We start from the raw sequence: 57,671 nt of genomic DNA, 5'->3' as shown, positions 1-57,671 counted from the left end.
CTAATGATTCGCCACTCACATAGGCGGCTAGACGCGCGCCACCATTGGGCCCAGAGATGGCCACAACCACCGCTTCTTTTACGCCCGGCTGGGCAAATAACTGGGTTTCGATTTCACCCAACTCAATGCGTAAACCTCGGATCTTAACTTGATGGTCGGTTCGCCCTAAATATTCGAGCTCACCCAATTCACTCCAGCGCACCAAATCTCCACTGCGATACAAGCGACTACCGTCATTGGCAAATGGGTTTGCCACAAAACGCTCAGCACTCAGATCTGGGCGATTAGCATAACCACGCGCAAGGCCAATTCCACCAATATATAACTCACCCACGGCACCAATCGGGCTGAGATTTAACTGTTGATCAAGCACCCACAACTCACAACCCGCTAGCGGTTTACCGATAGGGACTGCCTTATCGGTGCGACCATCACATTCGTAATAGCTGACGTCGATGGCCGCTTCTGTCGGCCCATATAAATTGTGGATTTCAAGTGCTGGCAGCAACTTCAAAGTGTCTGCTTGCAGGGCCGCAGGCAGCGCTTCACCACTACAAATAATGTGTTTAATACTGTCACATTGCTGCGCCAGCGGTTCACTGATAAAGGCCTGTAACATCGAAGGTACAAAGTGTAGCAAGGTCACCTGCTGTGCCTGAATAAGTGCGGCCAAATCACGCGGCTCTTTGTGGATCTCTGGCTCAGCCACAACCAGAGTTGCACCACGCATCAATGGCCAGAAAAACTCCCAAACAGACACATCAAACCCATATGGCGTTTTTTGCAAGACACGATCTGTTGCATCAATTGGGTAAGCTTGGTCCTGCCAGCTAATGCGGTTATAAAGAGCATGGTGATTATTGACCACCCCTTTGGGTTTACCCGTTGAACCCGATGTGTAAATCACATACGCCGCCTGCGCGGGCAAGATAGTCACATTTGGGTAACCATCATTTTGCTCAGCCAACGCCGTTTCAAGTGTCGACCACACATAGTAAGGTACCGAAAACGCACTGTTTTCGCGATTCCCCAACACCAGTTTGAAGGTGCTATTTTGTGCAATATACTCAACCCGATCGGCTGGTAAATGCGGGTCAAGGGGCACATACGCCGCGCCACTTTTCATCACCCCAATCAACGCTATCACCATCTCAAAACTGCGATCGAAATACACGCCTATTTGGTCTTCAGCGCCAACGCCTTGAGCAATCAGCCAGTTTGCCAACTGATTGGTGCGCTGTTCAAACTCTCCATAACTCAGGTGCTCTCCGGCGAATATCAGGGCACTGTGCTGCGGTGTTTGCTTAGCTTGTGCACTGATGATGTCGGCAATAGATCGCTGCCATGGATATGCCTCCGCGCCTTTAGAAAATGCTTCTAGGCACTGTTGACGTTGCTGCGGATACCAATCTAAGTATTGCAACGGCGACTGAGGGTGGTTAGCCACCGCAGACAATAAGGCCGCAAGTTCATCTAAACAGTGTTTGGCAAAGGCTTCGCTGTAAAGTGTATTGGCGAAATATAGATGTAGTGTGGTGTCCCCCGTGACTTCTTCAATCACATCTAATTGCAAATCAAACGGCATCGAAAAGCGCAGCGCTTGGGTATCTTTGAGTGATACGCCTTGCAAGGCATCCATGGCACCTTTGTCACGTTTCAAGTAGTTAAACATGACCTGAAAAAGCGGGTGACTACCAGTGCTACGCTCAGGTTTAATGGCATCCAAAAGATGCTCAAACGGCAAATCTTGATTAGCCTGTGCAAATTGTGAAAACGCTTTGGCTTTTTCCAACAGTGAGGCAAAACAGTCCTCTGGCGCAACCTCTAATCGCACCACTTGGGTATTAATAAAAAAGCCGATGAGACCATGGGTTTGTGCATGGTGGCGATTGGCAATTGGGACCCCTACTTTGACATCGTTTTGGTCACTATAGCGGTGTAATAGATACTGAAAGGCGCTCAGTAGCACTAAATATGGCGTCACTTGATGCTGTTTGGTCAGTTCTTGCACTTGTTGCCACAATACGTTTGGCAAAGTCAAGGACTGCGTACTAATGGGGTAGTTCCCTCCTTGTCTCGCTAAACTATTCGCAGGCAAGCGCAGTGGTTCAAAATCATCCCCAAGTGCGCCTTGCCAGCCCATTAATTGCTTGGCGAGTAACTCTGAATGGTCTTGCTTGACTAACCACAATGCATAATCTAAATAGTCAGCTTTAGATTCAATTGCAGGCAAATCTTGCTGAGATTGCAGCAGCGCATACGCTTGGATAAATTCATTAAATAACTGCTGCATCGACGTGCCATCAGTGACGATATGATGCATCACCACCAGCAAGGTACACTCGCCTTGTGCTTCTAATAAGGCAACGCGTAACAAAGGCTCAGCCGTTAAATCAAAGGGTTTGTCTGCAATCTCGAACGCCTGCTGCGCTACATCGCTTTGCGTTGGTATATCGATAAAGGTAAATGCATTGTCGTTTTGCAATTGCTGCACGGTGGTGCCTGCTTCCTCACTGAAACGACTATTCAAGATCCCGTGTTTTGCAACCAAGTGTGCAAAACCAGCTCGCACCCACGCCTTATTCAATTGCCCCTGAAACGTCAACGTGCCCGCCAAGTTATAGACGCTGTCTTGTGGGTCCAATTGCCACGCAGTCCACAGACGTTGCTGGGCGGGCGTTAAAGGCACTTTGGCCGTTCTATCTTGACGCACTGCCAACTGATTTTGTTGCGCTTTTGCCTGGCTGTCAGCCAATTTGGCTTTAAGTTTTAGCTGTTGTTCTTCAGTTAATGCGCCACCGCGCTCGCGTCTTCTTCTGCGCTTTTGCTCGCTCATGCTGATTCCACCTGGATCTCGATTATTATGCACTGCTAATCTGGTTGATTGAGTGAAATGGAGTTCAACATTTCTCCGTTTCACCACATCGCAATTGTTTAGCACTCTTTACCTACTGGCAGACACAAAACCACGCCGCTCACAAGGATGTAAGACACTGTTTTAATTCACTTAAATGAGTTTTATGACTGAGTTTTGTACATCATTTATTATTTTGATGTGTTGGTAAATTTGCCCTTGATGCCAGCTAGACGTTGGGAAATGAAAAAAATAAAGCAGGAGGCCGCGATGGCCTCCAAAAAATTCAATGATAGGATAGGTAGCGCGACGTTACTCGCTCAGTAACTGCTCTTCAATTAGGAAGGTCAGGTTATCTAGATTCGGATCTTCAAAGAAGGTTGCCGGTTCAACTTCAACTGCGAACTGCTGCTTCACTTTTGCCAGCATTTGAATTGCTATCAGTGAGTCACCACCAAGCTCAAACAAGTTATCGAAAATACCGATTTCGTCAAAGCCCAAGAATTCACTCCAAATTGCAGCCAACTGCAACTCGAGTTCGCTTTCTGGTGCTTCAAACTCCGTATCTAGATCGGGTCGCTTATGGCCTTTTGGTGCTGGTGCTTTGGCCTGCATCAGGCGCTCGGTTAGCTCTGCCACTTTGTCCGCACGCGCTTGCCAAGGCAAGCTCGCAGCGTACAACTGCGGTGCTTGAGACTGACCAATCCCCGCAAGTAAAGTACATGCAGCGGCTTCATCAATACCAAACTCTTCACCCACACTGTGCCCCGCAGCCATACCAATGTTTGCCCATGCATCCCAGTTAACCGACTGTACCAAGAAAGGCTGTGGCTGCATGGCCACCGCATCTAAATAACTGTTTGCCGCACAGTAGTCACTTTGACCCAGAGCACCCAGTACCGAAGCCAATGACGAACATAGGATCATGCGCTCAAGTTGATGAGATTTAAATGCAGCCAAGAGATTATCAGTACCTTGGGTTTTCGCAGCCATACTGTGTGCCGCCTGCTCTGCGCTAACCTGCGCCAACATTCCCCCACCCGGCAGACCCGCCGCATGGATCACTTGGGTAATTCGTCCCAATGATTGTTCTGCGTGACTAATGGCCACATTTAAGCTCGCAATGTCTAACACATCTGCCTGCACCACCGCGATACGCGCACCTGCATCTTGCAACGCTTGCAATGCGGTTAATTGGCCCACCAACTTAGCATCACTGGCCTCGTCCGCAATCAGTGCAGCCCATTGCTCGCTTGCTGGCAGCGCGCTGCGGGTTTGTAGCACCAAGGCATGACCTTGGGCAGCCAAAAGCTTCGCAAGGACTAAACCAACGCCACCCAAACCACCCGTAATAAAGGTCACAGCGGATGACGATGCTGCGTTTTCCTGCGCCGCTATTGCTGGTAAAGCTTGCTGCGTCAGTACAAAACGTTGGCGACCACGATAGGCGATTTCTTGCACATCATTTGCCATGTCAGCTACTAACTGATTGGCAAATTGCAATTGGCTGCTGTCGCGATGGGTATGTGATACTTCACGCAACTGGCAGTGAATTGTCGTTTGCTCCATAGCGACAACACGCGTAATACCAAGGGCTGTGGCTTTGTCGGCAGAGACGGCCTCATCACCGAGGACACTAAACAACTCACTCGCCACCACAGTCCAATGAATTTGACCTTGTCCTAGCAGCCACTTCGACAGTGGTAGCAATAATTGATAGCCACAGGCGTGCTCACCCAATAGACGACAATCAACAATGCGCGTAAAGCCATCGACTTGCTCGTGAAGCATGCTTAATTGGCTCGCATCTTGGCAATCTAACCGATACTGGTTTTGTGCAAGGACAGAGAATACATCGCCTTGCCAAACTTGGATAACCGTCGCGCCTTTTGCCGTCAGCGCTGCGCTTAACTGTGTTGTTAGCGCTGCATCCGAAGCAAACAACACCACCCTTTGGCCCTGTAAATCAATAGATGACAAGACGGTGCTAGGCTGTTGTTGCCAAATAGGCTCAAGTAACTCAGGGCCAGTATCTTCACTAACACATGTGTTTGCAGCTTTAACCGTTTTGGCATCCACCCAAAACTCGGTCTTATCAAATTGATATGCCGGGAATGCCATTTCAGCCCCCTGCGCAACGTCGCTCACTTGTGACCACTCGATTTGCACACCCAGCTGCCAAAGCTTTGCTAAGGTCTTCACAAACGGGGGAATAGGCGCTTTGAGGTCACGTGCGTGCGCAATTGAATTAAGCACGGTCACGGTGTCAGATACAGATTGCTTGGCGAGTTTTTGCAGTGTATCACCAGGGCCTGCCTCGACCAACACATCACAACGCTGCGCAAGCGTGTTCACGCCATCGACGAAATTAACGGCTTGGCGGATATGATCCAGCCAATATTGCGTTGACGTTGCTTGCTCAGCAGTGATCCAAGTCCCCGAGAGATTAGAAACGAAAGGCGTGCTAGGCGTATTTAACTGAACTTGCGCAACAACCTCAGCAAATTCGTTGAGTACCGGTTCCGTTAAGTGGCTGTGGAATGCATGAGACACATGCAAGCGCGTCACGCTGATATCAGCGGCTTTCAATTCGCCTTGCAGGGCTTTAATTGCTTCTTTAGTGCCCGCAACGACCGTGTTGCTTGGACTGTTGCATGCCGCAATATCTAACTGTTCATTCAAATAGGGTGTCAGGCTTTGCGCGTCACTCATCACTGAAAGCATGGCGCCCGGAGCCATGTTTTGTAGCACCTCACCACGTGCCGTGACCAGCTTAACAGCCGTCTCTAAACTCATCACCCCACTCAAACAAGCCGCCACGTATTCACCAATACTGTGTCCCAACATTGCCTCGATGTGAACACCGTGACTCTCGTAACACTTAGCCATAGCATAGGCCACCACGAACAGGGCAGGTTGCGTCACTCGCGTTTGACCAAGCAACTGGTTAGCCGCCAATAGCTCATCGTCATTTGGGGTAAACACGCGACGCAATTCATCCTGTAACTCTGTGTTGAATAACGCCGTCACTGCCTCAAAATGCGCCTTAAATGCGGGTACGTGTTTTAACAGCGGTTGTGCCATCGTCACGTATTGCGACCCTTGGCCTGAGAACATCAAGCCAATCTTATGATTGCTTGCCTTGTCACCACTGATATCGCGGACAAGGAGTTGCTGTGCCTGCTCAGCACTGTCCACCACAACCGCATGGCGAATGGCTTGCGCCGTGCGGCTATGTTGCAATTGTGCAGCAATCAAAGGGAGCTGCTCTGGTGATTGCTGGACCTTAATTGACAGTGCCTGACGCTGTGCTTCCAACGCGGATTGACTATTGCCTGACAGCGGTAAAATGTGCCAAGGCGCAGCCTGATTGAACGCCACCTCAGGCGCGACGTACTCTTCTAAAATAACATGGGCATTTGTGCCACCCATACCTAATGAGCTGACCGCTGCGCGGCGCACCGAATCACTTTGCCAAGGCTTAAGTTCGGTATTCACGTAAAACGGACTGTTGGCAAAGTCGATTTTGCTGTTCAACGGGCTGGCGTTTAAACTGGGGGGTAACGTTTTATGGCGCAGGGCTTGAACGGCTTTGATAAGCCCAGTTACCCCTGCTGCCGAGTCCAAGTGGCCAATGTTGGCCTTAATTGAACCAAGGGCAATTTGCTGGTTGTCGGACTCTCCATATGCTCGGCTCAATGCCGCGATTTCAATAGGGTCGCCCAGCGTGGTGCCCGTGCCATGTGTTTCAATATAACCCACCGAGCGCGGGTCAATGTCAGCAAACTCAAGGGCTGCTTCAATCGCGCCCGCCTGACCTGTCACACTCGGCGCAGTATACCCGACTTTTTCTTTACCATCGTTGTTGATGGCAGAGCCTTTGATCACCGCAAGAATATGGTCACCCTCTTCAATGGCATCGTCAACGCGCTTGAGTACCACTGCTGCGCTGCCACTGCCAATCAAGATGCCATCGGCTTGCTCACCAAATGCGCTTAACTGACCTGAAGGGGACAAGCTCCCCCCCGCTGGTGCATGGTAGCCTTGTTCATTGTTCAGATTGAGCCAAACGCCACCGGCAAGCGCCGAGTCACACTCGTAGTTCTGCAAAGCTCGACACGCCATATGCACTGCCACGAGCGAGGTTGAACACGCCGTTTGCACCGTGACAGCAGGACCTGTTAAGTCTAGCTCGTAGCTGACACGTGTCGCCAATGAATCTTTATCGTTACCATTGGTAAGTGCCAGCAAACTGGTGATATCTTGCTGACTATCTGTCAGCAGATTTTGTAATAGATAAGCGGGGACGCCACATCCTGCAAACACCCCAGTAAAATTACTGCCATGGGTCTTAATACCGGCATGCTCAAGCGCATGCCAACAGGTTTGCAAAAAGACCCGTTGCTGTGGGTCAAGTTGCGCCGCTTCTTTTGGCGTGTAACCAAACAATGCTGCATCAAACTGCGCCATACCAGCAAAAGGTACACCACGTTTTACATAATCAGGGTGTGCCAAGTCATCTTCGCTTACACCCGCAGCGCGCAACTCTGCATCCGTTAAATCTTGCACGGCACACTTGCCGTCTCGTACATTTTGCCACAGCGCATCAACGTTGTCGGCATCTGGGAAACGGCCCGCCATGCCCACAATGGCAATATCTAATTCGCTATACTTGTTTTCTGACATTGTTATGATTCTCTTGCTTTTCTTTTACGCGCGGCAATCGCGCCCATGCCGCGTTTTTGTTTCGCGCCACTTGGTTTATTCGGTGTAACAGGCGCTGTATTTGACTGTGCACTGCCAAGTAGGGTCGCCAAACTGGCTATACTTGGGTGCGCAAACAGTTCTGTCATTTGTAAATTGGGGTATTGCACTTTTAGCTCTTCATAAACAGCCATCAGCAATAGGGAGTGACCACCCACATCAAAGAAATTGGCATGTCGGTCAATCTCTTGTGTCTTTAAGTGTTTTTGCCAAATTTCAGCAATAGCACGCTCCGTGTCATTTTCTGCCAATGAGACAGGTTGGGCGACACGCGCCACTTTTGGCAGCTGCTGACGCTCTAATTTGCCACTGGCATTGATCGGCAGTTTTTCCATTACGACGATGTCACTTGGCACCATATAAGTAGGCATACGCTCACCCAGTGCGCGTTTTAACCTGTCAGCAAATGTTGGATCACTGAACTTGGTGCTTTGTATGTAAGCAATTAAACCGAGGCCATGACTCTGCTGCTCGGTGACGACCACCGCTGTGTCAACATCAGATAGCTGACTTAGCTGCTGTTCAATTTCACCAAGTTCGACTCTAAAGCCACGTACTTTCACTTGGTGATCGTTACGACCGTGATACATCAACTCGCCACCTTGCCAGCTAACTAAATCGCCCGTGGCATACATACGTGCGCCTGTGTCGCTAAACGGATCGGCGATAAAGCGGGTCGCGGTCATATCAGGCTGTGCCCAATAGCCACGGGCCAAAATATCACCGCCGACATAGAGTTGGCCCACATGACCTTGAGGGACTATCTCAAGGTTGTCATCTAAAATATAAAGTCGGCGACCTGCCAATGCGTGCCCAAGCGGCACGGACTGTTGCCCGTCATCCTTGATGTTTAAGTCCTGACATGGATGGATAGCGGCTTCTACAACAATTTCGGTGGGTCCGTAGGTGTTGAGCAATCTCACCTGAGCAAGCCCTGTATTTTGCCAATCTTGGATCCCAGCTACAGACATGGCTTCACCGCCCGAATGCACCTGCCTTAATTTAGGTAGATTGAGCGGTGCTTGCAGGGCTTTTCGTGCCCAACTCGCACTGATACTGCGCCAATAAGCGGCGCTTAAATCCATCACGGCCACATGGTGTTTTTGTGCCTGCGCGTAGAGTGTCTCAGCATCCCACAATGCATCACCACGTAGCAGCACGGCCGCCCCTACCGCCCAAGTTGGGAACAACTGCTCAACAAATGCATCAAAGTTGGCGGTGGCAAATTGCAATACGACATCGTCTGCTTGCAAGTTGATAAAGCGTTTAGCCGATTCAATGTAACGCGATAATGCCCCCAATTCGATGGCCACGCCTTTTGCTTTGCCAGTCGAGCCAGAAGTGTAATTTAAGTACGCCGTTTGATTATCATAATAACGTACCTCTGGCGATACAGTATTGAGGTGCTGCTCACTCAACAGCGTTTGTGGAGACAAGAGTACACCGGTAAAGGTCATAGGTAATGTCGCTTCATCACTTAAGATTGCACCACATCCGCTGTCTTGCAACATATGGTGTAATTTGTCCACAGGGAATAGTTTATCTAGAGGCAAATAAGCCGCGCCTGCTTTTAAACACGCCAAGGTGCTTGCTAACATCAGCGGTTTTCTACTTTGCATCACGCCGATAACAGATTCGGTGCCAAACCCGTTAGCAATCAATCCATGGGCCAAACGGTTTGCAGTCTGCTCTAACCATTCAAAACTATAGTGTTGATCGTTGTAAATAACTGCCGTACGCGCTGGTGTTTGCTGTGCAATCTCGCTGATTGCTTGCAACCAAGGTGTCGCGGGCAAATCTATGCCTTCACCACATCCTTGCTCAGCAGATTCAGCCTGTTGAGTGTGTAGCGCCAAATTACCAATGGCCTGTTTTGGTGTCTTAACAATGTCATTTAACAGGGTATTAAAAGCACTCGCCACACGCGCAATATAGTCGGCGTCGTACAGAGCTGCGTTGTATTGGAACTCTAGCAATAAGGCACCATCGTTTAATAACCGAGAGTCGATACTTAAATCAAATTGCGCTTGCTGTTGTAGCGCTGCCACCTGCTCAACCTCAACTCCCGGCAATTCGAGCGCCTGCTGAACGTCTTGCTCTAGATGATTAAACATCACTTGGAATAACGGGTTTTGTCCAAGACTACGGTCTGGGTTCATCACCTCAACGAGTTTTTCGAACGGTAAATCCTGATTTAGTTGCGCCTCAATGGCGCGAGTTTTAGTAGACGACAACACCTCAACAAAACTTTGCTCCGCTGACAGCGTATTACGCTGAACCAGCGTGTTGATAAAAAAGCCCATCAGTGAGTGCAACTCAGAAAAACGGCGGCTCGCCACCGGCACACCAATGCGCGGGGTGCGCTTACCAGAGAAACGATAGAAGAAAACTTGTAGGCTACTAAGCAAGAGCATAAATAAGCTTGCGCCATGCTGATGTGCTAAGGCCTGCAACTGCTCAACCTGTTGATAAGACAGCTTTAACATCTGGTTTTGCATAGGGGCTGGCATATCAGGTTGCCTTGGATGCTGAGGCGCTAGTAGCTCTTCATCATCGTTAGCCTGCAATTGCTGCTGCCAATAAGTTAATTGTTCTTCGGCCGCTGAGCTGGATAACCATTGCTGCTGCCAAGCTGCAAAGTCACCATAATTAACGCGCTGCCCATCATTTGATAGAGGATTACCATCAACTAATAACGCGTAATAACGACTAATATCCGCCAAGACCAGATCAAAACTCCACGCATCACTGGCGATGTGATGCATCACTAAAATCAGTTGCGTACGACCGCCTGACAACTTAATCAGTGCGGCTCTAAAGTTATCTCCGCGTTCTAATGCAAAGGGTTGCTGGTAGAAAGTTTCAACCCATGTTGCAGCAGCCTCAGGGTCTGAACTTTCACTAAAATCGGCCTGTTGCCAATTGAGTGTTTGTGCGCCTAATTGTTGTTGCCACTGGCCAGATGCATCTTTGCCATAGGCGTGACGTAATATGTCCTGCTGCGCAAGAATATGTGCCACGGCACGATGCAGATACACGTCATTGATTTCACCTTTAAGCGTCAAGCTAGCACCGATGTGATACGCGCTGCTCAAAGGTTCTAACTGCCATAAAAATAGCTGCCTTTGTTGCTGAGCACTCAGAGGGTATGCGGCTTGTGCTAGCGCTGGAATAGACGCCTGCTCTTGTTTCGTTGCAATACTTTCGCGTACTAACTGACAAAAATCGCCAAATTTATGGGCGGCAAATACCGCCGTTGGCTCAATCTGACAATTAAAAGCAGCTTGTACCTTTGCCAACAATAAAGCAGCTTTGATCGAGCTACCGCCCAAGGCAAAGAAGTCGGCATCATTGCTATTTACTGGGTAGTGTAAAACGCCTTGCCACAATGCCGCTAAACGTTGTGCCACTTCATCCCATGTGTGCTGATCATCACCACCATGGCTCACAGACAGTTGTTGCAAATCAGTCAGGTTAAATACGCCATACGTTGCCAACTTCTCGGCTTGTAGTAACTTCAAACATGCGCTGCGCTGCAATTTACCACTGGAGGTTTTAGGTAGGCCGCCTTGGTCCAGTAACACCACTAGCTCTGGACAATTGCCAAATTGCGTAATAATAAAGTCTCTGACAATCAGTGCAGTTTGTTCCGCAGGCACTTCATTACGATATACATTGGCAGTCTCAATCGCCACACCAATGCCCTCACCGCTTTGCTCACTCGGAACAGGGAAAGCCGACACGCGGCCCTGACGCACAAAACTCAGAGCCCCTTCAATGGCACGCTCAATGTCTTGTGGATAGACGTTATGGCCATTCATGATAATCAAGTCTTTTTGACGACCTGATATAAACAATTGACCGCCATGAACATAGCCCACATCACCGGTCCTTAACCAGCGTTTACCCTCGTGCTCTACAAAGGTGTCTTGGGTTGCTTGCTCATTACGCCAATAGCCTACCGCAATGCTTGGGCCACTTGCCCAAATCTCACCAATATGACCCTGTGCAACTTCATCAAAACTGGTTGGACAGGTAATACGCACTTGGTGTTCACTGGCAACAACGCCGCAACCTACTTGGTGGGTATATTCCTCACTATCGCGTAAGTCTTTAGCGCGCTGCAATACCGCTTTACCTGCTGCCAATTCACGCGTATCAAACGCCTCAATCACCGCGCCTTGCGATGGTATGCTACCAGTGACAAACAAAGTCCCTTCAGCGAGGCCATAGCATGGGTAGAGCGCAGTTGGCTTAAAGCCTTGCGGCGCATATTTATGTGCAAAACTCAGCAAGGTATCGTGGCGAATAGGTTCTGCACCAGAGAAAAACACCCGTAAACTACTCAAATCCAAATCGGCGACTTGCTTGTCTTTCACGCGCTCAATACACAAACGATACGCAAAGTCAGGGCCGCCACTCATCGTGGCCTTGTAGTCAGATATCAGTTGCAACCAGCGCGCTGGGCGCTCCATAAAGTACCTAGGCGAGCACAGTACGAGTTTATAACCTGTATAAATCGGCTGCAGTAGTCCCCCAATCAACCCCATATCATGGAACAGAGGCAGCCAGCTCACGAGCACATCATCTTGGGTAATATTCATTCCCTCAGCAATGGCTTTTTCATTACCAAGCAAATTGCCATGACTGACCATGACGCCTTTCGGCTTCGCCGTTGACCCCGACGTATACTGTAAAAACGCAATTTCTTCAGACTTAGCGGGGTGGCGTTCGATGGTTTCATGCTGCTCACAGAACTCATCAATCACCAGCATTTTGCTGCCATTAACTTGCTCAACCAGCGTTTCCACGGTCGACGTAAACCGTGCTGTGGTGAGCACCACAGCAGCTTCAGAATCTTCTGCAATGCCCACTGTTCGAGCAATATGCTGCGCCTTAGTCGACTCAGGTGGAAAGCTGGGAATGGCCGTTACACCAAGATATTGACACGCTAGAAAGCTCGTCACATATTCAATCCCCGTGTCCATTAAGATCAGCGCTCTATCACCGGCCACCACGTGATTTTTCAAATGGCTGGCAACCATCAAGCTCTGAGTATATAGCTCTCCAAAGCTCCATGGTGTCTGTGCTTTTTTATCCACACAGATTAGCGCAATGTTGTCCGGCTGCTGCGCAGCGTGTTGCGCTAAGTGATCCATGATGGTGATGGCGGTCATGATTTACTCCATGAAAGTTATCTAGCAAATGCGCATGCTGCATTTAATTTTGGCTATGTTTTGTCTGATTACGCCAAGCTGATGCGCTTGATTAAATGGGTGCTGCCCACGATTCGGATTTATGAAGTGAGGCGTTGAAAAAGAGCGCCCTGCCTGCAAGGCGCTCAACTGTCCCGTACACGTTTTATTGAGCCATTGCGTTTCTGAGGCTCAAAGGACGCATATCTGTCCAATGTGTTTTGATATGCTCAAGACACGTAGCTTTGTCACCACTCACACCGGTGTCTTGCCAACCGCCGGGTACTGATTTGTAACTAGGCCACAAAGAGTACTGTTCTTCGTGATTCATGATCACTTTAAAAGTGCCGTTTTCGTTATCGAAACTCATCACATTTTTCCAAAATTTAGACTGTCGCCACTGTGACGCGCGACAGTCTAAGATTTTTAGTCTTTTTTCACAGTAAGTGTTATTTCACTAATTTTGCCCTGTTTAATTTGCGCATCGGTATAAGGTAAATCAATCAGTCCTTTACCAGCTGCGTAGTGTTCACTGGCATCGGTAAAGTGCGGCGAGTTAGGGTTATTACTTTGTGAATACGTCAACAAGCCGCGTGCCTGTGGCCCGTGCTCGTTGAAGCCAACCACCATCATCCAGCTTGAACCATAGTTCACTGGGTAACCATTGGTGCTCAAACCTGTTCTTGTCGGCCAAGTGGGATCTAAGACTTCACGAATCGGCGCAGCCAAAGTAGGTGCGAACGATGTAAGGTCCATGGCATTGGTCGTGGAAAAGACATTAAAGCCGCCACTGTGGTGATCAGCGCCTGGCCATGAGATGCGGCGGTCACCTTTTTGTAAGTACTGCAACTCACCGAGTGTCGCATCAATGGCAAAACCTGCATTCTCAAGTTGCTTGCTCGCAGCGAGTAATTTAATCAGGGTCGACTTTTCAGCTTTAACAATGCTCGGCGTCACCGCTGGGAATGCCGCGTTAAACTGCACAACAAGATCATCATCCGTTAGCAAGTTGAAGAATTCTTTTGCAAGGGGGGCCGATTTAGAATTGGCATTGAACTTACCATCCCATTTTGCAAATGCCTGACAAGCTGGGTTAACTGGCATGCTCAGCGTGTCAGTTACTGCCAACGTTTGACCTGCATACAATGCACAAGTTGCCATCACAGTGGGTTTGTATAGTTCAAATGATGCGCTAGTACCAGTCACGATACTTTCCAGCTCATGGCGGTCAAACTTGCCGTCTGCGCCACGGGCAAAACGCATAAGGTTGATATTGTAGCGCGTTCGGCGCGTTTGTTTGTAATCAACGTGACCATAAAGAGGTGAGTATCCACTCAGCTTATTTTGTAAGTTCGTCAGCCAATATGAGTTATTAGCATTTTGCACATAATCTTGACGACGCAGTTTAGGGGCACGCTCATACGGCACTTCTTGTTGAAATACCAACGCGCTGCTAGTACCTGGTAACACAGCCAGTTTGGTTTTTTTGTAAACCTCAGAGATCACCGGGTGGTTGCGCAGTAGCGCCTCACCAACCGGGGTCACGTCCGGCACATTTGAATCGTCAATAAAGAACACTTCACCAAGCTTGTCAGCCACTAGGGTGTTATTAAACGCAAGTCCATCGTGGTTTTTGAAGGTCTCGATAAAATTATCTAGGTTTGTTGCACGGTTCATTGCCAACCAATGATCGATACCGCCTAAGTTATCAATATTGGTGTCACGGACCACGTAGGCATTCTTGCTATCCCATGGAAAGTTTTTCTGGTCTTCGATGACGTAACCGATTGGGGTCGTAAAGTAGTCTTTTTTCATGGTCAGTACGCCCATCGGGGTGAGTACTTCTACATTGACCTGTTGTTTCTCGATATCTACCCACTGACCATCAAACTTATATTGCAGCGGATTTTGCGGATTCAACTCCAACTGATAAACCACTTCGTGCCTTGAAGCGGAATAAGTATGTGTCCAAGCTAACTCCTCGTTGAAGCCAATGTTTACAATACCAGGTATGCCAATGACCGACGCCCCCATCGTGCTAAAGTCTCCTTCAACACTGGCATGGTTGGCCCAAAAACGTAAGCTGCCATTGAATGGAAAGTGCGGGTTTGCAAGCAATAAACCGCGACCATTGCTGGTCACTTCATGACCTAAAGCCCACCCATTTGAGCCTTGTGTTAACTGCTTGGGTTTGTAATCCGTATTGCTGGCCATTAGCCATGGTTTTTCAGATTGTTGCGCTTGCTTGGCAATGGTCGGTAACCACTCGTTACCGGTCCCAGGGTTGGCCTGTAGGATTTGGACGAGTAAACGCCCAATGCTGTTTTGTGTCGCAGACGCCAGCACCGATGCAACCACATCAACACCATCGATTGGTTGGACCCATGCTTTGCCACTACAAGCAGGTGCCAATTCAGCCTCACCAGCTTGTGCATCTAGCAAATACTGGTTATACCCCGCTGCAAAGCCGTCAGCCAATGCACGGGTGTCCGCAGATAAATTAGCGTATTCTCGAGCAACACGACCATGCAAGTCGATGATTTTATAACCTAAGTCTAAGCTGACAAAAAAGTTATCCTGACCATGTTTGTGCGGCCCTAAGTACTTAGCACGCTCACCTCTGACACGGACATATCCATCCGCTAGGATACACGCATGATCTTGTGCTTGCGCGTAGGCATTCCCATACCCTAATCCATACAAAGATTTTGCCTGAATATGCGGAATTCCATGCTCGGTACGTGTGATTTTCACATCTTCACTGAGCCGCTGAGTCGAGACACTCGCTTGCGCGATAAAATGGCAACCCGAAATGGCAAACGCTGCCAATACAGGTACAACCGTAGATTTTAACTTCATAGCTTTCCTTAATTTTTACACTGTTAAAAATTCAAACCCGTGCAGACATGACGGATATAAACAGGAAAAAAAAACTGAAAGTAAAATCCCCCAACTGTTGTTAAAAACAGAACAAAGGTAAGTAAAACGAAATCTAGTTTAATTACACGTTAATGACACTTTAATTAGCAAAGATGCACAAATTACTTGACTGATAATGCAAGATCAAAATAACATAATAGTGATAATTATTCTCATTATCTATTACGGATCAACTTTCAGGACAAATAGGAGTAAAGACAGTGCAGCAGCTCTGTGTTAAGTGGTCAAAAGTTATTGCTGAAAATGAAGCTAAATTATTGGCTTATTTGAACAATATTTTACGTTGCCCTTATCTAGCCGAGGACGCATTACAGGACACATTCATTCGTTTATCAGGGATGTCAAAATGTCAGGATTGCCAAGTTAAGAATACCAAGAGCTACTGTTATCAAGTCGCAAGGAATATCGCCATTGATATGATCCGTAAGCAAAACAGAGAATCTTTAGTTGATTTAGAGTCAATTCAAACGGAACACTTTGATGATGAAAGCTCAAATGTCGAAGAAAAGTACATTGATGCACAACTCTCTGACAAAGTGAATAGTACGATTAGCAAGCTCTCTCAGCGTCATCAAAATGTGGTAAGCTTCTATCGTGATGGGCGCTTAAAGCAAAAAGAAATCGCCAAGATGTACCACATTTCACCAACGCTAGTGAACTTCATGATTAAAGAAGCCATTCAATCTTGTCAAAACGAATTGCAAGCCGGTGCCGTTGCGCACTAGCGACGGCTTAGTCAGCGAGACCCAGCGCGTCTTTGGCGCGCAACTTAGCTGAAATAAAGTCACTGTGAGCCACGTACATCAACCCCGCAATTTTACGCACCGTGTAGTCTTCTTGCGGGTCTAATTTATTATCGGAAAATGCCACCATCCACATCAGCTCAATCACTTCAATGCGTGCTAATTCGTCAGTATGTTCATTGACCACTTTGATAAAGCGATGCAGGTCAATGGCGGTATCTACCAACTGCAGCGCTTCAGTACGGATCAGCTCACTGCTTTGCACACTCAAGTCACATTGGCGCTGCAACAATTGAGCGACCATATCAAGCTCTTGAGGCATTATTTCATTGTCAGCACGCATGACTTCAACCATCAGTGCCGCTAATGCGGTAGCAAAGTTCATTGGGGCGGGTGCTTCTTGAGTACTAGACAAACTGGCTAAAAACTCTTTGACTCGTTCTAACAATTGTCGCTCCTTTTGATACACTTAAAGTAACATTAAAATCAGGGCATTCATTATCAACGCCCAAGCAGCTTAGGGTTTCATATATGCTGAAAAGTATTTCTATCTTGCTGATCTGTATCCCAGCTCTCCTACTCAGCGCTTGTCAATTCACCCCTGGAAAAATTGGCGTGACAGAAAAATACTATGACTTTGATCATAAAGTACATTACGAACAAATAAAGTATAGCGATGACCACTATTATTTGAAGATTAAGGCGGATTCATACAATCATTTTTTGCAACAAAGTGTGTTTTTATTGCGCCACAGTCAATTGCTCTGTCAGGGTCGACAAACCCAACTATTATTGCAAGGTGGTGTACAAAAATTTGACCGCTTACCTACCACTCCACGTCCGTATGAGCCAGACCTTCAAGCCGAGATCACATGTATTGAGGTCGATGGCGAGTAAATAAGTTCGAGCGTACACGCTTCAAGGTACGCTCGTCTACAAGGCGCTTAGTCTTTGTAGCCCCAAGGCGCTTTCGGTGCTTTAATAGGCTTTGTTAAATCAAAATCAACGCGGAACTCACGTCCTTCACGCACTAAACGATAAGTAAACTGTTCGTCATAGATGAACATCTGCCATGTATTGCCAACCGACTGCGGGATCCCTTGAGCGATAAAAAGCTCTTTAGAATATTGATCCGCTGGGAACGACTGTACCGTGTTATAACCCGCGTCAACAGTGTGGCCACCATACATTGTGGAAGCGTCATCCGTACCATCTTTGTGGCGATGATCATGCTTTAAACTGAGTCCACTGCCAGTTTTGGTAATAATCCAAGTGCGAGAGGCATCTTTGCCGACATGGAATGGCACTTGCAGTTCCTGCTCGTTACAACGACGCACATGCATCACCAAGCGCTCTTCACTAAATGCACTTGGACCTTGATTATCAACCGTCACTTTACCTTCGTACGCTTTGCCACAGTGCGCTTTAATTTTGTCGAAAAACGTATCATGCGTCGGGATAGAGACGAGGGGAGCAGGCCTGGCAAAGGCGGTGCTGCTCGCAACCACTGTTGCCGCCATCAAAAGAGTAGCTGTGAACTTGTTCATTGAAATGTTCCTAAAGATAAAAAGCCAAAGGCTAAAGGGCCTTTGGCTTGATGGCAAAAAAATGCGATGGTTGAAGCGTTGGCCGTGATTATTGCCACGGCCTTGACGCAGTTAGCTGTTGTTCAAATGCATCTATGTGTTGATTCAACTGCTCGGTTTCACCGATAAAATCCAGTCCACTCAACAATCTGGCTTTAATGTCTGGACGGACAGAAAATGGAATGGGCGCAAATTGTTCACTGTTAATTTGCTGATTTTCTAAATCAATCTCGATGTTCACGTGCGCATGCTGTTCACACACAGCAAACAAACCATCCAATGTCGACGCATCCAATGCGATACACAACATCTGGTTGTTACCGCAGTTATTGAAAAAAATATCGGCAAAACTCTCCGCTAGGATGATACTAAAGCCATATTGTTTCAGCGCCCATGGCGCATGCTCACGAGAAGAACCACAACCAAAGTTATCGCGTGTTAAGAGCACGGTCGCCCCTTGATAACGCGGATAATTTAACACAAACCCAGGATCAGCCTCGCCATTTTCTAAGTAGCGCCAATCATAAAACAACGCTTTATCAAACCCATCTCGACTGGTGGAAGTTAAAAACTGCTTTGGAATAATCTGATCTGTGTCCACATTGTTCTTATCTAATGGGGCCATTAAGCCACTGTGATAGATGCTCATGCCTGTGCTCCTCGAATGTCTGTGAAACAACCAGCAATCGCTGCCGCCGCCGCCATCGCAGGACTGACTAAATGGGTACGCCCACCTCGTCCTTGACGACCCTCAAAATTGCGATTTGAAGTCGAGGCACATCGCTTACCTGCCCCCAATCGATCATCATTCATTGCTAGACACATTGAACACCCTGGTTCACGCCACTCAAACCCTGCGGCAACAAATATCTCCGCCAGCCCTTCTTTTTCAGCTTGCTGTTTTACTAAGCCAGAGCCGGGCACAATTAGAGCTTCCACTCCTGCAGCCACCGTTTTCCCTCTCACAATCTCTGCCGCAGCGCGCAAGTCTTCAATACGGCTATTTGTGCATGAGCCAATAAATACAGTATCCACTTTCGCATCAGAAAGCTTTTGCCCAGCTTTTAGTCCCATATATTTCAGTGCTGAGCGCATTGAATCCGCTTTGATTAAGTCCTGTTCTAGGTCGGGATCTGGGATAGGCTCGTCAATACCAATCACCTGCTCAGGGCTAGTACCCCACGTCACTTGCGGTTGGATATCTTCAGCATCCATTTCTACCACGCGATCAAACTGCGCCCCCTCATCTGAGTGCAAGGTTTGCCAATAAGACACAGCGTGTTTGAAATCTTCTCCTTGTGGTGCAAAAGGGCGTCCTTCAAGATAAGCATAAGTGGTTTCATCTGGAGCAATCAAGCCCGCTTTCGCCCCCATTTCTATACTCATATTACACAACGTCATACGCGACTCCATAGACAATGACGCAATGGCACTGCCACAAAACTCGGCCACAAACCCTGTTCCACCAGCCGTACCAAGCTCACCGATGACCGCCATGATCAGGTCTTTTGCCGTAACGGTTGGGCGTAACCGACCATTGATTTGGATTTTCAGTGATTTGGCTTTCTTTTGTTGGAGTGTTTGCGTCGCCAAAACATGTTCTACTTCTGACGTACCAATCCCATGCGCCAGTGCCCCAAAAGCGCCATGGGTTGAAGTATGGCTATCACCGCAAACAATGGTTGTACCCGGCAAAGTGATCCCCTGTTCCGGACCCATAACATGCACAATCCCTTGGTTAATTGACTCTAAATCATAAAGTTGAATACCAAACTCTTCGCAGTTCTGTGCCAACGCTTGTAACTGGTTTTTACTCACTTCACTGGCAGCATCAATTGACCGACTTTTAGTCGATACATTGTGATCCATCGTCGCAAAAGTTTTATGCGGACAACGCACTGGACGGTTTTTTTCTCGTAACCCCGCAAACGCCTGCGGAGACGTCACTTCATGCACTAAATGCCTATCGATATACAGCAAGTCAGTTTGCTCATTAAGCTTTGTCACTACATGCGCTTGCCAAATTTTGTCGTATAAAGTTTGTGCCACTTGCTACATCCTTCCTTTAAACGCTAATTAACTGATCCACGGATTATGCCTAGATACGATTCACGATTGCCTGCGCAACATCTAACGTGGTGTACGCCGCCTCTGGGTAGATATCTGGCGTACCAATGCCTTGTGCTACGGCTTCTGCAACCGCTTTTTCAATGCGCCGCGCCGCTTCATCTTCACCCAGTGAATAACGTAGCATCAGTGCCGCACTCAAAATTTGCGCGATGGGGTTCGCAATCCCTTGTCCAGCGATATCAGGCGCCGAACCACCCGCGGGTTCATATAACCCAAATCCTGACTGGTTCAAGCTTGCCGACGGTAAAAGACCCATAGACCCAGTGATCATGGCGCATTCATCAGACAAAATATCACCAAACAAATTGTCACATAGCAGCACATCAAATTGGCTAGGTTGCTTCACCAGCTGCATCGCCGCATTGTCGATGTAAATGTGTTCAAGCGTGACATCGGGGTAATCTTTACTCACCTCGACCACGACTTCACGCCACAATACACTCGATGCCAATACGTTAGATTTGTCGACCGATGTAACATGGTTGCTGCGCAATCGAGCTGCATCAAACGCAAAGCGAGCAATACGTTCAATTTCTTTGCGGCTGTATTTTTGTGTGTCAAAAGCATACTCTTCAGCGCCACTGCCATCACGGCCCTTTTCACCAAAGTAGATACCGCCAGTCAACTCTCGTACACACAGAATATCAAAACCCTGTGCGCTGATATCGGCGCGCAAAGGGGATGCTCCACTCAATGCAGGCAGTAGCTGCGCAGGTCGTAAATTGCAAAAAAGTCCAAAGTGCTTCCTCAACGGCAACAATGAGGCACGTTCAGGCTGTTGCTCTGGCGGTAAGTCAGCCCATTTTGGCCCACCTACTGAACCAAACAAAATCGCATCTGCGGCTTCACATGCCGCAAGCGTTTGCGCTGGCAAAGCCTGACCAAACTCGTCAATCGCAGCGCCACCAATTGCTTGGGGCACCATGTTTAGCGTGAACGCAAACTCATCGCTCACACGCGTTAAGACCAGCTCTGCAGCGGCCATCACTTCTGGGCCAATGCCGTCTCCAGCGAGTACTGCGACCTGATAACTTTTTTGACTCATCCTGCTTTCCTTTGTTGCTTAAGATCCGACACTTTGCGTGCCCTATCGATTAAATTGTAAACTCGGATCATGGCTCGAACTGATGCTTCTACGACATCGGCGGCAAGGCCCGCGCCGTGGTATTGGCGACCGTCATACTTAGCGATGATATTCACTTGGCCCAGAGAGCTCGCGCCTTGACCCGTTGCTTCTAAATTGTATTCAATGACTTCTACGGCGTGTCCAGTGATGCGCTCGATGGCTAAAAATGCCGCTTCGACGGGCCCATTTCCAGTGGCCGCCTCTTGACTTAGCCTCTCCCCTAAACTCATACCCACCGTTGCACTTGCTATGGATTGTGAGTTAGAAGACGCATTAACAAATTGCAGCTGATAAAATTCGTCTTGCTCGGCCAACTTGTTAAAATGGATCATCGCTTCTAGGTCATAGTCATAGACTGTGCCTTTTTGGTCCGCCAACTCTAAAAAGCTAGCGTATAGCTGATCCATGTCGTAATCTGATGCTTGATACCCCAGTTCGGACAAGCGGTGTTCAATCACATGACGACCGGAGCGAGAAGTCATATTTAACTGGTTATTAGGGACTCCAACCGTTTCGGGCGCCATAATTTCATAGGTGTTTTGTGCTTTTAGTACACCGTCTTGGTGAATGCCAGAACTGTGGGCAAATGCATTTTCACCCACAATGGCCTTATTTGGTTGCACCGGCATATTACATATCGTCGCAACCTGCCTTGATGCACGATAAATCTCTTCACTACGAATATCGGTCCGCACATGTAAGTGGTCTTGACGCATCTTCATGATCATTGCCACCTCTTCCAAAGAGCAATTACCCGCACGTTCGCCAATACCGTTGATGGTACATTCGATTTGTCTCGCCCCAGCTTGCACAGCCGCAATAGAGTTCGCGACAGCCAAACCCAAATCATTGTGACAATGCACACTCAAACGGGCTTTATCGATATTCACCACATTATTGCGTAGATGATAAATAATCGCGGCATATTCGTCTGGGGTGGTATAACCGACGGTATCTGGAATATTAATGGTGGTTGCCCCTGCACGAATGGCACGGTCAACCACTTTACATAAGTCATCAAATGGCGTTCGCCCCGCATCTTCACAAGAAAACTCAACATCATCAGTGTATTTCAGCGCCTGTTTGATGGAACGCTCCGCCATATCAATGACATCGTCTAATGATTTACGTAGCTTGTGCTGCAAATGTAATGGACTGGTCGCGATAAAAGTGTGAATGCGTGGCTGCTGCGCCCCTTTCAACGCCAAACCACAGGCTTCAATGTCTTTTGGCATTGCACGCGCAAGGCCACAAATTGCAGGCCCTTTAACTTCATTGGCAATGCGCTGCACAGCTCTAAAGTCGGCAGGACTTGAGACTGGAAAACCCACCTCCATCACATCTACATTGAGGCGACTGATGGTGTGCGCTAATTGAATCTTATCTTCTTCAGTTAAGCTGGCTTTTAACGCCTGCTCCCCGTCACGTAGTGTTGTATCAAAAATCCAAACCTTGTCCTGCATTCCTATTTCCTCGCGCAAAATAAAAAACCCCGCTCTGTGGCGGGGTTTGCTATTTGGTTGCTCACGACACGCAACTAAGCCCCGCTCTCACTTAAAGTAATCAGTAAGAGGTTAAGCAAAATTGACAGTAGCGTGATTTTTTTCATTTGAGCAATCGTACCTGTTGGTGAATTGCCTATGTTGTAACACGTCGAAAAACACCAGATCAAGCATAATTTTTTCAATAAAGCGGTAAAACAAGAACACTTAAAGATTAAATAAACCAAAAAAAATTCAATGGATAAAAAATATATCCACACACCATCTTCCTTTTTGATTTGTAATAGACCGATCCCCCATTACAGTTGGTTAAAAATTGTGGACGAAAAAAAACCGCCTCATGGCGGTTTTTTCGATTTTATTTGCGTGAAACTTGGCTTGCTAATCGACTTCCTTCTGATAACCCGATGCCCCTTTGGCAATATATCGCAGCTGCCAAATTAGCCGCTCAGTCAGTTCTTCACGCTGTTGAGGATCCAAATCAAGTGCTTCGGCGCCAGAACTAAATACAATCGTCACCATTGCTTCCGCCTGCATATAGGCATGATGTGCTTCCATTTTGGTTTCAGACTCAAGGTAATGGGCCAGTTCTAAAATAAAATGCTTTATTTCACGCGCAACGGCGGCACGAAAAGCGGGTGAGGTACCCGAGCGTTCCCTCAGCAACAGCCGAAACTGGTTACTAGAGGTTTCGATAAATTCCATAAAAGTTAACACCGAAGTATTGATGACACTGCCACCACTTGCTATACGGCGGCGCGCTTGGCGCATGAGTTGGCGCAACGTTAACCCCGCCTCATCAACTAACGTCAAACCCAATTCATTCATATCTTTGAAGTGACGATAAAAAGACGTGGGTGCAATGCCCGCTTCGCGCGCAACCTCACGCAAACTCAGATTCGAGAAGCTATGTTCAGCACTCAATTGATTAAATGCTGCTTCGATCAGCGCTTGTCGTGTTTTTTGCTTTTGTTGTGCACGCACGCCTGACATGAATGACCCCCTGCTATTTTCACTCTATTATGCTCTTTGGGCAGTCTAATACTTGACGACGCAAGAATGAAATACTATTTTAGCGTACAAGTGTACGCTGAGATTTTAAAAAATGAAAAAACCGCCGATTATTTGGACTAATGTACTATTTTTTAGTCTGTCATTTTTAGCCGCCGCCATCCTCGTGCCTTGGTACGGGTTTGAGTATGGTTATACTCTTACGCATTGGATCGCATTTATTGCCTGTATGTTTTATGCCGGTATGTCTATCACTGCTGGATATCATCGCTTATGGGCACATAAAGCCTATGAAACACATCCCGTTATCCAAGTGTTTTTTGCTTTAGGTGGGGCATTTGCATTACAAAACAGCATCCTACATTGGAGTAGTGACCACCGTGTTCATCACGGCCAAGTTGATGATCCAGTGAAAGACCCTTATGCAGCAACGCGCGGTTTTTGGTATAGCCACATAGGCTGGATGCTGCGTGATTATCAAGGTGAAAATTATGGTGATTACAGCAATGCCCGCGATCTGCAGCGCAACAAAATTGTGATGTGGCAGCACAAACACTATTTAAAACTCGTATTGTTGACCAACATAGGTATTCCACTGCTGCTGGGTCTCGCACTGGGTGATGTGTTTGGTATGCTCATCCTAGCCGGTGTACTGCGTTTAGTACTTAGCCAACATTTTACCTTTTTCATTAACTCTCTCGCGCATATCTGGGGCAGCCGACCTTACACAGAAAAAAATACTGCAAGAGACAACGGGTTTTTAGCTCTGCTCACCTATGGTGAGGGATATCACAACTTTCATCACATTTTTGCCAGTGATTATCGTAACGGCATTCGTTGGTATCACTACGACCCAACGAAATGGATGATCCGAGTGTTGGCCTATTTAGGTTTAGCGAGCAAACTCAAGCGTACGCCAGTTGAACGCATTGAGAAAGCCAAAGCAGAAACCCTGTTAAACAAAACAAAAGTTACTTTAGCAAAATTGCCTTTAGCGCAAGATAAGCTTACATTGTTACAACAAGAATATGATTTGCTTCTGAAAAAGCTTCAGCACTTCTGTGCAATTCAAAAGCAAGTACTCGAAGCAAAAAAGCATGCCGTGTTAGAACAATGCGAACAGTCAGCTCTACACAAACAATATTTAGAGTTAGAACAAGCTTGGCATACACAAAAACAGGCGTGGTTAGCACTTAACTCGAGGCTGTTAAAGGGCGCAGCAAGTTAACCCTACGCTTATAACGGCCTCCCAATAGCAAGTAAGGCGAGGCCGTGACAAAACCCAAAGATAACCCAGCAGAGACTCCCGCACCATCATTCCAATATGATGCCATCATCATCGGTACCGGCCCTGGTGGCGAAGGCGCCGCGATGAATTTATCCAAAAGCCAACAGAAAGTGGCCGTGATTGAAAAGCAAACGTCCGTTGGTGGAGGGTGTGTGCACTGGGGCACCATTCCGTCCAAGGCGCTGAGACACTCAGTTAGTCGCCTTATAGAATATAAAGCAAACCCGCTTTACCGTTTTACAGAGCGTCCAAAGCGTCTCACCTTTCAAGATATCTTAAATCACGCCAGTGACGTGATTGGCAAGCAATCTTCTTTACGCTCTAGCTTTTACGACCGTAACCGCATTCATTTGTACCAAGGTGAAGCCCACTTTGTTGACGCCAACACCATTCGTGTCACGCATCTGGATGGCTCTCAAGACACGCTCACAGCAAACACCATTGTCATTGCAACCGGTTCAAGGCCATATCGTCCACCAGGCGTCGATTTTAGTCACCCACGCGTTTATGACAGTGACACCATTTTGAATTTGGAGCACAATCCTCAGCGCGTCATCGTCTATGGCGCGGGCGTGATTGGCTGTGAATATGCCTCGATCTTCAAAGGACTGGGCGCAAAAGTCGATCTCATCAATACGCGTGACAGGCTGTTATCATTTATGGATGATGAAATTTCGGATGCGTTGAGCTATCACTTTTGGAACAGCGGTATTGTCATTCGTCACAATGAAGAGTACGCCAAAGTAGAGGCCTCCGATAAAGGGGTGATTTTACATTTGCAATCAGGTAAAAAAGTCAAAGCCGATTGCATTCTATGGGCCAATGGTCGCACTGGTAACACCGACAGCCTCAACCTCGAGGCCGTCGGGCTCAAAGCAGATGGACGAGGTCAACTCAAGGTGAACGAATACTATCAAACCAAGGTCGATAATATTTATGCTGTCGGCGATGTGATCGGTTACCCCAGCCTTGCCAGTGCCGCTTTTGATCAAGGTCGAATTGCAGCCAATGCCATTGCCAATGGGCAGTGTGATGACCGTTTGATCACCGATATCCCAACAGGTATTTATACTATCCCTGAAATGAGCTCCGTCGGTAAAACCGAACAAGAACTCACGGCCGCAAAAATTCCATACGAAGTTGGCCGCGCGCAATTTAAACACCTCGCCCGCGCACAAATTGCCAGCACGGAAGTGGGTAGCTTAAAAATCTTATTTCACACTAAGACCAAAGAAATTCTCGGTATTCATTGTTTTGGGGAGCGTGCTTCTGAGATTGTCCATATCGGCCAAGCCATCATGGAACAAAAAGGCGAAGGCAATAATGTAGAATACTTTGTCAACACAACTTTCAACTACCCGACCATGGCAGAAGCATACCGCGTCGCTGCGCTCAATGGTTTAAACAGGCTATGTGATTAACTTATTGTGACATTGGGGCTGCACTTGCAGCCCCAACTTAAAAGCGGTATTCGCCATTAAACCGCCACAGTTGCTCAATTTGCCTAATTGGTAAATTGTCATCGGCGCGGTTGGCCACTTTAGTTTCTAAATACTGAAATTCCGCACCAAGACGCCAATTGTCAGTAATTCGCCATTTCAATGTGGCCGTGATGGCGCCCCCATCACTCTCATTGGGGTCAAACGTCCAATGGTCTAAATCTTTCACCTTAAATTGTTCTATCCGTCCACTGAGACGAAATTGCTTCCAGCGGTGAGTCAACAACACAAATTGACTATCAAAGTCATTGTCCACCCCCCGCGCTCTGCCCATAGCCGTATTGCCAGACATCGCTTGTGCAATCACATGGGTCTGACGCGTAATCTTAAACTTGTACGCCAAACTCCAAAACTTAGTGTCCCACGCATATTGGCCAGTGTCATAGTTTACAATCGCTGGATCACCATTATTGTCATACCAATAGGCTCGCAATGAATGACGATTTTGATAGCTCCAATGTGCACCCACGTAATAACCAAAGCGTCCATCGATTTCAGTGAAAGGTTCAATCTGCCATGCCTGCCCTTGCAACTGCGGGCTCATAAAGCCTGCAGTGGGCCTGAGATTAAGCGACTCATTAAACACCGACTGTCTGTCATGTGACGAAAATCCGCGCCATGAGAGCACAGCACCTGTGGGATCATTCCCTTTGTAGATACCCGCAAACCATTGCCAATTATGTTCACTGGGTTTTGCCAAGCGCTTCCCACTGCGCTTGAGACTGGCTTCGACTCCAAAGATTCTTAATTCCTCTGCGAGCCACGTGTTCAGCGCAGAGAAATTGTAATTGTAGGGCGAGGACCAACCAATATCCGGATTTTCTAGTGACATTTTGGGGTAGAACCCACCAACGCGTACTTGCGGCTGGTATGCACCGTTAGTGACTGGTTTGTATTGCGCGTACAGCTCAGTAAAACCCACCTTGTTATCCGGATCTGGTACGTATTGGGTGACGCTGTGTGCCGACCAACTCGAACTCACATCAAAACGCGACTCAAGCACCGCACGGCTCAGGTTTAGACGCTCATCGCCCTTACCAAAGCGATTAACAGATGCACCCCTTTCATACCACGAAGCATATTCACTGGCTGACTGCCAACTAACTTGTATTTGGCCCTTGTGTTGTGCACCTTGCCCAAACACCACCGGTGCCACTAGCATCAGAGAGCTCAACCAACATACCGACGTAAATTGATATCTATTCATAGTCGTCAAACTCATCTGAGAAGTCTTCCTTGGTTTTAAATAAAGACTGATTAAGCTGATAGGTTAACGTTGCCTTTTCATCCAGCTGAGTGACCTTCATTGACTCTGGCTGGTCCAAGTTCGCAAACCCTTCATGCCACACATGGATAGTTGTTCCAAGCACCCGTGATTGCTCTAAATCAAGTGCAGCCACCCCGTTTTTGTCCGTAATGGCGAAATGGGTAGAGTCCACCACCAGAATGTAACCCAACATCCAGTCATGAATATTGCAACCCAATTCTACTACCCCTGTATTGGCAAATTTTAGGGCTTGAGGCTTGTCACGATACAGTTTAAATTCAAATGGTTGCGCCGCTGAAAAAGAATAAACATGATGCAATATTGAATCGTAATTGGGAAATGAGACTTGTGCTCCTTTCGGGACAACTAGAATATGAGGGGTAAAGGCACGATCTCTTTGACCCATTTTGTAGTCATTTTGAATCGTTTGCGTGTCTTTGAGTAAATGGGCGCCCTCGAACCACACTACCGCACCATTCACAGGTTCCCCGCGTTCATCGGTCACATTCACCGTAACGGCTTGTGCCGCCAAGCTGGCCATAGTTAACGTCGTCAACACACTTATCAATGCGGTGGCTGACCACGCTCGCCTTGTCTTATTTTGCTTTATTGGTTTTTTTACTTGCTCTTGACGCTGCATTTAATGCTGTCCTTATCAGGCCTTGTTTTTCATTTGAGTATAGACCGGACGACGTAAATAATGCATTCATCGCATTTTAATTTTGAATACGTATGCAAGTCATTTTGGGCTGTGCAAATTGCCCTTAAGCTAGTTCCACCAATGGCACAATGAGAATAATAATGCGTTATCCAAGTTCACTCGGTCTTGCGATAAGCCTCACCGTAGGCGTTGTCGCGCATATCAATACAGCACAAGCAGCTAGCTTTAGCGTTCAGTCTCCTGATAAGCAACTGATCTTCACGATCAGCGACGAAAAAAGTCAGCCAAAATATCAAGTTTCATTTCAAGGCAAAATCATTATAAACCCCTCTTCGTTGGGCTTTGATTTTGCGCGCGCCCCTTCTATGCGCGACAATATGTACATTCGCAACACGAGCACTGCCAGCCATCACGACACTTGGCAGCAGCCATGGGGAGAAGCTCGAGAAATCACCGATCATCACAATGAATTGCTCGTTACGTTTGCCGATAAAACCACACAAGTTGACCAGTATCGAGTACGAATTCGTGTCTTTGATGATGGTCTTGGGTTTCGATACGAAGTAAATAAAAACAACGCACGATACATCACGCGTGAATTGACCGAATTTAGCATCACAGACAGCGGCGAAAGCCAAGCGTGGTGGATACCTGCGAGAGGCTGGAATAGATACGAATATACCTATCACACCACGCCGCTCCATGACGCCTCTCATGTCCACACGCCATTTACTTTTAAAAATAAACATGGCGTACATATGAGTATTCATGAAGCCGCATTGGTTGACTATGCCGGTATGACGCTCAACCAGCGCAGGCCCGGTACTTTTATAAGTGATCTAACCCCCTGGTCAGACGGTATTGCCGTCAAAACAAACGGCCAATTTAAATCACCATGGCGGACCATACAAGTTGGTGACCAAGCAACGGATTTGCTAAATTCTCATCTGATCCTAAACCTCAATGAACCCAATAAGTTAGGGGATGTATCTTGGGTAGAACCGGGTAAATACACCGGGATTTGGTGGGGCATGCATATTGGTCAACATACCTGGGGGAGTGGTGAAAAGCATGGCGCGACAACCGAACGTACGAAAGCCTATTTGAACTTTTCAGCAGAACACGGTTTCGATGGGGTCTTAGTAGAAGGATGGAATACGGGCTGGGATGGAGACTGGTTTTTCAATGGCGATGTTTTTAGCTTCACAGATGCTTACCCAGACTTCGATATAGCGGCAATTAAAGCGCATGCCGAAAAAGTGGGGGCACGCCTAATTGGACACCATGAAACATCTGGCAATGTCAGTAACTATCGCGCACAGATGGAGGCCGCCTTTGCACTTTACGCGCAGTCGGGCGTCACACAGGTAAAAACAGGGTATGTTGCCGATGGTGGAAATATCAAACGCATTGATGCACGCGGCCACCCTAGGTTTGAATGGCATGATGGACAATTCATGGTGAATGAATATTTAGACAACATCAAATTAGCGGCCAAATACAAAATCAGTATCAACACCCATGAGCCAATCAAAGACACGGGCCTTCGTCGTACCTACCCAAACTGGCTAACTCGGGAAGGCGCTCGGGGGCAAGAGTTTAATGCATGGGGAACCCCGCCAAACCCACCTGAGCATACGCCGATGTTGGCGTTCACGCGTATGCTGGCCGGTCCGATGGACTTTACTCCGGGCATATTTGATATGGGCTTCAATGGCTTAGGGGATAAAACGAATCGCCCACAGACAACCTTAGCAAAACAGTTGGCACTGTATGTGGTATTGTATAGCCCCGTTCAAATGGCCGCGGACCTGCCTAAAAATTACTTAGCAAAACCCGATGCGTTTCAGTTCATCAAAGACGTTCCAACGGATTGGGAACAGAGTATCGCGCTTGCAGGCGAAGTCGGAGACTATGTCGTATTTGCTCGCCAAGAGCGTGCGAAGAAGCATTACACCGGCGAAGATTGGTACCTTGGCGCAATTACCGATGAACACGCTCGCGAGCTAAAGATCGATCTGGACTTTTTAGTGCCAGGCAAACGCTATGAAGCCCATATCTATCAAGATGGCGCGCAGGCAAACTGGCAGCATAACCCATATGCACTCACCATCAAAAAACAACAAGTAACGCATAAAGATACGCTATCACTGCGACTCGCAGCGAGCGGAGGCGCTGCGATACGTTTTAAAGCACTTTAGTACCAAAGGAGAAAAGGAGCAAAATCACGCTCCTTTTCTTTACAATCTCGCATTCAACTTCTAAACCTAACAGACTGATCTCCCACTCTCTAACGTAAATAAACACTCATTTAAACGTTAATTTAACCTTCGCGTAATAATATGTAATTAATAGTTCGTAATTTACCCCGATTGAAAACGAAAAAAATTACTTAAGTTGTATCCACAGCCTTAAATCACCTTGTTTGTAAATTTCCAGGTACGTAGAAAGCCAACTATTGTGCTTTTTACTTTGAAAGGATTTTCACGAGACAAAAGTCAATATTGCTTTGGAGTCAACGATGAATGAATCAACACTAAGCGCTATCTCACCATCAGATGCGATTGAAAACCAACTACCCCTTACTCAATCTCTTACCCGCTACCTCAATGCGAGGTGTTCTGAGCACACCCTCAGGCAATTATCTTTAGAAGTCGAAGATAGAACACAACAACTCAAAACCCACATCGTATTTAATCAAGAAAATAACGCAGACAATAATAGCCATCAAAGCTATCCCATCGTTTATCAGAGAAAACGTATAGGCGCTTTGAACCTGTTAACGAAACACAATCTCCCTAGCCCGACACAGTCAGAACTTTCACTGCTTTCAAGCCAAATCGGTATACTGGTTAAACGCAATGCAATTCAGGCATTATCGAGTAAATATCTTGGGAAAAAAGCATCGCTACAAGGCTATAGCGATCAAATATTAAATTTGGAAAAAACCATTGAGCGGATCGCCGCCAAGTTATGCCCCGTTCACATCCAAGCTGAATCAGGCAGCGAGATTGTTGATGTCGCCTGCTCGATCCACTTTAGCAGCTATGCCAAACATCACCCTTTTTACGAGATTGATTGTGCAAGTTGTGATGAACAGGACTTCGCTAAAAAGCTGCATCATGTCAATACAGCCATGAATCAAGGCTGTATTTTTTTCAGTCATATTGATGCACTGTCTTTAACACAACAAAAGTACCTACTTGAGCAACTAACCACCCAGAGTAAAAACAGCGCCAGCTACACCAGCAAAATTGACTTGCAACGCATTCGAATTATTTCCGCCAGTGAGTCGGATATTCAATCTTTGGTAGATCAAGCGCAATTTCTGCCCAGTCTTTGGCACAAGCTCAACTTTTTTAGCTTACAGATACCCCCGCTGAGGGAGCGACCAGAGGACATCTATACCTTAGTTGAACAGTTATCCGAATTATACCAACTCTCCCCACAACAGCAGTTAACCGAACAAGCAAAGTCGGTGCTCAAAAGTTACCCTTGGCCAAATAACATTGCCGAACTGGAAAAGGTTTTGCTGCGCACATTTACTCTCGCTCAGGAAAATGACATCAGTGAACAAACCTTAGTGGATATCTATCCTGAATTAGCCAAAACCAGTGCCTTTTCGCAAAATCCACAGCAGTGTGTAGAGTATCTCCTGTCGGGGGATTTGACTCCGTTCAATAAATATCACCCCAGTTTACAAAAGGCCTTGTCATATATTCTTGAACACTGGCAACGCGATATTTCTCTTAAAGAACTGGCGGCGAATGCTTATGTGAGCTCGTCGCACTTATCATACCTATTTAAACGCGCATTGCAGCGCAGTTTTAAACAGATCTTGGCCGAACTACGGATCCGCAAAGCTTGCCAGTTCATTGAACAAAACCCCAATTTACGTATCACCGACTTGTGTATGGAAGTTGGATTTGGTGATCTCAGCCACTTTGAGAAAATTTTCCGTCGCTACACGCACATGTCACCTCGCGAGTACAAAAAGCGCCAACAGCTTTAACTGCCAATTTTAGCCCTACTTTTCAATACATTGAGCCGATTAATTCTCGCTGTAAATATCTAGACTGGCTGTATTGAAAACGACGGGTAACAACATGGCAGACATTGAAGCTCTGAAGCAACTGAATGAATTGGTAGCACAGCAAGCACCCGGTCTCTCACGAGACATGTTATTGCAAGCTACCGCTCAGTCTTTAGGCAATGCTGCCCACAATGCCACGCTCGCACAGCATCAACACAATGCCATTATTAAAACCAACACGGCACTGGCAAGTGAGATGTTATTGAGTATGGGCCCTAAGGCATCGAAATAGTTTTTTGCCAGCGGTTTTGGCTAAAAAAGTCGGTCTTTAAAGACCAATAACTAACCAATAGAAGGAAAACACTATGGCAGCAGCACCAAGTGCAGCAGGTGGTGTAAACGGCCAAGTGACAGACTCTGTCACTCAGGTCAACACCAGTGTCACAGGTTCAACACCTGCATCAAGTACGGGCAACCTACTTCTGTCAACAAGTCACGCATTAGGCACCGCAGCGCTCAATGCAACGACGGGCAACCAGCAAGCGGGCATTACGATGCAAGCAGCGACAGTGCAAGGCATTAACTCACTGATGTCAACAGGCACAGCCGTTGTCGGACGTGGCAGTGCAGAAATTCTTAGCAAAGGCTAATTCAGCCAATTAATTAACTATTTAATGAGGAAAATATCATGGCAGATACAGTAAACGCAGCAATCACTGATTCAGTTACTCAAGTAAACACAAAAGTAGTTGGTGAAACGCCAGCAATGGCAATGGGCAACCTATTAATGTCTACCAGCCAAGCTTTAAGTAACGCTGCTCACAACGCAACATCAGCACAACAACAAGCTCAAATCACCATGCAAGCTGCAACTGTACAAGGTGTTAACTCACTGATGTCGATTGGTAGCTCAGTGGTTGGTCGCAGTGCTGAAGGCATCATCGAGAAAGGCTAATCGCCGACTCTTTGAACGTAAACTCACTTAACTAAATTAACAGGAGTCAATCATGGCAGATACAGTTAATGCACAAGTCACGGATTCAGTTACGCAGGTGAATACTAAAGTTGTTGGTGAAACACCTGCAATGGCGATGGGTAACCTACTCATGTCAACCAGCCAAGCGTTAGGAACCGCAGCCCATAATGCAACAGCGGCACAGCAGCAAGCAGCAATCACAATGCAAGCTGCAACCGTGCAAGGCGTAAACTCACTTATGTCAATCGGTACATCCGTTATTGGTCGCAGTGCGGAAGACATTATCGAGCCTGACGCTTAATTGGATTTGGATTTCTTGAACACAGGATGCTAATCCACTATCCCAACCAAGCTCTTAGTGACGCACAGACCGCTAAGGGCTTTTTACTGTTTGGAGCTACTCATGGAAAACTTAAATAGTGCGCCCGACGCTGCGGAGTCAGCAGTACAAAGTGCACAGCAATCAATTGCCCAATCAACCGCATTGGCACTTTCAGATGCCACAGACAATCTACGCAACCTCAACACATTAAGTACCACCGCAATCGGTGTTGCGCTGTCTCAATACATCGAAACGGGTGACGATAAATTCTCAAAAATAATCGAAGATGCGCAATCAATCGTCAGTCGTGGGGCAGACAACTTCAGCGCTGTTGGAGAAAAAATTGCCACTGTCTTACATGAAAATCAAGAAGAATAACCGTGTTGGGGGCATGCCCCCAAAATCCTAAAAAAGCCCGAATCAAATCTTGTTTTACCCGATTTTAAAACGGTTAATCCTCGTATTCTAGTTGCAAGATTGCTCAGTTGTTGAGCGGTTAATCAGTTTGAATTTAACGAGGACATAATCATGAGTGAGCAGGACAAAGACAGTGTGCCTTTTTCGCAGCAAGCGACCAGCATGACTGAAACGACTTTAGCAGAAACGCTCGGGCTATCTATGCACAATGCCGTCACCAGTCAACAGCATGCCCAAATGACTACCGCGGCGTCGATCACCAATGCCTGTGCAAGGCTACTGAAGACCCCCAACTCTGCCCAAACTGCTGAAAAACATACACCGAACGAAGAGGCGGCAGATGAAGCAATGGTGGCTGAACCGCAAGAAGACGTACCAAATAAAAAAGAGAAAAAGCCTCGCTTCAATCTTTTCCGCTTTGGAAAAAATAAGCCGCCAGCACCGAAAGAAGAATCAGCCAAACCCGACGAACCAACGGAGACGGAGTAAATACCATGACAACACTTGCTAAGTACAGTGAACTGTATGAAACACATATGGCTCAGATTCAAGCGCTGTCAGATAAACAAGAGCAAGAAGTAGCGGATTTATTGGCAGAAAATGACGAACGACTCGAGTCACTAGCCCCATTTTCTAAAGCAGACAGCGTCAACCAAGAAGTTACCAAGCAGTTGGAAGCTGTTGAAGCGCAGATCAACGACGCCCTGAAAGAAATCAATAGTCAGCTTATTGGCTAACACGACCATACACTTAACTCAAAAGGAAACAGCAATGGCTAAAGATCCAACAGTAAATAAGCAAATTACTGACTCAATCACCCAAGTAAACACTAAAGTACTCGCAGACAACCCCGCAATGGCAATGGGTAACCTTTTTGCCTCTATGGGGGCTGCTCTGTCCAATGCAGGTCACAATGCCACGAATGCACAGCAGCATGCCGCCATCACAGTTCAGGCTGCAACTATTCAGGGCGTCAATGCGCTGGGAGCTGTAGGCAGTGCAGTATTAGGACGTGCCGCCTCCGCCATTACAGAAAAGGACAGCAGTCAGTAATTCCCGCCTGCACAGAGGCGATCCATGCCGCTGTGCAGGATATTGATACTTTCTTTAATTGGTAACTATCTGCAAAAAAGGTTAAGCGCAATGTCTGACAAAAATAGTGGACCCAGTGTTGAAGAGATAATTTCGCAGCTCAGTGATTCTGCCCTCGCTGACACCGTAGGATTGATGATGCAAAATGCGGTAACAGCGCAGCAAAGTGCGCAGACCTATACGTCTGCTTCAGTGTCTTCTGCTTGTGCATTGATCCTGGCACAAGGGTGATAAGCGCGGATGGCAGACAAAACTGCAGCGCTGATCAAGGCTCAACAAGCCGTAGCGCAGTCAACTTCCATGGCGGTGCAAGATGCCACGGACAACTTGCGAAACTTGAGCACGATCACCACCACCGCCATTGGTGTGGCACTCTCGCAACTCCTTGCAACGGGTGATCCTAAGTACGTGAAAGTCATTGAAGAAGCACAGAAAGCCATGACAAAAGGGACTGAGAACTTTTCTGAGGTCGGCACAAAAGCAGCTAAAATTTTAAAGGACTTTACGCCTTAGTACGCTGTTTTTGTACCACCCTCTATTTAAATATTGATAGTGATTAAACAATCGAGAATGCTTCCCCACCGCCTTTAACCCTACAATTAAGTGATCAACGCAATTATACTTGGCAATGTCATACTGCGCCGACCGACCTTGATTAAGCGTTTCAAATAGCTTATCCACCTTGGCAGCGGGCATATGCTTTGTGATCAGTTCACGCGCAAACACTTTTTCCTTTTTTGGTATAGGTTCAACACCAAACCCTGCAAAACCAAACCCATATGCGTACCAACTGGCATTGTGGTTATTTCTAAAAATTAAACTGGCATGGCGGTGATACAAAGGGTGATTGCGCGCCAGTCCAAGTGCATCGGTCGCCCGGCTTATTCGCATGTAAGCAAAAACCATAAAGGTACGTCTAGGTTGTGAAGAAGTGAGCATGGACCACCTAATTAACACTGTATTTTTACAGGCTAACCATTTGGTCCTTAATACACTCGGGTGAAACGGGGCTTATTTATGTTAAACCTCGGATGCAGGGATCCCATTGACGCGACGTAAATGCGGTGTGATGAACTGGCTGAGTATTAACGAGCACACAGCCAGCGCCGCACCAAAATAAAACACCAATGACTGATCGTAGAGCCATACAACCCCAAAACTGGCAGGAATGACAACAGCAGCAATATGATTAATGGTAAAGCTGACCCCAGCGGTTGCGGCAATGTCCTCAGGCTTCGCTATCTTTTGGAAATAAGTTTTCAAAGCAATCGCCATAGCAAAGAAAATATGGTCAACCACATACAGTATCGCGGCAAGGTTTGCCGATTCCACCAGCGCATAGCCTACAAAAACACATATCAACCCAAGATATTCGACCGTCAGCGCTTTTTGCTCTCCGATACGCCCTATCCAACTGCCAATTTTTGGTGCTAGAAAAATATTGATGACATGATTGAGCATGTAAAGCGCCGTGATCTCAGCCACACCATATCCAAACTTTTCAACCATTAAAAAGCCTGCAAATACCATGAATATTTGCCTACGAGCGCCAGAGAAAAACACCAATAAGTAGTACAAACTGTACTCTTTACGCAAGATCAACTTTTTATTTTGTGTTGCCGATTCAATAAACTGAGGGTGTGTATAGGCAAGATAAAACGTCACCAACAAACCCGCGCCACCTATCAACAAGTACATCCAGATATAGTCGCTTTGGAAGACACTAAAGCCCACCCAAATCACCGCAAATGTAGCCAACGCCGCCATCGATTTGACCGAAAGCAACTGGCCTAATTTTTCTGCCGCTTCGTCCTTTTTAAACCACTGTAGGCTCAATGACTGATTGAGTGTTTCAAAGTAATGAAAGCCAATGGACATCAAGACCGTCGTCGCATATAGGCCGTATATTGTCGGGAAAAGCCCAGTGACTGCCACCCCGATAGAGAGCAAGCATAAACTGATTACCGCAAATGTTTGCTCCTTTAAAACCAATAAAATAAATACCGCAGTAAATGCCAAGAAACCGGGGATCTCACGCAGTGACTGCAGCATGCCCATATTGGCCCCTGTAAACGCTGCCGCCTCCACAGCAAAATTATTCAACATGGCTGTCCAGCCAGCAAAAGCCATCGCCATCACAATGGTTGCTAGCACTAAAAAACTCATGGGAGTGGGGGTAAATTGCCAAAAGCGTCGTTTTTTCATTCACTATCCTAAGCACGTTGAGAGAAAAGCCTGATTAGTATATGCTCAATTTTTGTTGGCCAAAATTTAAATATATGACAGAAAATTTATCAAAACAGACAAATCAATCTTGGCAACATGTTAAATCTCGTTTTAAGCGCGCTGCGTTAGGCAGACCCATATTTCCACGTGCTTCAACGATGCCTGAATGGGAGCATGTCCAAGAGCATAGCCATGCGTGGGGGCAACTTACCTACATAAACAATGGCGTTATGACCATTTTTACCCCACAGGGCACTTTTGTGATCCCACCTCAACAAGCGCTTTGGATCCCACCCAATGTGGCACACGAAACCTACTGTCGCTATGGGGGGCATTTCCGCAGTGTCTATATTGATGAAAAATATGAGTCGTTATTGGGCAGTACCGCGAAATCTCTTGTGGTCAGTGATTTACTCAAAGCGATGATTTTAGAGATTTGTACTTGGCCAGAAGATTACCCGCTTGACGATAAAACACAGCGCTTTATCGATGTGTTTATCGACAGATTAGAATTAGCCCCCACCAGCGATTTTTTTATTCCCAGCGCTCAAGATCCAAGGCTGCACCCCATTGTCGCTGAACTGTATGCCAACCCAGGTAGTCCGCAAACACTTGAACAATGGGGCAAACAAGTCGGTGCGTCAAGCCGCACACTGAACCGCCTATTTCACAAGAACTTTGCCATGAGTTTCAGCCAGTGGAAGCAAAAATTAAGAGCCTTGCGCGCCGTAGAAATGCTCAACGCAGGTCACTCTCAACAAATCATCGCCCAACAACTCGGGTTCGAGTCCAGTAGTGCGTTTAATAGTGCTTTTAAGAAGGTTTTTGGCATCCCGCCAAAACAATACTGCAAACGCTAAGTTACCAGTGAAGCACCGTACGCAGCGATACAACATTTTGCCAATTAGCAGTAACAGGTGCCATGGTGTCATCATTGATGACGCCATCGTGCCACTGTGTCGCGATAGTTGTGTGTAAGTGCGGTGACCAGTCATACTGTACATAACACTCCACCATGCGTGTCTCAGTCACGTCACCATTTAGCAGTGTATGCTCTAAATAACTCATGCCCGACGCAAAGGTAAATGCCTGATAGGGATATTGAGCAACCAAGCTGGCAAATTGAGTCCGGATCGGTGGGGCACCCTCTTCAATTGCCATACTTTTGTAACTGCGACTGTGGCTCATGCGACCGTGCAGCTGTGCATTGCCCAATTGCGTGTAAATCGCACTGTATACACCATGGCGCTTAGTGTCGCTATTATGCCAACTCCCTAATGTCAAAGTTGTGGTTTTGGCAAATTGACGCTGCCCCTCTAACGCTGCAAATATTCCCTCTCCGCCATCTACTTGGCTGAGCGTATCACTATAATTGCCCTGATTATCTGCCAGACCTTTGGCCGTCGAGAGCAGTGCGCGCCAGCGCCAGGTTTCATCTGCACTGATCCCTTGATACCGAAATGCAGGCGCGTAATCAGGAAAGTCTATCCCTGGGTTATTTACAAACCCAGCAGCCATAAACTGCCCAACTTCATCATTAGCTACCTCGTTGGTGTCCACCAACATGCTCACTTCAGCCAGACCCAGTAACACAGCCTGGGTTTTATCAGACAAGGCATATTGCCAATACAATGACGAAATTTGTATCCGGCTCGTGCCCGCGCCATCCTCCGTTGTTCCGGCATCTTCGTTAGTATTAGCAAACAAAGAGGAGAGCCCATTATCCAGCGGGTTGCGACTATACTCGAGCCAAACAAACAGCGAATTTGCCCCTTTATGGAGGGTACTTTCCAAGTCGATTGAATACAGCCTTTCCCTCTCTACCTCTTCTGTCTGTGCGGTATCCGTCCGCTGCCCGTGAAGCAAAAATTGCTCACTTAACAGCATCGAACCACTGAACTCGTGACTCACCTTACTGTGCGGTGTATCCGCATAGCTGCCTCGACTCATAACGAGCCCTAACATCATCAGCCAAGCACTTAATCTGATATTTTGTGGTTTCACCATTTCTACCCATCATTTCATTTTATCTTGGCAAAAAATTAGCAATTTACAGAAGTGGGTACTGCGTGAAAACGAGCTTGTAATAAGGTAAATCTCGGGAGTTGGTAGTTGTCGCCTACTTCACTGAAGCGATATACGCAATGCGCATATCGCCCGCCAAGCTAGAATTGTTGGGTCAAAGAAAGGTGCGCACTCAATTGTGTTTCATTGATTGTTTTTAAATTTACATGCACTAGCCATACTGAATTGTCTACCTTGCGTGACCAAGCCAGAGCATGATTGTCACCCGCTTGTTGCCACCCGGCCCCCGTCATTTGTTGCGTTAACCAAGTGGCTAGGAGCCCACCCTTATGTGATTCAACTTCGAAGGTATAACCTGTGTACCAGGAGTGCTCACTGCCATAATGGAAAGTACGAGATAGCAACGTCACTTCGTCCGGTAAGCCATCGAATACTGGTAGGATTCGATCCGCCATTTTTCCCCGTATATAGCCCCCATTGGGTTGCCAGTTGTACTCAATTTTTGCCGCAACCGAACGTGCCACCCGTTGCCCACGCACTTTAGCCACTAATGACAGCGCGCCGTCAATACCAGACGATAACCCCGCAGTCGTGAGTATTTTTCCATTGTCGGTAAACTTTTTATCGCGTGCCAAAATCACTTTCGGATAGTGCCGCTCAAAGCTGCTGAATGCCTTTTCAATCGTTGTCGCTTGCAACCCATCCAAGAGCCCCGTGTTGGCCAGAATAAAGGCACCGTTACACACCGACATCACATATTGAGCTGAATCACTTTGTGCCTTAATCCATTGATTTATTTGCACATCATTGAGCAAACGATCATTGATATTCCCCCCAGGGATTAACAATGCATCTAGCTGTAGACTTGGTGTAAATGCTTGATGAGGTGTCACCTGCAACCCCATTGCAGTGGTGATAGCTTGGCCCTCTTTGCTAAGCGTGGTAATGCGAAAACCAGCTTGTCCAAAAACCTCCGTGGGCCCGACAAAGTCGATGGCTTGTGCGCCTTCAAACAATAAGATCCCCACATGAAATGCACTGTCATCCGTAGAATGCGCCTTGACATGCATACAACTTAAACAAAGTACCCACATAATTATTTTTTTCACTGTTGCGTCTCCATCGTAAAATTATCGCGATATTGCGTTGGGTTCACGCCATATTCCTGAGTAAATTTGCGCGTCAATAAAGAGGGGGAACCAAAACCAATCAATTGGCTAATATGCGCAATCGACAACTCTGAGTTGCACAATAGATCTTTGGCTTTTTCAAGCCGCAATCGCTGTACAAAACGCATCGGAGACACCCCCACCTTTTCGGTAAACACCCGCCTAAAATGACGAGGACTGAGCGAGGCTTCATCGGCCAACATTTCTAAAGACAGGGGTTTATCGATGTTATTTTGGATAAATTCAATCGAGTTCTGAAAACGCTGTGACAACGTCTGCTGGACGGTGAGTAAACTGGAGTACTGCCGCTGATCACCGCTTCGACGTACATACATCACCATATATTGTGCAACTCGCTGTGCCAGCGTTGCGCCATAATCTTGTGCAATTAAGCTCAGCGCCAAATCAATTCCCGCAGTCAGCCCCCCTGACGAGTAAACCTCTTCACTTTGCACAAACAGCTTTTCTGATTCTACGACCACATGAGGAAATTGTGCCGCTAACTTATCTGCAAAATCCCAATGTGTAGATAGCTTAAGTGCACGCTCGGGCCACATGGCCGCAACCACAAATGCTCCGGTGCAAATACTGACAACGCGCTCACTCCGCTTCGCTAAACGTTGCAGCTGGGTCATTTGGTCTTGATCCAAGATAACCGCTTGGCAGCCGCGTCCACCAACAATCACAAGCGTATCCACCTGTTCGCAATTGACTAAGGTGGTATCAGCAAGTGTGCTCAATCCACTTTCAGACCGCACAACGGTTGCGTCCCCCGACAACGTAGTTAACTGATAAGCCAGCTGTGGTGCCAATAAATCATTGGCTACCGCGAACGCGTCTAATGGCCCTGCTAAATCAACGGTTTGAAAATCGTCATAAATAAAAAAACCAACTGTGTGTGGCATAAAACTCCTCCTTATATTTTTCAGCATAGCCCATCACCCTCGCGACCTTAAGGACTTTAAAGTGTCTAAAAAGGACATTGCCAATATACTTGCTGGCGACACAGCTTTGAACTATTTGCAGAAGTGGCTGAGGATTTAGACAACCCAGTGAGGCGAAAGAGCAAGAAAGGTGTTTTGGCAAATTTACATGAGGTCATCACCATATTGCCCACTGCCAATGTGGGGAGAAGCTGTCAACACAACAGAGCTAATAGAATGAAAAGTAAACGAAATTTTACAAAAATTCTCGATAAAATTATTACATAACCGACCAAAGCAATACTTTTCATATAGTTAAAAAAATAACACTGGAACGATTGAAATTATTTCAGTTACATTATTTATACATTTAGCAACATTTGGATGTATCTTTAGGTTTTCTAACAAGTGAACATAAAAGGTACAACATGAAAGGAACAACACACTCTCTCAAAGGCGCTATGCGACACACACTGCTGGCATCAAGTATTTTGGCCAGCACATCCGCCATGTCATTTGGTGACTTAGACACTGCCATCGTCGGTGGTAACCCAGCCAACACAGCTGATTGGCCATTTTACACCCAAATTTTGACTGCCAATGGCACAACCGCATTTTGTGGTGGTAGCTACATTGGCGATGGCTATGTGTTAACTGCGGCTCACTGTGTGCGCAACAAGTCCGCGCAATCTTTGAATGTAAAAGTGGCTGGCTTTATTCTGGCTGGCAACGATGGCGACCGTATTAGCGTAGAGCAAGTACATGCTCACCCGCAATATAATAGCCAGACATTACAGAATGATGTCGCCGTACTGAAGCTATCAAGACTCCCAACGATTGGAACGAGCGTGACTTTGGCTCAATCTTCTATCGATTATTATGCCCGTGAGGGAGACTTATTGTCAGTTGCCGGTCTTGGCCGCTTACAAGAAGGGGGGGTGCGCCCAACGAACCTCTACGAGGTGGATGTACCACTGGTGTCTGATGCGGTATGTCGTCAATCTGGTGGTCACTACCGCAACGTGGGTGCAAGTGAGTTCTGTGCCGGTTACCCGCAAGGTCAGAAAGACTCTTGTAGTGGTGACAGTGGTGGCCCAATCGTGATTCAGTCCGGTGGGCAAACAGTGCAACTTGGTATCGTTAGCTGGGGAGTTGGCTGTGCGCGGCCTGATAATTACGGTGTCTATGCTGATGTTGCAGCGTTAGGCGAATGGATAACCTCCGTCAAAAATGGCACTGTGCCTATCAGCGTTGGCTATCAAGAGCAAGAAACGCTCGCTGACTTCGTGATCGGTGACAGAGTCAAGCACACCTTTACAATTACCAATACGGGTAGCCCAACTTTTACATTCACTCAGCTTAATTTGGCAACGCAAGGGGTCACAGAGGGACTGGTTACGACTTCAGATACGTGTTCTGCCAGCACGCTTACGCAAAATAAGCGCTGTAAAGTCAGTATCGAATTTAGCGCAGCAAGGACAGGACTCGCGCAAGTGAGTATGACCTTCAAAGTAGATGGCAGCAATACGACTTACGTCGCGCGCGTGTTTGCAACCGCGACTGATGGCGCGAATGTGTGTAACGGTACCTGGAACAAAGATACCGTATATACACGCCCAGACCGGGTAACTTACCGCGGCACAGAATATGAAGCTAAATATTGGACTCGCGGCGATGTACCAAGTGAGTCAGGTTTATACGGCCCATGGAAAGTAATTGGTGCCGACCCCACTTGTACAAAGTGAGCCTCATACAATTATCAAAGCCAGGCCGCATATTTGCGGCCTGGCTTTATTTACTTCAAAACTGACAAATTAACTGCCAACTCTGGTCGCTCCCTGGTTGTGACCGCGTCCACCACTTTGCTTCATACACCGACTGTTGATAACCCACTCGTTGACCCGCTGCGGCGTGATCGCCATTAGGTAAAGCTGGGTAAACCACATATTGGCTTGGATCTACTTGCATACTTGCACATGTCGGTTCAGTCGGGCCACCTGTGCCATCACACTGATAACTGGGCGATAACCCTTGTACGACTTCCCACTTGGCAGTCAACAATGAGGCGGGGCCAGATGTATCGTGAGACAACTCCCAATTCATTATGCCACCCGCTGTATCCAAGGCCAGTTGCGTTTTAGCTCGAATCGTAGGCAGCCCATTGTAGTAAGATGTGCCATCTGAATCATGGCAAGCATTCGCGGTATCTTGCGCAACTAAAGTACGATAGGCTTGCCATGTTGGACGAGAATAAAATGGCACACCTAGGACTGTTTTCTCTTTGCTCAATCCTCGACCTTGCCAATATGCAATCGAATCTACGGCATATTGATAGTTCGCGTGATCACCATTATTGGCGTCATAAGCCATTAAGTTTAAGAAATCGACATCATTAAAAACGGACTCCAAAACACCACCACCGGTATAGCCAAGTGCAACGACTGCCGCGGTTAAGAATTTGCCTTTGGCCTTAAGCTCGACGCTAAGCTCATTCATGAGCAAAGCATAATTGTTGGCCGAGGCACCCGGATCTGGGTATTCCCAATCCATGTCCACACCATCCAGTTGATGCTGCTCTACAAACGCCATCAGATTGCGAATAAAGGTGGCACGCCCTTGTGGTGAACTGGCAAATGTTTCAAATGCGCTGTCATCTCCGCCATTCCAGCCCCCAACGGCTATCCCTACTTTTACACCTGAAGCCTGTGCAGCAGTAATTAGCTGCTGCATTTTTGCGAGGTTTTCCAATGGTTGCAAAGAGCCATCTGCATTTGGCAATAAAAACGAGTAGTTAATGTGCGTCAATTTATCAAACTGAATGTCCCCGACTTGACCTTGCCAGCTCGGAAAATAACCCACAACTTTAAACCCGCTGGGTGGCACTAAAATATCATCGACCACAACAGAGATCGAGCGAACGCCGGTGCTCGCGCGTCCACCTGTTTCATCCACCACTTCGGCCTCAATTAAATGTTCACCCAACCCCGCAGCAAACCAAGTGGTTTCATAAGGTGCAGTGTTATCCGTCGCAATGACAGTACCATCAACTTTAAATTCGACGTGTTGAATGGCAACATTACCTGGGTGTGATGCTGTCGCACGAAATGCGACTGGCGATGAGAGCACATGACGACTTTGCGCCATCGGGGCATCTAAACTGATAGTAGGCAATGGCGTGCCAATGGGATCACAGCGGCCCTCATTGCGCCACACATTGCTCGGGTCAGAATTGAGCGCCGGATCTTGATTTAACGTCCACCATTTAGCCGTATATTTGAAAGCATCATGCTGAACAGCCATGCCCCCTGTGTATACTTGACTCGACTGCCACTGATCCAGTGCAGCACAATCTGCGGCAATGGTCGGTGCGCTCATCGCACTCAATGCAGTAAATACTGCGAAATATGTTTTTTTCATACCTTTATATCCATGTTGTTAGCTAGCGAAGGGCGATGGGTTTTGGCTAGCTGTTATCCAAATGTAAACCCATCCATCGACAGACTAACAAACTGTATAAAAATCACCCATCCCAATTAGCACTAATCAACATGAAAGATTATAAAGTTAGGCGGCAGGTCGCCTGAGAAGAATAGTCTAAAGCCGACATGCTCTGACCAACCAGGTAGATTCATCGTGCTGAAAAATCACGTCAAATACGATATTTTTCAGATAATTTAAGCCCAAAGTTTGCCAATACCATGAGCCCAATTACCCATCGATACCAAGTCGGTAAATGCTCTAACAATGCAAATGCATCGACAATAAATGGGGATAAGAGAGGAAAGAATAACAACACGCACGGTAAAAGCAGAATCACGTGCAGCCAGTCAATGGAATGGCGGGATTGGGCCACCTCTAATTGACGGATCCGTGCATTGACTTTGGCATTTCGCACACGTTTATAGTTATGTAGAGATTCTAACGCAAAATCATAAAAAAGTTTTGAAAACTGGTTACGCATGGCAAAGTACTCCTTGAAATCAACCTCCTTACTAAGTCTGTGACAGCTGTTCAACAAGTGCGTAATCAACACACCACGCCATTCAGAATTAGCACCGTTCATGGTGACATAGTGTACGTACGCACACGGCGAATGCTCAGTCGAACTTATGACCGATACAGGCATTCTCGGGGATCAACAGCCCAGCCATGTAGAATTTTACGCACTATAAACGCGCTCTAATTGGGTTGTTTGAGTTGACGATACCGTTCAACCATTGACGTAATATGGGGTTTTAAAGCCGTGATGGCATGGTTGATACGCTGTCTGTGTAATTCATCAAACTTTTCTTTTCGCAGTAAAAAGTGTACGTCATTATCATGAATCGGATACGCCCACCTGTAAATTGGTCTTTCGCTTAACCTCAGGCTTAAATAGTTGCCGATGATCTCATCTTCAATAATAAAGTTGACGCGTTGTTTATTCAGTAGTTCGATACGCCTTTGAATGGTAGAAATCCCGATGAACTGTCCCGTGAAACGGTCATTGCGCGCGAGTATTTTCACTTCTTCGCCATAATAAGAACCAATGCTAAGACCCACCGTCGCGCCACCGCTCAGTAGTGACATAAGTGATAGCACTGGTTGCGATTGCTGGTTTAAAGAAAAGAGTCGCATGCGCTCTTTGCGATAGGGGATTGAAAAGTAACCCCACTGTTTGCGCTTGAAGGTATAGCTGACCATCAAAACCACATCTACCACGCCCTTGGTGAGCTGCGCGAAGCTGCGAGCCGCAGAAGGCAAGCGCACAAACTCAATACACATGTTGGCATGCTCAAACACCAATCTCGCGATATCAATATCAAGCCCTTGTGCAATGCCTGCCTCATTGACGCTGGTCAAAGGGGGCCACCCTGCAACCACACCCACTTTGGCATGTAGACTACAAGGTGGTGTCGCGGGCGTTGCTGAAGATTGCAATGCAAATACTTGCCTACAATTTACGAGTACAATGAGACAAGCGAACCAAAGTATGCGCACTGGCACCTACTGTCAGATTTAACTGTTACTTAAGTGTAGTCGCTAATTTATATATCTCACTAGTGCGCATTCAATCACTTAGGCGCTTTCTCAGGCTTGATTCTCAAACACCAAGCACTTTAACCCCCCTTCGGGGTCCACATCGGTGAACTCTGGTGGGTTTGCCAAACGCTCGATAAACTTCATCGACGGTGCCTCACGGTGCATTTCATCAATCAGAAACTGACTCTGTAATGCGGGGTCATTGACGCATGCCAGCACCTTAGCCTCTGCACTGAGTAACTCGGGCAAGCGACGTAAGATCCGTTGATAGTCTTTGGTCAATGCAAAACTGCCTTTTTGAAAAGTAGGCGGGTCTATGATAACCAAATCATATGGGCCCATCTTGCGCAATTTTCCCCAAGATTTAAACAAGTCATGCCCCAGAAATGAAATGGCTGCCAAACTATGTTGGTTCAGTTGGTGATTTCGACGCCCTTGTTTAAGTGCGGCTTTGGCCATATCCAAATTGACTACCTGTAACGCCCCACCCGCAATAGCAGCAACCGAAAACCCACATGTGTAGGCAAAAAGGTTCAAGACTTTTTTATCTTTACTCTGCGCTTTCACCCAATTGCGGCCATTGCGCATATCAAGAAAAAGCCCGCTGTTTTGCTTTTTCCCCAATGACAATTCAAATTGCAGTCCACTCTCCTCAATCACTGTGGGGGTTTCAAGTGCGCCATATACAATTTCAACTTGATTGTCCATGCGGTATCGATGCTGAATGAACACACACTTCACCCCTGCTTGCCCAAGTGATGTTTGCATAAAATCATGCAGGCAGTTTCGCAACGCATCCAGCCATTGCTCGTCTTGCTCTTTAAACACAGAACACATAATTTGACCTGATAACCAGTCAATTGTTAAGTGTTCTAAAGAAGGATAACAGCGGCCTCGGCCATGGAAAAGACGCGTTGCTTCATTTGGAAGCGCACATAACTGAGTAAAAACCTGCTGCACAGGCAAGAAGTCAAATTGCATAATCGACATCGATTTAATTGTAGATTGGCGCAATTGTACTTAACTAAATACGAAAGCCAATGAGATTTGGATTTGGCGCAATAAAAATAAAGGGAGTGCAACGGATATTACACCATAGGAATGTCACCTTATTTTGGTTATTCATTGATTTGCTTGGTGTAACCCACTGCGTATCTAAGCGTGTCATGCAAACTCCACATCCTCATAAATTCATGGCTAAATATTATTCACTTACATGATTTTTACTGTACACCACCGCCATGCCCGCGTACTCTTGCGTCTTTGTCTTTTTCGAAACCGAGAGTAAATTTATGAGTACTGCATTTTCCCGTCGTTTTATCACCCTTGTCGAGCAGTTTGCTGGCGGGAACAAACGTCAATTTGCGCAACTTACAGGGAAATCGCCTTCTCATATCTATCGTATTTGTCAGGGCCTTGGCAGACCATCGATGACTTACTTAGAACACCTCTATAGTTTGTTTGCCATTGATCTAAATTGGTTGCTTACCGGTGTGCAAGCTTCAGAGCCACACCGCCAACATAGTCAAGATGATTTACTCGTGGTACCAAAATTAGATGTAGAAGCGAGTGCCGGCTTCGGTGCCGTCAACGGTGCTGAAGACATCACCGAGCAATTTGCGCTAAACAAACGTTGGTTGCAATCTCAGCTTGGTGTACACAGTGAACGCTTGGCATTTGTGTCAGTACGCGGAGATTCTATGCTGCCAACGCTACAACACGGTGATATGGTACTTGTTGACTTGAGCCAACAACAACTGTCTAAGTCCGGGGTCTATATTATTCAAACTCAGGATGGATTAATGGCGAAGCGATTACATCAAAAATCGGATCACATTGCAGTGATCAGTGACAACGAAGCGTACCCTAGTTGGCAAATCACCTCCGACAATGCGGAACAACATGGTGTTGCCGGGCGCATAGTTTGGTGTGGGCGCAGTTTATAGGTGCAGTATTATGTCAACGTCAGCTGATAGCTGACGATGTTACGCTCTAACTCACTGCTCACTGTAAAACCCAGCTGGTTTAGCAAGCTTTGAGAAGCGAGATTGTGATGCAAGACATTGGCCAAAACCCGTCTAACACCAACTGCCTTGAGCTGTTCTAGTAAATGACTGACCGCCCAGTGCATCACCCCTCGGCCACGGTAGGCCTCAGCAAGCCAATAATTGATTTCGGCAATATCACTGACGCTCGATTTTGATAACCGGCTGTAAGCCACGCCCCCTAGCAGTCCAAATTGTTGATGCCGAATGGCAAAGCGCTGCTGCTCATGCGTGCCGACACCGTTGATAAAACGATGTGCTTGGGCCAGTGTCTCGATGCGTGGTATACCCAAGTTTTGGCAGGTGTGTGACGACATAAGATGCATAAGACTTGCGGCATCTTGTAATGTGAGTTTTGAGAGAGATAACGGCCAAATGCTGTAAACTCTCGTCACATTGGAGACGCCCGCCTGAGCAAATCGCGTCAATGGCGATGACGTTACAGCCATAAACTGACCAGAGCACGAAAACTGGGATTCAGTACATACAGCGTCAATAAAACTAGCCACACAATCATGATTAAATCTAACAGTCGCATCATCTTTTCCTTATTGTGAAAATCACACGCGTACTCGTGGCTATCGCCACATATCTAAATTACCCAACGTTTGGCGCGTATTAAAGGCGCTGAGTTCGTAGTGACAAAACTGCCTTGCCAACCAATCGCAGTGATATTGCGCGGCTTTGTTAAACTTGAACCAAGCAGAGCGCTTAAACCCAGTAAGATCGGTAATTATCTCGGTGTGCGTTACTTTCCCAGCAATTAAAGCGTGCTCATAAAGATGTGTCGGGCGAAGTGCAATGCCATACAGGGTTGGGGAACAACCTTGCGGTAAATGATGTGCAATCAACCGTGCCCAATCATCGCTCTGGCCGTGACCATGTGTATGGTCTTGGTCACTATATAGCAGACTCTCTATTTGCGTTGTCGCCGATATCACGGCTGACGGCACCATGCCTTGCACCCAAAACCCACAATGCTTAAGTGGCACACGTTTGAGCCAACTTTGTATTGCATAACAAGTGGCAATAAATGCCGTCACTTGCGCTTGAACTGTATCTTTTTCATGCTGCCACGTGTTTTGATACACATACAAGCGACAGCCAAACAAAGGCCATGAAATGCCTTGAATTTGATTGTCATAATGGCATTTATAAATCACATCATTGAGCATTTTTCTAGCAAATGCACTGTCTGCTGTGCAAGCTAGTTTCATTGCTAGTTCTGACTGCTCAGCCTTCATTGATGCGGTCAATAAATTTGACTGCTCGTCTAACCTATGAACGGTCTGAGCAAACAACGGTCCGTTTTTGTGGTTTGGCACGGTCGCAGTTCGATAGGCTTTTTGTTGTAGCCGCTCGCTAAAATGACGCTTAAAGTCCCCACCATGTTGCCAATCGATATCCGTGAGCGGGTTGTAGTAACACCGTGTCACTGTATCACCTTGACATACACCGTTAGGCTGTTGAATTTGTGTGAACGATTTTAACCCAGCGCACTGCTTGCCAACAGTGTTCCCCGCATGCTCACTGCACAGTTGCGCGTCGGCGACCTCGGTATTGCTAAACGCAGGCAAAGATTGAAACGCTAAATTGCAGCAGTGCTGTCCGAACTCGCTGTGCGTGTCGGCGGTGAGCACGGGGCTCAATCGATAATCCTCAAAATATAACGGGCACGGTACCGTGGTTGCGGTTTGGCATGCCGCTTGGTGTGTGTAATAGGCCAACTCTTGCGCCGCTTCAGCCTTGACGCCCATCGTCAATGCAGCCAAATAGGTACCATAATAATGGAAATACGGATCCATAAAGGCACTCCTTTTACCTGTAATCTGCCCCCTTCGACCTTGCGCTAACAAGACCGAGTAAGGGCATTAATACTCACTCATCATTCTGCATCTTGGTGAGTCAGCGCGGGGGGGGGATTGCCTTCGCTATGAAGCGTTTCTACAAATCGATTCAATATTTGGTCTGCTGCTTCCTTGTCTATTGGTGGTTCACCAATGTAGCTATCAATATCGTCTCTGATGTGGCCCCCATTCATATTGTCTTTCGCACGTTGCGTAACAATGGCGTTGATCGCCTGACAAAAAGCGGACGCTTCTGTTTTGCAGTAAATTCGGTGCTGCTGGGCAATTTGCTGTCCCTGTTCATATCTCGGCGCACTGTATGCCACCGTATGAGGCTGTACCTTTGGATCGCCTCCAACCAAAGAGTCGCAAGAAAACAACACAAAATCCGTTGAGCGATGCATATCCATAATGTCATTACACATAGGTAAGTCGCCTTCAATACCTAAATTGTAATCACAAAATAGGATATCTATCCCTTTGAGTAAGCTAGACACCATGGTGTTAAAACCCTGCTGTATCGTGGCCGGCACCGAGTCGCCACAAGGCAACATGGCAAACTCTCTAGAGTGCACCGTAAACGCCTCTTTCCATTTAGCTAAGAGTTCAGGCGTATCTTTGCCATCTTTATCTTTGTATGCGATTTTGTAACCGTTATCGAACTTTTCCTCGACATCCAGTTGATCCGATATCAGCGCAATCTTGCGCCCATCACTTGCAATGCCTGAACGAAATACCAGGTTGGTCATACCATTCTGCTCCGTAGTTGTGGTTATGTTGATGTCTCTATCCTATTCACAACGGAGTGCTAAAAATTGGGGGATCGTGGCAAAGACTGCTGTGAATACATGAACTCTAAAAGCGACATGGTTAAATACGGCTGCCATTGCTTTTCCAACATTTGGCTATGTGCACTAAGACACTTACCGATCCCCTCTGGCAAAGTGAACATAATAACCTCAATGGGTTTTTCCCACGCGACAAGATGATCAAGGTGTGCCGATACCGACCATGGCGCAGACATGACCAAACTCGACATGGGTTCACACAGTAAGGGCATTGTATTCTGGCGAAGTAAAATCCAACTCGTCATGCTGCACTGTGTCAGCAACAAGTTTATGAACTGCTCCGCAGTACCGTGAAAATCATGTTGCACCACATCTTTCATATATGTCAGTAACTGCGCCGCAAGTTGCGCCTCATTCAATACGCTGTTGGCTTCGCGACTTAACACATCAGACAATAGGTGTGCCAATGAAGTATTCTCCGAATTTTGCTCTCCCAAACCAGTGAGAAGCCGGCAAAGATGCGTAAAGGGCAACTGTGTAAGCCATGTAGATAACGTGTGAGGTGTATGAAGCAGTGCGCTCAAAGTCATTAAATGGCAGGTATGTGGGCGGAGTTGATTGTCAATCGCCTCCACAAACTCACTATGATAATGCTGACGCATCACATTTCCGCCAAACCGTACAGGCAAGTCCATCACATGAGGCGACTTCACGCCTTGTCGTTGAGACTTGCTCTGCGCCCTCGCCCATTTAGGTATTGACCAAAACAACTGCGGCGCTTCATCAAGCTGCGGCTCTTCACACGGTTGCGCCGTCAGCACAGCGGCAGTGCGTTCAATCGGCTCAAGTTCAACGATCGGCTCCTTGCTCGACTCCACTGGGACTGCGACCTCTTGTGGCAAGCTGGTCAACATGACAGGTACTTGCTGAAGGTAAAAGACATAAGGGTTCTGTCCCGGTTCAAACACTGCCAATGGAGATTCCTCTGGAGCTTCGCTGGCGATCTCTTCGACATGTGTACCCAACCGTGCCTCAATGGTTGTTTCATTCTCGCCTTGAGGGCACGCCGGCGCCGACGCTGGTGCAACTGCAGCGTAACTGTCTACGTGGCGTGCTGGTTCGGCGCCTGTATCTGCCACACATGCCGAATTAATTGGCTGGGCAACGACCGTTTGGCCAAGATGTGCTTTCGTGCCCGCATGAAAGTAATAATTGTATGGCTTTAGAATACGTACCCGCCGCCAACGAATGCGTTTTTTCGCTTTGCTCATTACCATTCTCCATGAGTAAATAGAATGAGCTTAACGGTATTTAAATAAGGCGAATCGGCCGATTTGACGATAATTGAGGGCTAAAAAAAGAAGGTGCATCCTTGCACCTTTTGACAAAAATGGGAACGTTATAATGCGCCCTTTAAAGTGCTTGTAAGTCCTTCCATCACACTGTTAACCGCCTTTTGTATCGCCGCCTTAGCGGCAATTTCGAGTGTTATAAGCTGTGCTTCTATGACTTTTTGCTCTCGCGCCAGCTCAAACTTCAAGTCATCTTCATCCAGTTCCCCCTGCAAGTAGGCGTTACTGAGTTCCGCTAAGCTTTGCTCTTTTTCTGCGAAGGCCTTACCGAGCTCCCCAGCAAATGAACTGCCTGCTTCTCCCATATCACTCATTACCTGTCCACTGACATCTTGCAGTGTTTTTGCAATGTTAAACTCCATCCTTTTTCTCCTATTGTGCTTTGCTTTCTTCGCCTCGGATCATGGCCAGCATCACCCGTTGATATTCGGACCGGCGACGTTTAATAATGAAGTCCGAAATGCTGTCTTTGCTTTTGTGGGCACCTCTACCTTGCTGCCATAACGCCAGTAAAATCTCGACTTGCTTGACGGTGAGCTCATTCAGTTCTCGTACCTTTTGTCGCTGCAATAAGGCATTGATTTCTACTTCAATATTGGTGTACCCACTGAGGTAGTGAGCAAACTGGCGTTTAGCAGGCGCCACATTGGCCATATGTAAATAAAAACCATCAATCTTTTTCATCAAGCTGAGCATATTGCGCTGTGACGCACGGTCATACTCTGATATTAAATGCAACGAACATCCAACTTGCGAGCTTAAAATCAGCAAAGTCGCAAAAATGACCACCAGTTTAAACCATGATTTGATCATCTCATTTCTCCTCATGTGCATTCATGACTTCTTTTAGATAATCAGCAAGCATTTGTTGAATTTTCGACACCGGCATATTCGGTTCCAAAGCCAGCTTACTCTGTATCGCAACAATCCCCTGACTCCACACTGTAATTTGGTCTAGTTCTTGTTTGCGAAATTGGTTTTCAAGATTTTGCTTTAACACTTGTGGGTCTTCGGGGATGCTTGGAGAAATAAAGGATTGCACCGTTTCAACAATACGATCGAGGATTTTATACACCAAATTCGCAGAAAACCCTCCCACCAAGGCCATGGTGATCCTAAGTGCGGCATGACTCACCGGCGCCCCCCCGGTTTCACTGCTCGCGGCACTGGCTACCGCATCTAAATTCACCGGAATAAGCTGCGTTAAAATGATGCCAGCGATTAAGCCCACCACAAAACGTACCCAGTAAGAGCTTTCGTATTTGGGGTCGTAGACCCCCGCGGTAACATAGCTATTGGCTTTAAATAACGCTGCAAAAGATGCCCCAATGGCGGCAGAAGCCAGTAAGATCGCCTGGACATAGAGTAAACGCGTGCCTTCCATATCAAACATGCTGGCAACCATATTCTCGTTATTTATATAACTTGATAAGCTCAGCGCGATCAGCACGACCAAGGACATAATGGCGACCACCATCATCTTGCGGATCAATGGGACTCTGCCTAAAAATAGCAACCAGCTGCCCTTTTTTGTTTCTTCCGACATTAACCAAATCGTTTCCGGCTTTGCCGGCGCAACCAATTCGGTCAGTCTGTTATGCACTTGAGTGAGCGCCCTGACTTCTAGGTTACGTTTACTTGTCGTGGTCATTGCGTCGAGTTTGACCATAATCGATTCAGGCACCTTGATTCCTTTATGAAATGAAAACTCTGCCATTGCTTTGCTCTGCGCCAAAATAGCCGCAAATTCATGCTCAGCTTGTTGAGGGTCGATAACAGTTTCCTGCTGGACTTCCATGATGATCTCCTATGAAAATGATATGCCTAAAATACGTAAACAAACTTGAAGATAATCGGCATATTTAATGAGGTTATCGTGGAAATTACTCAATATTTCCGTCAATTCACTCAGATTTATGACGCTCAGATTGCGCGTGTGTTGTTGCATTATTTGCCAGTGCATCGCGCAATTTATCGATTATTTGATCCATCATTGCAAACAACACATCAACGTTGTAACCCATTAGAAAAGCCAGTGCCATCGGCGAAAGAGATGCTAATCCGGACAATTCCTGAGGATTCAAAAACCAACCAATGATCATACCGCCGAGCGCGCCGAGCGTTAGCCTTAAACGATATCGGATCTCGCTGTCTGTGGTGAAGGTGATGGCTTTTATTTCTTTTAATAAGTCTCTAAGCACAAAGATAAACGCCCCTAATAACCCATACAACAAGGGTAAAACATACCCTTGAAGTACCTCTAAAACAGACTCAGCAAACAACATATTTTCAAAAAGTTGTAAACGTGCTTTGAGCCGAGTTTCGGCGAGTTGCAAGTTATCCAATTCGCTGACATTGGCCTGCTCTCGCTGTAAGCGCCGTTGTTCAACATCTAGCTTTTCCTGACTATATGGCGGAATATCGCTATTGAATGTCAATCCAAATAACCACACACGATTCCAAACTTTGAGTAAGTTATAGTTAGCGTCAAGTCTTTGCCCTACCTCTTCATAACTTTGCTGTATTTGCACATAGTCAGTGCTCTCTGGCGTGGTTTTGGCAACTTTTATTTGCCATTCATTACGACTTTCATACAGAGCCTTGAGATCATGCGCCAATGCGTGACCAAACAAATAGTAAACTTGAACAAATAGCAGACACAGTAACGCCACCAAGGTATAGCGTCTGTACCAGGCAACGGCACGCTCGGCTCGGCTTGGTTTGTCAGCCGCTTGTCGTGAAATTGCTTGAATACTTTCCATCGACACCGGTGCAACAGCCTGAGCAAGCTGATCGTAGCTGTGTAATACATCGGCTTCATCTTGGGCACTCCATTGTTTTTTCTGAAGTTTATACTTCGCATTGATCATGACTTCAGCCAATGCGGGATCTAAACTAACTTGCCCATGTTTGGCCATATACGATACCAGCTGCTGCCCTTCTTGAATGACCTGTGCAATGTCAGCAGATACCTCGATTGAATTAGATTGTTTTTTATTTATCATCAGTTTACTGGGGGCTATGCCCCCTTCTTTTCACCAGTGGTATTCGCTAATACAGCCATTTTGGTTGTCATAGAGTGCGGCTTCGCCCCCCTCGTTTGACCACAATGCACGCTGGCTCTCAAAATTATACCCGCCCGTGCTTGGATGATATTGATTGGTATAAACACGCACGACCCCTTGGGGCTTAATCGTGGACCCGGATGGAAACTCAAAGCATTGCCCTTTATTGCCACGAATTTGCCATAGGGAAATATCCGCGATTGAGTGACTGACATTGGTGATCTCGACAAACTCATCCCCTTCTTTCTTCGCTTCTAAACCGTCGAAGTTGACTTGGCTTAATTCAAGGTGTTGATGCGCAGCGCAGCCGTAAACCCATTGACTGATGAGCGCCCCATCACGGTCATATAGGCTACCGATGTCCCCTTTGTTATTCCAAATTGGTCGTTTACTGTTAAAGCTCAATGCACTACCAGGATAGGTATCAATGCGTAATGTCTCATGAGGGTAAATCAAGGTATCTTTTGCAAATGTAAAAGTTTGGTGTTCATCCCCCGCATCAATTTTCCAGCCGCTGAGATCAATAATCGCAGGGCCAATATTATTAATCTCAACGTACTCGTCTTCATAATTTATTGCCGTGATCTGCACTTGGTGTGATGCCAGCAGTTCAAAACAAGTGTGCCACCAAATGTGCATCACGGATAACTCGTTCGGCGCCTTACCGCTTTGCTGCCAACTATTCGCAGTGTCCGAGATCATTTTTTCAATGCGAGGCCAACATACTTCTGCGCCTTTTAATGCCTTGAAGTGGCTGCTTAATTCTACGAGAGACAGTTTACTAATTGCGTCCATGTGCTTTCCTTATGCGATCTCTAAAAATTGCTTGGCACGATTGAGGAGGGCTGCACGGTCATCTAGACCATGTGTGCCCCCATTAATGCGTTTCGTGATGGTGACCAATTCATCTTTATCAGCCCAACCATTGAGGTCACAACTTTGCCAATAGTGACAAGCACTTTGAATCGCCACCTTCGCATCTGCACTCACCACCTCCGGGTCGCTGATCAAGTCTAAGCCGAGCGCTTTACCACACCGTACATAATTGTCTTTACCCGTTAACTGAATTAGCCCTCTGCCGCGATACTTCCAGCCATCGCCTGAAGCTTCATCGCCATTACCCATACGATCGGCATAGACACGGTTGGCAATTTTTTCTGGCTGGCGAGCATAGGCTTCCGCACTCGCATCATCAGGAAAATATTTACCAAACACGGCTCTGAGTGCTTTTTGGCTGTAGTTTAAATTTTCACTACTACACCTAAAATAGCCGCTTTCATGGGCAATTTGAGCCAAAAAATGTGCGACCCGCAGTGGTGTATTTATTTCAAATTGAGGTAAAACCTCATTCAAAGCCGTTAAATATTTTTCAATGTGTTCAGGGTTTGCTTGTGGCACTATTTCAGCCAACAACTCTAGCGTCAGTGATGTAGCCATGATTTGCTCTCTTTATTATGGATGAGCCCTATCATGACAAATAGATACACGCCCCACTGAGGCAAAAGTAGTAGAGATACGGGGAAAAGTGTGAAAAGTAGAGGTGTATGGATCTTATCTTGAATTCAACATCGTGGATGCAAATGTGTGCTCATACACCCAGCGTCTGCTCGTCGTGTCGATGTTTCCATAGGGCATAAAAAAAGCCGCTCAATGAGCGGCTTTTTAATATTCGTATTATCGAATTAGCTAACGTGTAACTATTACTCGATGATTGATGCTACAACACCAGCACCAACTGTACGGCCACCTTCACGGATAGCGAAACGTAGACCTTCGTCCATCGCGATTGGGCAGATTAGCTCT

53 protein-coding genes (1 of these 53 running past the window's edge) are annotated in these 57,671 nt (G+C 46.9%); 19 read left to right on the top strand and 34 right to left on the bottom strand.

What is annotated here, in order from left to right:
- From L1286_RS17480 to L1286_RS17460, 5 genes are all read right to left on the bottom strand, one after another.
- A protein-coding gene (locus L1286_RS17480; protein ID WP_235408326.1) for a non-ribosomal peptide synthetase crosses the window boundary here: on the bottom strand, positions 1-2,836 show its 5' end (the start). Its footprint begins 9,329 nt before the window's first position; only the first 2,836 of its 12,165 coding nucleotides appear in the window; the start codon lies at positions 2,834-2,836; the stop codon falls past the left edge of the window.
- 330 nt (positions 2,837-3,166) lie between these two features.
- Positions 3,167-7,540, bottom strand: coding sequence for a type I polyketide synthase (locus L1286_RS17475; RefSeq protein ID WP_235408325.1), 4,374 nt, complete (start codon positions 7,538-7,540; stop codon positions 3,167-3,169).
- Positions 7,541-7,542: 2 nt separating this feature from the next.
- The gene (locus L1286_RS17470) at positions 7,543-12,795 is read right to left on the bottom strand and encodes a non-ribosomal peptide synthetase (RefSeq protein ID WP_235408324.1); all 5,253 of its coding nucleotides are present in this window, start codon (positions 12,793-12,795) and stop codon (positions 7,543-7,545) included.
- Positions 12,796-12,979: 184 nt separating this feature from the next.
- A complete protein-coding gene (locus L1286_RS17465) occupies positions 12,980-13,183 on the bottom strand; it encodes an MbtH family protein (RefSeq protein WP_063372442.1) in 204 nt (67 codons plus the stop codon).
- 56 nt (positions 13,184-13,239) lie between these two features.
- A complete protein-coding gene (locus L1286_RS17460) occupies positions 13,240-15,672 on the bottom strand; it encodes a penicillin acylase family protein (protein ID WP_235408323.1) in 2,433 nt (810 codons plus the stop codon).
- A gap of 281 nt (positions 15,673-15,953) precedes the next feature.
- Between L1286_RS17460 and L1286_RS17455 the strand changes: the two genes are divergently transcribed.
- On the top strand, positions 15,954-16,478 hold the full coding sequence (locus L1286_RS17455) for a sigma-70 family RNA polymerase sigma factor (protein WP_235408322.1): 525 nt from the start codon (positions 15,954-15,956) through the stop codon (positions 16,476-16,478).
- A gap of 7 nt (positions 16,479-16,485) precedes the next feature.
- Here L1286_RS17455 and L1286_RS17450 read toward each other — a convergent pair whose 3' ends face one another.
- A complete protein-coding gene (locus tag L1286_RS17450; RefSeq protein WP_235408321.1) occupies positions 16,486-16,944 on the bottom strand; it encodes a tellurite resistance TerB family protein in 459 nt (152 codons plus the stop codon).
- A gap of 83 nt (positions 16,945-17,027) precedes the next feature.
- Between L1286_RS17450 and L1286_RS17445 the strand changes: the two genes are divergently transcribed.
- On the top strand, positions 17,028-17,393 hold the full coding sequence (locus L1286_RS17445; RefSeq protein ID WP_235408320.1) for a hypothetical protein: 366 nt from the start codon (positions 17,028-17,030) through the stop codon (positions 17,391-17,393).
- A 47-nt stretch (positions 17,394-17,440) separates the two neighbouring features.
- On the opposite strand, the gene L1286_RS17440 is transcribed toward L1286_RS17445, so the two are convergent.
- The 6 genes from L1286_RS17440 to fabR all read right to left on the bottom strand — a co-directional run bounded on the left by L1286_RS17440 (position 17,441) and on the right by fabR (position 23,833).
- Complete coding sequence (locus L1286_RS17440; protein ID WP_235408319.1) at positions 17,441-18,043, bottom strand: hypothetical protein; 603 nt, start codon at positions 18,041-18,043, stop codon at positions 17,441-17,443.
- An 88-nt stretch (positions 18,044-18,131) separates the two neighbouring features.
- On the bottom strand, positions 18,132-18,731 hold the full coding sequence (gene leuD / locus L1286_RS17435) for a 3-isopropylmalate dehydratase small subunit (RefSeq protein ID WP_235408318.1): 600 nt from the start codon (positions 18,729-18,731) through the stop codon (positions 18,132-18,134).
- A complete protein-coding gene (leuC, locus tag L1286_RS17430; RefSeq protein WP_235408317.1) occupies positions 18,728-20,131 on the bottom strand; it encodes a 3-isopropylmalate dehydratase large subunit in 1,404 nt (467 codons plus the stop codon). Before leuC ends, leuD begins: the two co-directional genes overlap by 4 nt.
- A 49-nt stretch (positions 20,132-20,180) precedes the next feature.
- Complete coding sequence (gene leuB, locus L1286_RS17425) at positions 20,181-21,257, bottom strand: 3-isopropylmalate dehydrogenase (protein WP_235408316.1); 1,077 nt, start codon at positions 21,255-21,257, stop codon at positions 20,181-20,183.
- Positions 21,254-22,801, bottom strand: a complete 1,548-nt coding sequence (gene leuA / locus L1286_RS17420; protein WP_235408315.1) for a 2-isopropylmalate synthase — start codon at positions 22,799-22,801, stop codon at positions 21,254-21,256. Before leuA ends, leuB begins: the two co-directional genes overlap by 4 nt.
- Positions 22,802-23,221: 420 nt before the next feature.
- Entirely contained in the window at positions 23,222-23,833 is a 612-nt protein-coding gene (gene fabR / locus L1286_RS17415; protein ID WP_235408314.1) for an HTH-type transcriptional repressor FabR, read from the bottom strand.
- Positions 23,834-23,945: 112 nt separating this feature from the next.
- Here fabR and L1286_RS17410 point away from each other — a divergent pair, with 112 nt between their 5' ends.
- A complete protein-coding gene (locus tag L1286_RS17410) occupies positions 23,946-25,079 on the top strand; it encodes an acyl-CoA desaturase (protein ID WP_235408313.1) in 1,134 nt (377 codons plus the stop codon).
- 44 nt (positions 25,080-25,123) lie between these two features.
- Positions 25,124-26,560, top strand: a complete 1,437-nt coding sequence (gene sthA, locus L1286_RS17405) for a Si-specific NAD(P)(+) transhydrogenase (protein WP_328284239.1) — start codon at positions 25,124-25,126, stop codon at positions 26,558-26,560.
- 37 nt (positions 26,561-26,597) lie between these two features.
- On the opposite strand, the gene L1286_RS17400 is transcribed toward sthA, so the two are convergent.
- Together L1286_RS17400 and L1286_RS17395 are read right to left on the bottom strand one after the other, a co-directional pair.
- The gene (locus L1286_RS17400; protein ID WP_235408312.1) at positions 26,598-27,860 is read right to left on the bottom strand and encodes an outer membrane beta-barrel protein; all 1,263 of its coding nucleotides are present in this window, start codon (positions 27,858-27,860) and stop codon (positions 26,598-26,600) included.
- Positions 27,838-28,545, bottom strand: a complete 708-nt coding sequence (locus L1286_RS17395; protein ID WP_235408311.1) for a methylamine utilization protein — start codon at positions 28,543-28,545, stop codon at positions 27,838-27,840. Before L1286_RS17395 ends, L1286_RS17400 begins: the two co-directional genes overlap by 23 nt.
- Positions 28,546-28,706: 161 nt before the next feature.
- Here L1286_RS17395 and L1286_RS17390 point away from each other — a divergent pair, with 161 nt between their 5' ends.
- The 12 genes from L1286_RS17390 to L1286_RS17335 all read left to right on the top strand — a co-directional run bounded on the left by L1286_RS17390 (position 28,707) and on the right by L1286_RS17335 (position 35,919).
- Positions 28,707-30,767 (top strand): glycoside hydrolase family 97 protein, encoded by a 2,061-nt coding sequence (locus tag L1286_RS17390; RefSeq protein WP_235408310.1) that lies wholly within the window; start codon positions 28,707-28,709, stop codon positions 30,765-30,767.
- 320 nt (positions 30,768-31,087) lie between these two features.
- Complete coding sequence (locus L1286_RS17385) at positions 31,088-32,578, top strand: AraC family transcriptional regulator (protein WP_235408309.1); 1,491 nt, start codon at positions 31,088-31,090, stop codon at positions 32,576-32,578.
- A gap of 94 nt (positions 32,579-32,672) precedes the next feature.
- Positions 32,673-32,891, top strand: a complete 219-nt coding sequence (locus L1286_RS17380) for a RebB family R body protein (RefSeq protein ID WP_063372458.1) — start codon at positions 32,673-32,675, stop codon at positions 32,889-32,891.
- A gap of 73 nt (positions 32,892-32,964) precedes the next feature.
- Positions 32,965-33,249, top strand: a complete 285-nt coding sequence (locus L1286_RS17375; RefSeq protein WP_063372459.1) for a RebB family R body protein — start codon at positions 32,965-32,967, stop codon at positions 33,247-33,249.
- 38 nt (positions 33,250-33,287) lie between these two features.
- The gene (locus L1286_RS17370) at positions 33,288-33,554 is read left to right on the top strand and encodes a RebB family R body protein (protein ID WP_023401227.1); all 267 of its coding nucleotides are present in this window, start codon (positions 33,288-33,290) and stop codon (positions 33,552-33,554) included.
- A 52-nt stretch (positions 33,555-33,606) separates the two neighbouring features.
- Positions 33,607-33,876 (top strand): RebB family R body protein, encoded by a 270-nt coding sequence (locus L1286_RS17365; RefSeq protein ID WP_063372460.1) that lies wholly within the window; start codon positions 33,607-33,609, stop codon positions 33,874-33,876.
- Between the two features lie 102 nt (positions 33,877-33,978).
- Positions 33,979-34,275, top strand: coding sequence for a hypothetical protein (locus L1286_RS17360; protein WP_235408308.1), 297 nt, complete (start codon positions 33,979-33,981; stop codon positions 34,273-34,275).
- A gap of 150 nt (positions 34,276-34,425) precedes the next feature.
- Positions 34,426-34,803, top strand: a complete 378-nt coding sequence (locus tag L1286_RS17355; protein WP_235408307.1) for a RebB family R body protein — start codon at positions 34,426-34,428, stop codon at positions 34,801-34,803.
- Between the two features lie 5 nt (positions 34,804-34,808).
- Complete coding sequence (locus tag L1286_RS17350; RefSeq protein ID WP_235408306.1) at positions 34,809-35,051, top strand: hypothetical protein; 243 nt, start codon at positions 34,809-34,811, stop codon at positions 35,049-35,051.
- A gap of 34 nt (positions 35,052-35,085) precedes the next feature.
- Positions 35,086-35,367 (top strand): RebB family R body protein, encoded by a 282-nt coding sequence (locus L1286_RS17345; RefSeq protein WP_235408305.1) that lies wholly within the window; start codon positions 35,086-35,088, stop codon positions 35,365-35,367.
- A 90-nt stretch (positions 35,368-35,457) separates the two neighbouring features.
- On the top strand, positions 35,458-35,637 hold the full coding sequence (locus tag L1286_RS17340) for a RebB family R body protein (protein WP_063358524.1): 180 nt from the start codon (positions 35,458-35,460) through the stop codon (positions 35,635-35,637).
- A 9-nt stretch (positions 35,638-35,646) separates the two neighbouring features.
- Positions 35,647-35,919: a hypothetical protein gene (locus tag L1286_RS17335; RefSeq protein WP_063358525.1), complete on the top strand. Its 273-nt coding sequence runs from the start codon at positions 35,647-35,649 to the stop codon at positions 35,917-35,919.
- Here L1286_RS17335 and L1286_RS17330 read toward each other — a convergent pair.
- A complete protein-coding gene (locus tag L1286_RS17330; RefSeq protein ID WP_235408304.1) occupies positions 35,899-36,297 on the bottom strand; it encodes a hypothetical protein in 399 nt (132 codons plus the stop codon). The two genes, L1286_RS17335 and L1286_RS17330, sit on opposite strands and share 21 nt — an antisense overlap.
- Positions 36,298-36,426: 129 nt before the next feature.
- Positions 36,427-37,611 carry an MFS transporter gene (locus L1286_RS17325; RefSeq protein ID WP_235408303.1) on the bottom strand — a complete coding sequence of 395 codons (1,185 nt, stop codon included), beginning with the start codon at positions 37,609-37,611 and terminating at the stop codon, positions 36,427-36,429.
- Positions 37,612-37,685: 74 nt separating this feature from the next.
- Here L1286_RS17325 and L1286_RS17320 point away from each other — a divergent pair, with 74 nt between their 5' ends.
- Positions 37,686-38,492, top strand: a complete 807-nt coding sequence (locus tag L1286_RS17320) for an AraC family transcriptional regulator (RefSeq protein WP_235408302.1) — start codon at positions 37,686-37,688, stop codon at positions 38,490-38,492.
- A 1-nt stretch (position 38,493) separates the two neighbouring features.
- On the opposite strand, the gene L1286_RS17315 is transcribed toward L1286_RS17320, so the two are convergent.
- The 3 genes from L1286_RS17315 to L1286_RS17305 all read right to left on the bottom strand — a co-directional run bounded on the left by L1286_RS17315 (position 38,494) and on the right by L1286_RS17305 (position 41,731).
- Positions 38,494-39,639: a hypothetical protein gene (locus L1286_RS17315; protein WP_235408301.1), complete on the bottom strand. Its 1,146-nt coding sequence runs from the start codon at positions 39,637-39,639 to the stop codon at positions 38,494-38,496.
- A 158-nt stretch (positions 39,640-39,797) separates the two neighbouring features.
- Complete coding sequence (locus L1286_RS17310; protein WP_235408300.1) at positions 39,798-40,766, bottom strand: DJ-1/PfpI family protein; 969 nt, start codon at positions 40,764-40,766, stop codon at positions 39,798-39,800.
- Positions 40,763-41,731, bottom strand: a complete 969-nt coding sequence (locus L1286_RS17305) for a GlxA family transcriptional regulator (RefSeq protein ID WP_235408299.1) — start codon at positions 41,729-41,731, stop codon at positions 40,763-40,765. Before L1286_RS17305 ends, L1286_RS17310 begins: the two co-directional genes overlap by 4 nt.
- Before the next feature lie 446 nt (positions 41,732-42,177).
- Between L1286_RS17305 and L1286_RS17300 the strand changes: the two genes are divergently transcribed.
- Positions 42,178-43,494, top strand: a complete 1,317-nt coding sequence (locus tag L1286_RS17300) for a trypsin-like serine protease (RefSeq protein WP_235408298.1) — start codon at positions 42,178-42,180, stop codon at positions 43,492-43,494.
- Between the two features lie 55 nt (positions 43,495-43,549).
- Here the strand turns inward: L1286_RS17300 and L1286_RS17295 are convergent, their stop codons facing one another.
- From L1286_RS17295 to L1286_RS17280, 4 genes are all read right to left on the bottom strand, one after another.
- A complete protein-coding gene (locus tag L1286_RS17295) occupies positions 43,550-45,166 on the bottom strand; it encodes a glycosyl hydrolase family 18 protein (protein WP_235408297.1) in 1,617 nt (538 codons plus the stop codon).
- 232 nt (positions 45,167-45,398) lie between these two features.
- Positions 45,399-45,710: a hypothetical protein gene (locus L1286_RS17290; protein ID WP_235408296.1), complete on the bottom strand. Its 312-nt coding sequence runs from the start codon at positions 45,708-45,710 to the stop codon at positions 45,399-45,401.
- A 218-nt stretch (positions 45,711-45,928) separates the two neighbouring features.
- Positions 45,929-46,669: a substrate-binding periplasmic protein gene (locus L1286_RS17285; RefSeq protein WP_235408295.1), complete on the bottom strand. Its 741-nt coding sequence runs from the start codon at positions 46,667-46,669 to the stop codon at positions 45,929-45,931.
- A gap of 150 nt (positions 46,670-46,819) precedes the next feature.
- Positions 46,820-47,752 (bottom strand): class I SAM-dependent methyltransferase, encoded by a 933-nt coding sequence (locus L1286_RS17280; RefSeq protein ID WP_235408294.1) that lies wholly within the window; start codon positions 47,750-47,752, stop codon positions 46,820-46,822.
- 311 nt (positions 47,753-48,063) lie between these two features.
- Between L1286_RS17280 and L1286_RS17275 the strand changes: the two genes are divergently transcribed.
- Positions 48,064-48,717: an XRE family transcriptional regulator gene (locus tag L1286_RS17275; RefSeq protein WP_235408293.1), complete on the top strand. Its 654-nt coding sequence runs from the start codon at positions 48,064-48,066 to the stop codon at positions 48,715-48,717.
- Positions 48,718-48,725: 8 nt separating this feature from the next.
- Here the strand turns inward: L1286_RS17275 and L1286_RS17270 are convergent, their stop codons facing one another.
- From L1286_RS17270 to L1286_RS17220, 11 genes are all read right to left on the bottom strand, one after another.
- Complete coding sequence (locus L1286_RS17270) at positions 48,726-49,265, bottom strand: GNAT family N-acetyltransferase (protein WP_235408292.1); 540 nt, start codon at positions 49,263-49,265, stop codon at positions 48,726-48,728.
- A 129-nt stretch (positions 49,266-49,394) separates the two neighbouring features.
- On the bottom strand, positions 49,395-50,621 hold the full coding sequence (locus L1286_RS17265; protein ID WP_235408291.1) for a hypothetical protein: 1,227 nt from the start codon (positions 50,619-50,621) through the stop codon (positions 49,395-49,397).
- A gap of 80 nt (positions 50,622-50,701) precedes the next feature.
- On the bottom strand, positions 50,702-51,412 hold the full coding sequence (locus tag L1286_RS17260; RefSeq protein ID WP_235408290.1) for a hypothetical protein: 711 nt from the start codon (positions 51,410-51,412) through the stop codon (positions 50,702-50,704).
- A gap of 59 nt (positions 51,413-51,471) precedes the next feature.
- Entirely contained in the window at positions 51,472-52,722 is a 1,251-nt protein-coding gene (locus L1286_RS17255) for a hypothetical protein (protein WP_235408289.1), read from the bottom strand.
- A 128-nt stretch (positions 52,723-52,850) separates the two neighbouring features.
- Positions 52,851-53,165, bottom strand: coding sequence for a hypothetical protein (locus tag L1286_RS17250; protein ID WP_235408288.1), 315 nt, complete (start codon positions 53,163-53,165; stop codon positions 52,851-52,853).
- A gap of 10 nt (positions 53,166-53,175) precedes the next feature.
- A complete protein-coding gene (locus L1286_RS17245) occupies positions 53,176-53,616 on the bottom strand; it encodes a hypothetical protein (RefSeq protein WP_235408287.1) in 441 nt (146 codons plus the stop codon).
- 1 nt (position 53,617) lies between these two features.
- On the bottom strand, positions 53,618-54,601 hold the full coding sequence (locus tag L1286_RS17240) for a hypothetical protein (protein ID WP_235408286.1): 984 nt from the start codon (positions 54,599-54,601) through the stop codon (positions 53,618-53,620).
- 106 nt (positions 54,602-54,707) lie between these two features.
- Positions 54,708-55,808: a hypothetical protein gene (locus tag L1286_RS17235; protein ID WP_235408285.1), complete on the bottom strand. Its 1,101-nt coding sequence runs from the start codon at positions 55,806-55,808 to the stop codon at positions 54,708-54,710.
- A 30-nt stretch (positions 55,809-55,838) separates the two neighbouring features.
- Complete coding sequence (locus L1286_RS17230) at positions 55,839-56,663, bottom strand: lamin tail domain-containing protein (RefSeq protein WP_235408284.1); 825 nt, start codon at positions 56,661-56,663, stop codon at positions 55,839-55,841.
- 9 nt (positions 56,664-56,672) lie between these two features.
- Positions 56,673-57,305, bottom strand: coding sequence for a glycoside hydrolase family 19 protein (locus L1286_RS17225; protein WP_235408283.1), 633 nt, complete (start codon positions 57,303-57,305; stop codon positions 56,673-56,675).
- A 263-nt stretch (positions 57,306-57,568) separates the two neighbouring features.
- A partial coding sequence (locus tag L1286_RS17220; protein ID WP_235408375.1) for a hypothetical protein occupies positions 57,569-57,671 on the bottom strand: 103 nt, incomplete at its 5' end.

Origin of the sequence: Pseudoalteromonas sp. SMS1 (assembly GCF_021530565.1) — a bacterium.
In the GTDB taxonomy this organism is placed as follows: Bacteria; Pseudomonadota; Gammaproteobacteria; order Enterobacterales; family Alteromonadaceae; genus Pseudoalteromonas.
The sequence above is the reverse complement of the archived record's forward strand: the minus strand, read 5'-3'. Positions and strand labels throughout refer to the sequence as shown.

Bases quoted from the DNA above. Each gene is read 5' to 3' on its own strand.
- L1286_RS17245 (WP_235408287.1), bottom strand. From the start codon at position 53,616: ATGATCAAATCATGGTTTAAACTGGTGGTCATTTTTGCGACTTTGCTG.
- L1286_RS17235 (WP_235408285.1), bottom strand. From the start codon at position 55,808: ATGATAAATAAAAAACAATCTAATTCAATCGAGGTATCTGCTGACATT.
- L1286_RS17345 (WP_235408305.1), top strand. From the start codon at position 35,086: ATGGCTAAAGATCCAACAGTAAATAAGCAAATTACTGACTCAATCACC.
- L1286_RS17325 (WP_235408303.1), bottom strand. From the start codon at position 37,611: ATGAAAAAACGACGCTTTTGGCAATTTACCCCCACTCCCATGAGTTTT.
- L1286_RS17350 (WP_235408306.1), top strand. From the start codon at position 34,809: ATGACAACACTTGCTAAGTACAGTGAACTGTATGAAACACATATGGCT.
- L1286_RS17460 (WP_235408323.1), bottom strand. From the start codon at position 15,672: ATGAAGTTAAAATCTACGGTTGTACCTGTATTGGCAGCGTTTGCCATT.
- L1286_RS17370 (WP_023401227.1), top strand. From the start codon at position 33,288: ATGGCAGATACAGTAAACGCAGCAATCACTGATTCAGTTACTCAAGTA.
- L1286_RS17305 (WP_235408299.1), bottom strand. From the start codon at position 41,731: ATGCCACACACAGTTGGTTTTTTTATTTATGACGATTTTCAAACCGTT.
- L1286_RS17400 (WP_235408312.1), bottom strand. From the start codon at position 27,860: ATGAGTTTGACGACTATGAATAGATATCAATTTACGTCGGTATGTTGG.
- leuB (WP_235408316.1), bottom strand. From the start codon at position 21,257: ATGAGTCAAAAAAGTTATCAGGTCGCAGTACTCGCTGGAGACGGCATT.
- L1286_RS17265 (WP_235408291.1), bottom strand. From the start codon at position 50,621: ATGGATCCGTATTTCCATTATTATGGTACCTATTTGGCTGCATTGACG.
- L1286_RS17340 (WP_063358524.1), top strand. From the start codon at position 35,458: ATGTCTGACAAAAATAGTGGACCCAGTGTTGAAGAGATAATTTCGCAG.
- L1286_RS17225 (WP_235408283.1), bottom strand. From the start codon at position 57,305: ATGGCTACATCACTGACGCTAGAGTTGTTGGCTGAAATAGTGCCACAA.
- L1286_RS17330 (WP_235408304.1), bottom strand. From the start codon at position 36,297: ATGCGAATAAGCCGGGCGACCGATGCACTTGGACTGGCGCGCAATCAC.
- L1286_RS17355 (WP_235408307.1), top strand. From the start codon at position 34,426: ATGAGTGAGCAGGACAAAGACAGTGTGCCTTTTTCGCAGCAAGCGACC.
- L1286_RS17335 (WP_063358525.1), top strand. From the start codon at position 35,647: ATGGCAGACAAAACTGCAGCGCTGATCAAGGCTCAACAAGCCGTAGCG.
- L1286_RS17465 (WP_063372442.1), bottom strand. From the start codon at position 13,183: ATGAGTTTCGATAACGAAAACGGCACTTTTAAAGTGATCATGAATCAC.
- leuD (WP_235408318.1), bottom strand. From the start codon at position 18,731: ATGAGCATCTATCACAGTGGCTTAATGGCCCCATTAGATAAGAACAAT.
- L1286_RS17240 (WP_235408286.1), bottom strand. From the start codon at position 54,601: ATGGAAGTCCAGCAGGAAACTGTTATCGACCCTCAACAAGCTGAGCAT.
- L1286_RS17440 (WP_235408319.1), bottom strand. From the start codon at position 18,043: ATGAACAAGTTCACAGCTACTCTTTTGATGGCGGCAACAGTGGTTGCG.
- L1286_RS17255 (WP_235408289.1), bottom strand. From the start codon at position 52,722: ATGAGCAAAGCGAAAAAACGCATTCGTTGGCGGCGGGTACGTATTCTA.
- L1286_RS17475 (WP_235408325.1), bottom strand. From the start codon at position 7,540: ATGTCAGAAAACAAGTATAGCGAATTAGATATTGCCATTGTGGGCATG.
- L1286_RS17290 (WP_235408296.1), bottom strand. From the start codon at position 45,710: ATGCGTAACCAGTTTTCAAAACTTTTTTATGATTTTGCGTTAGAATCT.
- L1286_RS17260 (WP_235408290.1), bottom strand. From the start codon at position 51,412: ATGACCAACCTGGTATTTCGTTCAGGCATTGCAAGTGATGGGCGCAAG.
- L1286_RS17270 (WP_235408292.1), bottom strand. From the start codon at position 49,265: ATGGCTGTAACGTCATCGCCATTGACGCGATTTGCTCAGGCGGGCGTC.
- L1286_RS17385 (WP_235408309.1), top strand. From the start codon at position 31,088: ATGAATGAATCAACACTAAGCGCTATCTCACCATCAGATGCGATTGAA.
- L1286_RS17390 (WP_235408310.1), top strand. From the start codon at position 28,707: ATGCGTTATCCAAGTTCACTCGGTCTTGCGATAAGCCTCACCGTAGGC.
- L1286_RS17470 (WP_235408324.1), bottom strand. From the start codon at position 12,795: ATGACCGCCATCACCATCATGGATCACTTAGCGCAACACGCTGCGCAG.
- L1286_RS17250 (WP_235408288.1), bottom strand. From the start codon at position 53,165: ATGGAGTTTAACATTGCAAAAACACTGCAAGATGTCAGTGGACAGGTA.
- leuA (WP_235408315.1), bottom strand. From the start codon at position 22,801: ATGCAGGACAAGGTTTGGATTTTTGATACAACACTACGTGACGGGGAG.
- L1286_RS17300 (WP_235408298.1), top strand. From the start codon at position 42,178: ATGAAAGGAACAACACACTCTCTCAAAGGCGCTATGCGACACACACTG.
- L1286_RS17445 (WP_235408320.1), top strand. From the start codon at position 17,028: ATGCTGAAAAGTATTTCTATCTTGCTGATCTGTATCCCAGCTCTCCTA.
- L1286_RS17380 (WP_063372458.1), top strand. From the start codon at position 32,673: ATGGCAGACATTGAAGCTCTGAAGCAACTGAATGAATTGGTAGCACAG.
- L1286_RS17295 (WP_235408297.1), bottom strand. From the start codon at position 45,166: ATGAAAAAAACATATTTCGCAGTATTTACTGCATTGAGTGCGATGAGC.
- L1286_RS17315 (WP_235408301.1), bottom strand. From the start codon at position 39,639: ATGGTGAAACCACAAAATATCAGATTAAGTGCTTGGCTGATGATGTTA.
- L1286_RS17320 (WP_235408302.1), top strand. From the start codon at position 37,686: ATGACAGAAAATTTATCAAAACAGACAAATCAATCTTGGCAACATGTT.
- L1286_RS17365 (WP_063372460.1), top strand. From the start codon at position 33,607: ATGGCAGATACAGTTAATGCACAAGTCACGGATTCAGTTACGCAGGTG.
- L1286_RS17360 (WP_235408308.1), top strand. From the start codon at position 33,979: ATGGAAAACTTAAATAGTGCGCCCGACGCTGCGGAGTCAGCAGTACAA.
- L1286_RS17375 (WP_063372459.1), top strand. From the start codon at position 32,965: ATGGCAGCAGCACCAAGTGCAGCAGGTGGTGTAAACGGCCAAGTGACA.
- L1286_RS17280 (WP_235408294.1), bottom strand. From the start codon at position 47,752: ATGCAATTTGACTTCTTGCCTGTGCAGCAGGTTTTTACTCAGTTATGT.
- L1286_RS17230 (WP_235408284.1), bottom strand. From the start codon at position 56,663: ATGGACGCAATTAGTAAACTGTCTCTCGTAGAATTAAGCAGCCACTTC.
- L1286_RS17410 (WP_235408313.1), top strand. From the start codon at position 23,946: ATGAAAAAACCGCCGATTATTTGGACTAATGTACTATTTTTTAGTCTG.
- L1286_RS17395 (WP_235408311.1), bottom strand. From the start codon at position 28,545: ATGCAGCGTCAAGAGCAAGTAAAAAAACCAATAAAGCAAAATAAGACA.
- fabR (WP_235408314.1), bottom strand. From the start codon at position 23,833: ATGTCAGGCGTGCGTGCACAACAAAAGCAAAAAACACGACAAGCGCTG.
- L1286_RS17275 (WP_235408293.1), top strand. From the start codon at position 48,064: ATGAGTACTGCATTTTCCCGTCGTTTTATCACCCTTGTCGAGCAGTTT.